The organism is Streptomyces sp. NPDC045695 (genome assembly GCF_056432025.1).
Map to the genome: position 1 here is coordinate 1 of NZ_JBWKJU010000031.1, position 56,038 is coordinate 56,038.

Sequence of the window (56,038 nt, forward strand, 5' to 3'; positions counted from 1 at the left end):
CCCAACCACACCTGCTGCCGCCTCCGCACCACCACCCCGCACTCCGAGAATCACCCCAAGAAGGGCTAAGTCAGGCTAAAACGACCTCTTAGAGGGCGTTTTGTCCCTTGAGGCCAATCCATTTCAGGGCTTGTTCGGCTCCTGCCAGGGCCCCTCCACCGCGGCCCCGCAGTCGCTCGGGAGGTGCGCGACGACGAGCGCGGCGGCCGCTTGGGGTGTAGCCACCTCGCCGAGGAGTTGGGCGTAGCCGGCGGCATACACCAAGTAAGTCTTCTCCCCGCCAGCTATGAAGGGAAGGTCGTTGCTCCACGGGAAGTCTGTGTTCCGGTGAAAGGTCAGGCAGCCGTGGCTCGGAAAGGGGAACAGCTGGCGCAGACGCGGCTCTGCGAATGCGGCCTCGATCACCTCGGGATCCCCGCGGCGGGCCTCAGGGTGGCGCTCCACCAACATGCGCCAGGTCTTCTCAACCACCGTTTCCGTACTCATGTCCTTGATCATGCGCAGGGGTGCCTGTCAGAGCAACCCGCAGGCCACCCAAGTGCCGTCGTCCGCCGGCGCGTGAGTCACAACGATGCAGGTCCCCTTCGGCGGGATCCGGTGTGTCCGCCCACGGCTCCACGGTCAAGTCCAGCAGCTCCTGCCCATCGTTGCTCACCGCCAGCCGCGCCGTTCGCCCCGCGGACACTCCAGGACCCCACTCGACCTCGTGTCGTACTCGTGCACTGCGCACGATGCAGGCGCACACAGCACGATCCTCACACGGGTGATTGCCCGGTCCAACGTCGTGTCCGAGTTACCGAACAGCCCTGCCGGGGCGACACGCCCCTCTAGGCGCCTTCGCCTAAGACGGTGCGGATGAGCGTGCGCTGGGCGTGGGAGAGGCAGGGGTCCTGGAGGTCGAGCACCTCGTCGTCGACGGTGATCCGGTAGTGGTACCCGTCGGCCACGGGGGCGACGGCCCGTTGGGCGAGTTCCTCCAGCTCCGTCGCGTCCGCGCGGCCTGAGGTGTCGAGCGTGCGGAGCTTCTCGAAGCCCGCGAAGCCTCCGGAGCGGGTGACCGTGATCAGCATGACTGTTCCTCCCTGTTCCTGGTTCGTGTCACGCGGTCTGCGTGGTGCAGTCACTACCGCGTGTGCCCCGAACACCGGCCCGCTGTCAGGGGGTGGGGCCCGGCACTTCGAACGGCCGGAAAGGGCCGTTGGGTGGGCTGGAGGCGAGCAGGGGGCGTGCGGGGCGCGCGCAACACGGCGCCCAATGGCGGGCGTTGAGTCGCCTGAACCTTAGGCTGCGGCGATGGACCGAGTAACCGACATACCCGCGGTATGCGCCAATGACTACGACAGCTTCGCCGAGGCGTACTCGGCGGAAAACGAGAACAACCTCCTGAACGCGTACTACGAGCGGCCCGCGATGATCGCCCTCGCCGGTGACGTGGCCGGCCGCCGGGTGCTGGACGCCGGCTGCGGCTCGGGCCCCCTGTCCGCCGCGCTGCGCGACCGCGGCGCCGACGTCACCGGCATCGACGCCAGCGCCGGGATGCTGGCGTTGGCCCGGCGCCGGCTCGGTGCCGACGCGGCCCTGCACGTGGTCGATCTGCGCGACCGCCTGCCGTTCGACGACGGTGCGTTCGACGACGTGGTCGCGTCGCTGGTCCTGCACTACCTGGAGGACTGGGAGCCGACGCTGACCGAGATGCGGCGCGTGCTCCGGCCTGGTGGCCGGCTGATCGCGTCGGTGGACCACCCCTTCGTGGCCTACGCCATCCAGAACCCCCGGCCCGATTACTTCGCGATCACCCGCCACACCTTCGATTGGACGTTCGGCGGACAGTCCGTCCCGATGAGCTTCTGGCGCAGACCGCTGCATGCGATGACCGACGCCTTCACCGCCGCCGGCTTCCGCATTGCCGCCATCAGCGAGCCGCAGCCGGACCCGGCCGCCCGTGAGCTGTTCCCCGAAGACTTCCATGGCCTGTCGACCTCAATGTGCTTCCTCTTCTTCGTCCTTGAAGTGCCCGCCAAGGACACTGGAGTTGGGGTAGACGCCTGACAGTCCGCCCCTCAGCCGCGAGCATGCCCCCATGACAGACGCAGCGGCTCTCTACGGGCCGACGGGGCAGTCGGCGGGGCCGTGCCGGGGGCGGGGGCCCGCCGTCACGTCCACGGTTCTCCAGACCCAAACCGCCGAGCGCGTTCGTCGACGTGCGCGGGCGGAGAGCGAGAAGGCCGTCTACCCACCGATGAGGAGTTCCGTTCGGCTTGGCGGGTGGTCTTCGACCCGCTGAGGGACGCTGCGGAGAACACGGCGGTCGACGGCTTGCCCTTCGCTCTCTCCCGTATCTCGACCGACGAGATGGGGCGGCGGCCGCCCGGCGGCGACCAGGCGGCTCCGAACGGTCTGCAGCTGGCCCTGCTGCCGTGCATACAGAGCGTGGCCGCCGGCATCACCGGGGCGCTTCGTGATAACCGGGCCGGGATGCCCGTGGAGCGCGCGGGAAACGGAGTCCCTCTCCCAGCGCGACGACTGACCGCCCGCCCGGCCACCGTTCGTAACGTAGCGTTCGGGCATGAGCATGCCGCCACCCCCGCACTCCCCCGGCCCGTACGGGTCTCCGCGGCCCCCGCAGCCCCCGAATCCGTACGGTGGACCCCAGTACGCCCCGCAGTCCTCGCCCCACCCACACCAGCAGCCGTACCCGGGGCAGCCCTACCCGCCGCAGCCGTACCCCGGTCAAGGCGCCTGGGGGCAGCCCCCGGCGGGTCCGCCGCGCAAGAACCGGGCCGGCCTGGTGATCGGTATCGTGGCGGGTTCACTCGTGGCGCTCGGGGCCCTCGGATTCGGGGTGCGCCTGCTGACGGAGGCCGGATCCGTGGCGAGCGCAGCGGGCTTCCCCGAGGCCACCCACCGGCTCACCGTGCCCAAGACCCTGCTGGACGGCACGTACGAGCTGGTCGAGGACTTGTCGGACACCCAGGGCAAGGAAGCCCTGGAGGGGAGTTACGACGCGAAGGTCCGCAATCCGAAGCCGGTCGTCGGTCAGTACGCCTCCAGGTCTCCCAAGGGGGAGGGCGCCCTCGTCATCTCCGGGATGTACGGGCAGTTCAAGGACCCCGACGGCGCCCGCAGGAAGATGCTGAGCGGCGCGGCGGACGCCGAAGGGGCCACTCTGGCGGTCCCCGCCAGGGACATCCGGCCCGCCGGTTCCGACATCACGCTGTCCTGCCAGGTGCTGACCATGAGGCAGGAGGGCGTCGAGAGCAGCCTGCCCCTGTGCGCCTGGGCGGACGGGAACACCGGCGCCTCGGTCGGCGTCTTCACCCCGGAGATCGCTCAGCAGAAGCCCGGCTCCGTCGATCTGGCCAAGGTCGCCGAGACCACCCTCAAGGTGCGCACCGAGTCCAGACGACCGCTGGGCTGACCTCCGGACCTGCGGACCCCGGACCTACGGACCTACGGACCCCGCGGGTCCGGGCCGGGCTTGGTGCGCCGCGCGGGTCCGTCTTCCAGTCTGCGGGTGCTCCCGCTGGCGTGCGACTCGGTGTCGCTCGCCCGCCCTTCGGTCGCGCATCGCGCGCTCGTTTGTCAGCATGGAGAGCTGTACGCACGATGCACGCCGGCTGCACCACGCTCCCAGAGCCCAGAGCCCAGAGCCCCGAGCACCCCGTGCACCCCCTGCACGCCCGTGCACCCGTACAGCCCGGTAGCGCCGCATCGCGGGAGATCGAGCCATGGCCGTCAGTTCCGCTTCCCCGTCCGCCGGACCCCCGGAGAACGACCCCCACGCCCCCGGCTTCACCGTCGCCGCGCTTTCGGGGCAGGACACCCGGATCGTGCGGGCCGCCATCCACCCCGCGATCGGCGTCGCCCGGGTCGGCGACAGCGCCGACGAGTTCTTCCTCGGCCCCGAGACCGAGGACGAGCCGCCGCTGCCCACCGGCTCGTACAAGGACGCGACCGGTGCCCTGAAGCGGCAGGCGGCGCGCTTCCGGGTCTACGGCTACAACGCGGCCGGACAGCCGGTGGCCGAACTCACCGCGGCCAACGCCGACGTCAGCTGGACCGTGCACGTCGCAAACAAGAAGGGCGCCTGGTACCAGTTCCAGCTGGCCCTTGACATCGACGAGGCCGCCCAGGCGCACGAGAGCCAACTCCGCAATCCCCTGGTCGGCGGTGCGGACCGCGCCCAGCTGATCATCGACCCCGGCCCCCGCTCCGTACACGGCCCCGACCGGGCCGGTGGTCCCGAACTGCGCTTCGACACCGGGACGTTCCTGCGCATCCCGGTCTACCTCGGTGAGCTGCGCACCGACGGGGCGGGGCGGCTCGTCTTCCTCGGCGGCCGCGGCGTCGCCGAATCCGTCGACCACAAGGCGGCCGAGACCTTTGCCAACAACGACGGCTGGTACGACGACATCTCGGACGGTCCCGTCACCGCCGAGGTCCGCGTCGACGGCCGCGCGCTGCCGGTCGAACCGGCCTGGGTGGTGGTCGGCCCGCCCAACTACGCCCCCGAGCTGAAGTCGGTCCGTACGCTGTACGACCTCGTCCGTGACGCGTTCACGGCGACCGGAGCGCTGCCCGAGCCGGCGCAGGTCTCCTTCACCCGCGACATCCTGCCCATCCTGCGCCGCCTGTGCGATCTGCAATGGGTCAACCAGGGCCTGGCCACCCTCTTCGGACACGGCGGACGCGAACACTTCCTCGATCCCGGCCTACTGTCCGCCCTCGCCGACCCCGGCCCGCGTCACGAGGAGCTGCGCCGGCAGATTTCGAAGACCATGCGCGATCACGACCGGGACGGCACGTCCCCGGTTCCCTGGCCGCCCGTCTACGGCGACGCGATGAGCCTGCCCCCCAACTCCGCTCGCCAGCACCTGGCCATCTCCCCGCTCCAGGCGCGGCTGTTGGCGCGCTGGACCCGCGGCGAATTCATCCCCGACCTCGTCCTCGGCGCGGACACCGCACCCCTGGAACTCGACCGGCTGCCGCTCGCCGACCGGCCCGACGCCCTGGACCGCGCGGCGCTGTCCTTCTGCCTCGCCGACGCCTTCCACCCGGGCTGCGAGATCACCTGGCCGATGCGCCGCACCACGCTGTACAGCTCGCCGTTCCGCATCCGCCACCGCACGAAGAGCGAACCGGAGCACTCCTACGGCAAGGTCCTCACGCCGCAGCGCGCCCTGGAGTACGACGGGCCGCTGTACGCCCAGGGGCCCGGCGACCTGACCCGCTGGATGGCCGTGCCCTGGCAGACGGACACAGCGAGCTGCCGCTCCGGGTACGAGCGCCGGTACGACCCGTACCTGCCGACGTTCTGGCCCGCGCGGGTGCCCAACCACGTCCTCATCGAAGAGGACTACCTGATCGCCGTCGACAGCACGCGCCCGCGCGAGGAGCGGCTCGCGGCGTTCGCACGGCGCTCCCCCTGGAACCGCTGGCTGCCCGCGCCCTACAAGGCCAACATCAACGCCATGGTGAAGGACTTCGGCCGGCTGGGCCTGGTCGAACGCCGTCGGGGCGTCGCCGATGACCCCTTGCTGCCTGCCGAGATGCTCGTCGAGTCCGAGGTCTCCTTCCCCGCCGAGCCGGCCCCGCCGCGCGGCCGCAACCTGCTGAGCCTGCACGTGCCGCTCGCCGCCGAAGAACGGCTGCGGGACGCCGTCCTCGCGACTGCCGTCGCGCTCGCAGAGGAACCCGACGAGGAACTGTCGGCGGGTTACATCGAGAAGGTCGCCCGCTTCCCGGGCAAGCGATGACCCGGCACGTGTTGAGCCGGCGTGCGTCGAGCCGGTGTGAGTTGGGCCGGTGTGCGTGGGGCCAGCATGCGTGGGGCCGGTGTGCGTGGGGCCAGCGGGCGTTGAGCCGGTGTGCGCCGGCCGGCCCCGGGGGCCAGCGGTGACGCGTCACGAGGCGTACGACGCGATCGTGGCCGGCGCGGGGCCGGCCGGGGCGGTGGCCGCCCTCGTGCTCGCGCGGGCCGGCCGGCGCGTGGCGATCGTGGACGAGCCGCCCGCGCCCGCGGCGGGCGCCCACAAGGTCGGCGAAAGCCTGCCGTCGGCCGCCACGCCGCTCCTGCGCGACCTGGGCCTGTGGCCCGAGGCCATCGCCGCGCCCCACCTGCGCTCCACCGGGATGTACCTCTCCTGGAATTCGCCCGCGCTGCACGACCGCGGCCCGGTGCAGGACCCGTACGGCGCAGGGTGGCAGCTGGACCGTCTGCGCTTCGACGCGTTCCTGCGGGAGGCCGCCCGCGCGGCGGGCGCCGAGCCGCTCCGCGGGCGGGTCCTGGACGCCGTGGACGAGGGCCCGGGCCTGCGGCTCCTCGTACGCCGCGAGCGCGGCACACGGGAGCTGCACTGCGCGTGCGCGGTCGACGCGACGGGACGGCGTGCGGCCGTCGCCCGGCGTCGGGCGGTCCGCAGGCGCCAGGACCGGCTCGTGGCCGCCCATGTCCTGATGCCACGTCACGGTCTCTCCCCGGGCGGGCAGCCGGACCGGGAGGCCAGGACCGTCGTCGAAGCGGTGCCGGGTGGATGGTGGTACACGACGCTGACCCCCGCGGGGCGGATCGTCGCCCACCTCACGGACCCCGACCTCGCCGACCCCTGCCTGCGCACCCCGGAAGGGTTCCTGGACGCGGCCCTGCGCACCCGGTACATCGGCGCCCGCCTCACGGCCGCCGACCTCACCGGCGCACCGGCTCCGTGCTGGAGCGCCGCCCACGGCATGCGCCTCGCGCCGTACGGCGGCCCGGGCTGGTTCGCCGCAGGCGACGCGGCGCTGGCCTTCGACCCGCTCTCCTCGCAGGGCATCCTCACCGCCCTGCACAGCGGAGCCCGCGCCGGCCTCGCCGCGGCCCTGTGCCTGGCGGGCGCGCCGCCGCGCCCGGTCCTGGCCGCGTACACGGACTTCCTCGACGGCGTCGCCGCCGCGTACGCCCGCCATCACGCGCAGGCGTACGCGGCGGAGACCCGCTGGCCGGACCTGCCGTTCTGGCAGCGGCGGCGGGCCGGCCAGCCCCACCCGGCCGGGCATCCGCTCACGTCTGAAGGCCGGCTCGCCGGTCTTCGCTGACGGACCGGCGGGCGGTGAGGCGGTCCCGCTGCAAGGCCTGCGTCTACAGGCCGAGGGCCAGCAGGATCGTCATGGTGGGTGGGACCGGGGCGACCCAGCCCGCCCAGCGGCCCGCCGCGGCCAGGGCGGGGTATCGCAGGGACAGCCAGAAGGCCGTGACGAGCAGCGGGGTGGCGGTCCAGGACGCCCACCAGCAGGCCGTGACGACCGCCACGGTCTGAGGGTGGACCTCCGCGGCTATCGGGGCCAGCCCCCCGAAGAGGAAGGCCACCGGGATCAGGGCCACCGCCACGGTCGTGGTCCACATCAGCGCCCCACTGGTGACAGGGGTCTCGGCGGCGCTGTCGGCCGTCAGGTCGGGGAAGGTCTCGGGCATGGGCACAGTCCATCGCCTCCGGCCCCGGGGCGCCTGCGCGGGCGTACTCAGGCCGGGCAGGTCCTCGTACTCATCCTGCCCGGGCACGGCCCCGCCTCCCTCATAGCCCGTCTCTTCCGGATCTTGTCGGCCTAGCCCGTGGCAGCCGCCAGCAGGAGGCCTTCGTAGATCTTCGGGTCGTCGGACTCGATCACCGGGAAGCCGACCCCGTAGGCGCCTTCCCAGCGCACGTCGATCCCGGGGTTGGCCCAGTCGCTGCCGTCGGGCAGGAACAGGTGCGGGCTGCACCTGATCGCGTCGGTACGGGCGAGCGCGGCCTGGCCGGAGAGGGTGCTGCGGGCACGGCCGTCGTCCAGGGACTGTGCGAGCGCCGTCACGTCGACGACGCCGGTCTCCGCGGCCACGTCCAGGATGACCTTCCGGTGGCTGATGGACCGGGACTCGGCCCAGAAGGCCTTCCGCAGGCCGAGGTCGAGCTGTTCGGACGCTGCCAGGGACTGCTCTTTTGTGGCCTGGACCGCCTCCAGTGCGGGCAGCACGGTGGAGGGGTAGAGCCAGTCCTTGGCCTGCCAGAGCTGCCAGCCGGCCGCCGGTTCCAGGCTGGCCATCCGGCCCACTTCGCTGTCGGTTCCGGGGCGGGGGCTGGGGGCGTCGTTGAGGAGCTCCAGGGGGAAGGCCCGCAGGTCGAAGCTGACCTGGTTCTCAAGACCGAGCCTCCTGCGGGTGGTGTGCAGACGGTGGACGGCGATGTGCGCGAAGGAACACCAGATGTCCGAGAAGACGGTGATGATGCCCGGCGGCGGTGTCAGGGATGCGGCGACGGTGCTCAAGGTGACTCCTGGGGTTGGTCGTAGGCCAAGGAAATGGCGAAAGGGGTGGATCTTCAGGGCATCAACGGGGGCTCGGGCCCGGGCCCGGGGGCTCGGACCGTAAGGGGGCGGACCGTAAGGCGGCGGACCGGGCGCCGTGCGCGTCGAGGGCGGCTTCGAGGTCGGTGTCCGCGCCCGGAAGCCACGTCGGCAGGAACGGGATGCGGGCCATGGCCTCCATCAGGGAGGTGACCGTGCGGCCCTCCACCGTCGGCCCGTGGGCGGACAGCAGCCGCGCCGGGGAGAGGGAGGACATCGTCCGGACGGTGCGCTGGAACTTCTGCGCGTCGACGAGGGCCGTCCACGGGGCGATCGCCCGGTTCAGGACGTCGAAGCCTTCGAAGAACTCCTTTTCGTCGGCGTCTCCGAAGTGCCGCACGACGTCGGGCAGGACGGTGCCGAAACTGTCCGAACTGAACAGCGTGCCGGCCTCGTGGTCGAAGAGCGCGAGGGTGCCCGGCGAGTCGTACGTGGGCGGCCGGTGGAAGCTGATGGTCCGGTCACCGATCGACATCCGGCTCCCCGGGTTGACCGTCACCGCCCGCTCACGCGGGATGTCGAATTCCTCGGACAACCGGGTCAGCGATATCCCGTTCGTGACGACCTTGGCGCCGGGAGCGCGGGCGAGGACGCGCGCCAGGCTTCCGGTGTGGTCGCGGTCGTCGTGGGTGAGGGCGATCCACCGCAGGTCCGCGGGATCGACCAGTGACCACAGCGCCTCTTCGAAGGCGTCGCGGTCCACGGGCATTCCGGTGTCCACCAGCATCGGCTGCTCACCGCGCAGCAGGTAGGCGTTGACCGGCTGCAGACCGAGGTCGGGTAGGGGCAGTTGCGAGGGCAGGGCGTGCAGTGCGGGCCCTACGGCGTAGGTCTCCATGAGGAACGGCCTTCTCTTGGCAGGGCATTTCAGGGGCATGGCCGGGGGCATGTGGGCGGGCGTTCATACGAGTTGGATGGCGAGTGATCCGGCGAGCAGCAGCCCCAGTCCCGTCAGGCGCGGCAGGCTCAGCACCCGGGTCGGCAGCCGGAACATGCCCCGGTGGTCGATCAGGGCGGAGGTCAGCTGCTGACCGGTCACCGTCAGCCCGACGGTCACCGCGGCGCCGATCTCGGGGATCAGCAGGAACGTTCCGGTGACATAGCCCGCGGCGCACGCTCCGCCGAGCCAGCCCCACCAGGGCATCGCCTTCAGCGGGGTCACCCGCGGCGCGGGGGTCCTGCCCGTCAGGCGCAGCACCAGCAGGACGACGGCGATGGTGAGCGTCGCGACGGTGAAGCTGAAGGCCGCCACCGCGATCGGGGCGCCGAGACCGTGCCGGAGCTCGGCGTTGACCGCGCCCTGCACCGGGAGTACACCGCCGGCGACGATGCCGAGGGCGATCCATCCGATCCCGCCCGGTCGTGACATCGCCGGGGCTCCGGGAGGGGCGGTCGCCCGCTGCCCCCGGATGATCACGATGATGCCGGCGAGGACCGCGAGTGCGCCGAGGGCGATGCCGGGGCTCGGGTCCTTCTCCTCCAGCCCGAAGAGGCCGCCCAGGTCGAGGAGCAGCGAGGAGAACATCTGCCCCGAGACGAACAGGCCGACCGAGGCCAGGGCTCCCAGTCGGGGGAAGAGGAGGATGCCACTGGTGATGTAGAGGGGGCTGGCCAGGCCGCCCAACAGGTGCCACCACTCGACGTCGGGGATCTTCCCGAGCGCGCCGAGCGAGCCGGTCACGGCCGCCAGGACGGCCAGGAGGCCGGTGGCCACGCCCAGTTGGATGGTGGAAGCGCCGTACGGGGTCCCCACGGCCTTGTTCAGTTGCAGGTTGACCGAAGCCTGGACTGCCAGAAGGCATCCGACCAGCAGGGCTGCCGCGAGCAGCGCAGCGTTCACCTTGTTCCCCTTGCTCTAAATGGACGGTCGTCTCATTTAACATAGCCTGCAGCACGCCAAACGGACAAGCCGTCCACTTAGTGGAGTGCAAGTAAGGTGATCCGCATGAGTAACGGCGACGAGCGTCCCGCCCCGCCCGCAGTCCTTCGCGGTGATCTCCAAGCAGTGCCCCGAGGCACCACCGCACCGCGCCAGCGCGCCGACGCGGTGCGCAATCGCGCGCAGATCCTCTCCGCCGCCGAGCTGCTGTTCACCACGCACGAGCCGAGCACCGTGACGATGGACCAGATCGCCAAGGCCGCGGGTGTCGGCCGCGCGACCCTCTACCGCTCGTTCCCCGACCCGGCCGCCGTCGCCACCGCGCTCCTGGACGAGCACGAACGCCGGCTACAGGGGCAGATGATCTACGGTCCGCCCCCGCTGGGGCCGCAGGCTCCTCCCGCCGAACGCCTGGCCGCGTTCTACATCGCGTACCTGGACCTGCTCCAGCGGCATCTGCCCCTCGCGCTGGGCGCGGAGACCGGGCCCGCCCGCTTCGCCACCGGCGCGTACGGCTTCTGGCGCCTGCACGTGCGCACCTTGCTCGTCGCCGGCGGCGCCCCGGACCCCGACGCACTCGCCGACCTCGCCCTCGGCCCCCTGGCCCCGCAGCTCTACCACCATCAGCGCAACACCCTGGGGATCCCCCACGAGCGCATCGCCCAGGCCCTCTGCGTGTTCGCCCGCGGCCTCCTGGGTCCGGCCGGCCCCTGAATCGGGACCGGCCGGGCGCCGTGGCGGATCGGGCTCCGTGGTGGGGTTCCGTGCCGGGCGCGCTTCGCCGGAACCCGCCCAGGGGCGGCGTGGTGGGGACGGTGGGACGGTGGGGGACGGTGGGGTCAGCGGAACAGCATGGACGCGTCCCCGGCCGGGGTGGCGACCGAGCCCGGGCACAGGAAGCTGCCCGAGGTCTTGGTGGCGCTGAAGGCCCGGTTGATGTACTTGCGGGTCACCCCGTCGCGGTCCCACACGATGTTGGTCGCCTTGTAGCGGCAGGAGATGAAGCTCTGCTTGCCGGTGATGTCGATCAGGTCGGTCCGCGCCGTGGCGGCGGCATCGTCGAAGGTGAAGGCGGGGTCGTTGTTGAGGGTGGCGACGATGCCGCCACTACAGGCCAGATTGCCTCCCGGCGCGTTGATCGTGGTGCGGTTGACGGTGAGGGCGTTCGGGGGTGCCGAGCTGGTGCTCGCGTTGGTCCAGCTGCAGCTGTTGCCGGCGACCACGATCACCCCGTCGACCTTCAGGTCGGCGGCCTGGACGCCGGCGCCGGCGTCGTGCGCGAGGGCGTTGCCGGTACCGGCGAACGCCGCCGCGACGACCAGCATCGCGACGGGGGCGATGCGGGAGATACGGATCCTGCGCGTGGGGTGAGTGCCGTGCGCGGTGTGCGAGGTGTGAGTGCTGTGCGCGATGGGCGTGCTCTGCCTCATGGTTCGCTCCTCCATGCCACGTACTGGTGGGGGTAGACGAGGCGCTGGGCCTCTCAGGGGGTGCGGAGTGCGTGCCGGGAGAGTCCCACAGCCATCCTGAACTGTCAGGGGTCATGTCAGGGACATGGCAATAATGGCTGGAATTACCGGTCCTGGAGGCGGGGTCGTAGGGCGAAGCCGCAGGTACGGGCGTATCCCCCGCGGCTCAGGCGTCGCTCTTCGGCCCGATGCCGTTGGTCCTGGTCGCGGTTCCCTCTGGGGCGAACGAGTGGTGAAAGGTGAAGGCGTCCGGCGCGGAGCCGTGGTCACGGAGGTGTTCCAGCCTGGAAACCCCCTCCTGCCAGGTGGGTATCACGTCGTCACCGACCCACCAGAGCACGTAGTTCGGGTGTCCTGTCCTCTCGAACCAGTCGTAGCGCCTGTTCAGCGCCTCGCGGTGCAGGCCGCTGTAGATGGCGTCGAAGGCGGGGTGCAGGTCGGTCCACAGGGAGAGGGTCGCGGCCAGGGCAGTGGTTTCCACCGTACGGCCCTTGCCGTACCAGGTCGGTACGGCGAACTCTCCCCATGCACCCCAGTCCGCGTCGAAGAGCGCGCCCCGGTCACCGTCTGCCGCCTCGGCATGGGCGAGGTACCCGGGGTGCTGACTGATCTTGCGGTAGACCGCCTCGCCCCTTTCGTAGAACTCGCGCGTGAGAGGTCCGGGATCGGTGAGGGGTGACTTCAGGACGCCGAATGTGTACAGCGCGAGATGGGGCACGTGTCTCTCCCTGGTGGTGGGTGCCTGGCCTGGTGTGGACCCGGTTCGGTGGCTTACGCACGGGGCGAGGGATGGGTGGGCGTGACCCACTCATCCCTCGCGGGCGGCTCAGCCGGAAGGAACTCCCCTGCGACCGTGGGCGATCGCCGAAGACCAGGTGAAGGTAGCTGCCTCTGCGAGCCATGTCGAAGTTGCGTTTTCCCCGTCCAAGTGGCCTCTTGGACGGAGCGTCGTGGGGGCGAGGACGGGAGCGGTCGGGGGGCCGCTCACCCCGTCGGTCAGGCCTCGGCCAAGACCTCCACCGTCCCATGCCCGCCGTCGACGCGGATGCGTTGGCCCGTCCGGATCCGTGTCGTGGCGTTGCCGCATCCGACGACGGCGGGAATGCCCAGTTCGCGGGCGACGATGGAGGCGTGCGAGAGATTCGCGCCCGCGTCGGTGACGATCGCCGAGATCCGGGTGAACAGGGGGGTCCAGCCGATGTTCGTCACGGTCGTCACCAGGATTTCGCCTGGGCGCAGGGTCTCGCCCTCCTCGACCGTGGCGACGACTCGGGCGATGCCCTCCACCACGCCGCCCGAGGCCGGCGAACCGCTGACCGTGGCTGAGGGGGGCACGGTGGTGTGCGCGTCGTGCAGGTCGGCCCGCCGGTTCGGATCCGCCGCCCAGGTCTGCGGGTCGAACTCCCCCCGGATCAGCGTGGGATACGTCGGCAGGGAGCGGTACAGCTCGTAGGCGGCGCGCCGCGCCGGCACCGCGGCGAGCGGCCGCTCGTCCCCGCTCAGCACGGTCAGGATTTCCTCCGCGTCGAGGAAGAAGAGGTCCTCACCGTGGCCGGTCAGTTCACCGGCGCGTACGACGACATCGCGCAGCAGCCAGAAGACGCGGGCCACTTCGGTACGAGCCGCCTCGCGCAGGCGCGCCGAGGCTGCCCACCGGTCCACCGTGCGGCGCATCGCGTCGACCCGGTTCGGGTGGCGCGCGGCGAACCGTTCCCATGCCGCGGCGCGCGCCTCGGACTGCCGCCGCAGGCGGGCGTCAGCGTCCTGCTGGACGCTGCTCAGCGCGGCGAGTTGTCGGTCGATCCACTGGGGGTCCTCGGCGGGCCGGGCCAGGGAGATCTCGAACTCGTGCGGGCCGCGATGGCCGTACGTCCGCGTGTACGTGTCCCGGTCGATCTCCCCGCGCGCCAGCTGCTCCAGGCCCAACAGCGGTCCCATACTGGCGAGCCGGGCTCCGTCGCCCAGACCCGTCGTCATCAGGTCGGCGTCCTCCTCACCGACCAGGTCTCGGAGCGTGCCGCGCACTTTGACGAGGGTGTCGCCGTCCTTGCGGGTGGCCGCCTGGAGCATGTGGCAGCAGAGCCGGAAGTACTCTCCCACCTCGGTGTCCCACAGCTCGCGCAGCGCGTCGGCGGACGGGGCGCCGCTCACCCGGGCCCGCAGGTCCTCGCAGCGCGCCGGTGCCTCTTCCAGGAACTTCGGCAGGTGCTTGCCGTTGGTACGGATGCGGCTCACCACACGGGCGGCCTCCCCCAACGTGTCCAGCGGCGACGGACGTTCCGTCGGTTCTTTGGCCAGACACGGTTCGATGAACGGGCGCAGCCCGTGCGGCACTCCGTCAAGGTCAGGTGCGCCGTGCGCGACGTTGTAGAGCACGCCCGGCACCGAGGTACCCGCGAACGGCGGTCTGCCGGTGCGTGCCATGACGAGGGTCGAGCCGAGCGAGAACACGTCGGCTGCGCCGGTCAGCGGGAGGCCCTGTACCTGTTCCGGCGCCATGAAGGGCGGCGAGCCCACCATGGCGCCGGTGTGGGTGAGCTTCGTGTGCCCCTCGGCGGCGCGCGCGATGCCGAAGTCGATGACGCGTACCCCGTCCTCGGCGAGCAGCACGTTGGAGGGCTTCAGGTCGCGGTGGACCAGGCCCGCCCGGTGCACGTCGATCAGCGCCTGCGCGAGGCTCGCCGCGAGGAGCCTTCCCGCTTCCTCGAGTAAGGGGCCCGCGGCGTCGAGGGCCTGACACTCTCTAGGGGCGGAAGGCCTCCCGCAGAAGAGCGCCGAACGCGGCGGGATGCGTGGTCAGGCCGGTGTGTCCGCCGGGGAAGTGCAGGAGTTCCGTGCCGAGGTGCTCGGCGAGGAAGGCGGCCGGCCGGTAGGGCAGCTCGCCGCGCGAGTCCTGGCCGCAGGCGAGGACCAGCCGGTCCGACAGCGCCTCCAGCCGGTGGACGTCCGGAGCGTAGGACATGAAGCCGGGCACGATGCGCCCGACGAAGTACGGCAGGTTGGCCATCGTCCGCTCGGCTCGCGCCGCTGCCTGCGGCGGAAGCTGGATCTCGGCCTCGGCCTCGGTGGTTTCGCCGTTCGCGCCGTCCTTCTTCAGGCCCGCGGCGAACACGGCCATCGCCGGCATGAGCCCCTCGGTGTGGAGCGTTTCCTGTACGCGCGCGATGAGGGCCCGGTGCTCACGGGCGTCCGGCAGCACCTCCACCACCGGCGGCTCGTGCGCCACGAGGCGCTCGACGCGCTCGGGATGGGCGGTGAGCAGGTGCAGGGCGGCGATCGCGCCCGAGCTGGAGCCGAACACCCGGGCGGGCTCGCCCGGTGAGAGCAGGTCGAGGATCCGCAGCGCGTCGTCGGCGTGTTCGGCCACCTGCTGCGCGGCCCCCGGGTCGTCCAGTGTGCTGCGGGACATGCCGCGCGGGTCGTACGTGGCGACCGTGTACGCGGCGGCCAGGCCGTCGGCCATGCCGTCGAAGGAGGCCGCGCCCCCCGCCCCTCCGGGGATCAGGAGCAGGAGCGGTCCCCGTCCCCGCACTTCGTAGTGCAGCGTCGCGCCGTTCACGCGCAGGCTGCCGGTGGTCGGTTCGGTCATGAGGGGTCTCCTTCTCGGGGCGCGGGCCAGTGCTCCAGGAGGGTGTGGAGGGCGTCGAGGGCGCGGAGCCACGAGTGCTGCGGCGAGCGCGCGTGTGCGAACCCTCCCGCGGCTTCCAAGGCGACGAATCCGTGGAACGTGCTGCGCAGCAACCGCACCGCGTCGGTCAGGTCGGGCTCGGTCAGTCCGTAGCCGCGCAGCATGCCGTAGGTGAGCTCCACCGCGCGCCGCGGTCCGCTCGCTCGTGCGGCCAGCTCGGGGTCGATCGGGATCGGGGTCTGCGTCGCCGTGTAGCGGCCGGGGTGCTGGTGGGCGTACTCCCGCCAGGCATGGGCGAAGGCGACGAGCGCGTCCCGGCCCGCCAGCCCGGCGGTGGCCTCCGCGATGCGGATGGTCTTCTCGTCCGCCGCCAGGAGCGCGATCCGGCCACGCAGGTCTTCCAGGCTGCGGACGTGCGTGTAGAGACTCGCGTCCTTCACCCCGAGTCGCCGCGCGACCTGCGACATCGTGACCTGGTCGAAGCCGGCCTCGTCCGCCAGCTCGGCGCCTGCGACCGTCACCCGCTCCGCCGTCAGCCCGGCCCGCGCCATAGGTCCTCCTCGCGATTCATCCTAGGGCCCTTAGGTATAACCTAGGGGCCCTAGGATGGCAAGCGAGCTCCGTCCGCGCACGTGCGGGGCGATGCGGAACCGCCGCGTCACTTCCGCCAGAACAGGTGGTGCGTCACTCCGCTCGGGCTCGGCACGACCTCCAGGTGGAACCGGTCGAGCAGTTCGTCCGGGGACTCCCACAGCCGCAGTCCCGACCCGAGCTTCACCGGGGAGACCGCCACGTGGAGGGTGTCGACGAGGTCGGCGTCGAGGAACTGCCGGATGGTGGTGACCCCGCCGCCCAGGCGGACGTCCTTGCCCTGCGCCGCCTCCCGCGCCTGTTCGAGGACGGCGGCCGGGTCGCCGCCGACGAAGTGGAACGTGGTGTCGGCAAGCCGGAACGAGGGACGCTGGTGGTGGGTCATGACGAACACCGGGGTGCGGAACGGGGGCTCGTCGCCCCACCAGCCCTGCCAGTCGTGATCGAGCCAGGGGCCGCGCTGGGGGCCGAACTTGTTGCGGCCCATGATCTCGGCCCCGATGTTGCGTGCGTAGTCGCGCGTGAAGTAGTCGTCGAGGCCGCGGCTCCCGCCGGGTTCGGTGCGCATGGGCCAGCTCGCCGTGGCGCCGGCCCACGCGAACAGCCTCCCGGGATCGACGTGCCCGAACGGCCTTTCGAGGCTCTGGTCCTCGCCGGCCCCGATCCCGTCGCTTGAGATGTTGAAGTTCTGGACTCTCAGAAGCTGGGTCATGCGTTCCTCCTGTGGTGTCGATGGCCGGGTGGAGACTGCGCGGGCCGGCGAAACTCATCGGTGCGCGCGTGGCCGGACGAGCCGATGGGGCCGGGTCCACCCCGGCTTCATCACAACGACCGCGCCCCAACTTGGTTGCCCGCAGCGGCTGCAGGAGGTGACTGCTCGTGCTAGTTTGTGAGCGATCGTTCAACTACAGGCGTTCGACTAGGGGCGTTCAACGACAGGGGGCGCGGATGGGCCGGAAACAGGTCTGGGACCAGGACGAGGTGCTGACCTCCGCCATGCGCCTTTTCCGTCGGCGCGGCTACCTCGGCGCCTCGCTGCGCGACCTCGAAGAGGCCACCGGAATGCATCCGGGCAGCCTGTACCGGGCTTTCCACAGCAAGGAAGGCCTGTTCAATGCCGCGCTGGACGCCTACAACGAGCGTGTGGTGGAAGGCAGGGTCCGCGTCCACCTGCGCGACGCCGAGGACCCCGTGGCCGGCATCCGCTCGTTCTTCACCTCGGCGTTCGACGCCGGTACCGGCCCCGGACCCGATCCGGGGTGCCTGCTCACCAACACCGCGGTGGAGTCCTTCACGGTCTCGCAGGCGACGCCCGGCGTGCGCCGGGGGCTGGAAACGATCGAGTCCGGCTTCGCCGACGCCCTGACTCGTGCCCGCGCCCAGCGGCTCGTGTCCGCGGAACTCGACGTCAAGGCGGCGGCCACCCAGCTCCTGGCGCTCTACCAGGGCCTGCTGGTGCTCGTCCGATCCGGTGCGGACACCGCCACGCTGCACACCGTCACCGACGGGGCCATGGTCATCATCGGTGCACGGACAACGAAGACCACGACAGCCGAACAACCCAACGAAGAGGAACAGCTATGAATGACCCACAGCAACTCTGGGACGACTACGCCGCGTGCTGGTCGGCCGACCCGTCGATACGGCTCACCGCGCTCGGCGCGGTCGCGGTCGACGACGTCGCCTACCGGGACCCGGGGACCGAGGTCGGCGGTCTGGCCGAACTGGACGCGTACATGGGCGGCTTCGCCGGGGCCTTCCCCGGACACCGCTTCCGCATCGACGAGGTCCTCGACCACCACGACCGGTCGCTGGCCCGCTGGACCCAGCTCGGCCCGGACGGCGAGGCCTTCATGACCGGCGTGAGCAGCGCGGTGCACCGGGACGGTCTCCTCGCCGACGTGACCGGCTTCTTCCTCCCCGCCTGACGGCTCATGGCCCGACCGCCCGCCACCCGGTGCGTACCGGCGGCGGCGGGTCGGTCATCGGCGCTCACGCGACCGGTGCGGGGGTGTGGGATCCGGTAGCGCCCCGGCGGAACGCCAGGTGGGCCCGGGCGAGTCTGCGGATCGCCTCGGCGAGCCGATCCGACGGGAGCGTGTACGGCAGCCGGACGTGGCGTTCGAATGCGCCGCCGACGCCGAACCGCGGTCCGGCCGCGATCGTCACTCCGTAGTCGGGGGCGATCGCTGCCAGCCGGGAGCTGATGGGATCGGGGAACCGCGCCCAGAGCGTCACTCCACCCGCCGGCAGCGGTGCGTGGACGTCGGGCAGGTCCTCCGTGAGTGCGTGCATCAACCCCTCACGCTGTGAGCGCAGTTGCCGGAGCATGTCGGGCCGCCGTGTCCGATGCTCGTTCAGAAGGACTGCGGTGGCGAGCTGTTCGACCACAGGGGTGCCGAGGTCCGTGGCGGGGCGGGTTTGTCCGATGCGTTCCAGCACCGAGGGCACGGCGCGGATCCAGCCGATGCGCAGGCCGCCCCAGATGCTCTTCGACACCGAGCCGACGCTGACGGCAGTCGGTACGTGCAGGGCGAAGGGTTCCGGATCCGCGCCGTCCAGCGCCAGGTCACACATGGTCTCGTCGATGACCGTGGGACACGCCAGCCGGAGTCTGCGGCGCACCCCCGCGGGCATGCACATCCCGGTCGGATTGTGGAAGTCCGGAATGAGATAGGCCAGTTGAGCGGTCCGCCCTGCCGCAAGGAGGTGTACGGGGTCCCACCCGGACGGCCCCACGGCGACGGGCAGCAGTCGGGCGCCCACGTCGGTGAAGGCCCTGATCGCGTGCGGATAGGTGGGATGGTCGATCAGGACCTTGTCGCGTGGCGACAGGAGCGTACGCGCCAGCAGACCGAGCGCGTGCTGCGCACCGTTGGTGATCATGATGTGGTCGGGTGCGGTGGGCAGTCCCCTGCGCTCGTACCAGCCGGCCACCGCTTCGCGCAGCTCTGCGGTGCCGTACCGGTCGTATCCGTGCCGCCCGAAGTGCCGCGGCAGCTGTTCGAGGGCGGTCGCGAAGGCGGCGTGGAGGATCTCGGACGGTGCGGGCGGCGCGGCGAACGACAGGTCGATGGTCGACGGGTCCCCGCCGGAGCGGCGCTCGGACGGCGTGTCGTGCGGGAGCCGCACCGTCGCCCTGGCGCGCTCCCTCGTGGCGAGGTACCCGTGTTCGACCAGAGTGCGGTACGCGGCGCCGACCGTGGTCCTGCTGGTGCCGAGCACGGAGGCCAGGTCGCGTTCGCTCGGCAGCGCGGCCCCGAGGCACAGACGCCCGTCCAGGACCAGCAGCCGCAGTCGGTCGGAGAGGCGTTGGTGCGCCGGTCCGGGGCCCTCCTGCCAGGACCCGAGCATGCTCCCCACGGCGTGCGCGCTGATCTTCATCAGACCAGCTTAGTCAATCTGGCTATGGAATCAGGGTCCAGATAGCGCCGAGTCTTGGACCATGGCTCCTTCCGCTCGCTCCGCACCCCCGTCCGTCCCCTCTCCCCGCGACCGCCCTGAGCTCCTGCGCATGAACGCCTTCGCCCACCTGCGGGCGGGCCGGAGGACGCGTCGTCTCTCCCAGCTCGTGGTCGGGCTGGTGGGCTACGGCGCCGCCGTCATGGTGCTCGTCCAGTGCGGGCTCGGTACCGCCAGCTGGAGCGTCCTCACGGACGGCACGGCCAAGAGCCTCGGCATCTCCTTCGGGTGGGCCACCAACCTGATCTCGCTCCTGGTGCTCCTCGCCTGGATACCTCTGCGCGAGCTGCCCGGACTCGGCACCCTCCTCAACGTGGCGATCGTGGGCTTCGCGGCGGACGCCACCGCCGCGGTGCTCCCCGACCCGCAGGGGACGCTCGCCGAGGTCGGATACCTCGTCGTCGGCCTCGTCGCCCTGGCCTTCTTCGACGCGCTCTACCTCGGTGCGCAGTTCGGCTCGGGCCCGCGCGACGGCATCATGACCGGGCTGGTCCGCCTCACCCGCCTGCCCGTCGCGGCGGTGCGGACCGGCATCGAGGTCACCGTCGCCGGGGTCGGCTGGCTTCTCGGCGGCGGTCTCGGCGCGGGGACCGTACTCGTCGCGCTCTGCGTGGGGCCTCTCGTGGGCTGGTTCCTGCCGCTCCTGACCGTTCGCCTCCCCGCCGCCGTGACCGGTGGACGGGGAGGCCGGTGACCGGTGGCGCCTGGGCGTCACAGTGAGCCCAACTGCTCTCACCAGGAGGGCTGTTCCAGTACCTCGACGACCGCGCAGGCCAGGGAGATGCTGCCGCCGTTGCCCATCATCAGGATGTGGTCGCCCGGCGACACGGCGCCGGTTTCCATGAGGTGGGTGAGGCCGAGGACCTGGTCGGTGGAGGCGAGGTGCCCGTGGGCGCGGCCGAGTTCCAGCAGGCCGCGCTCGGGCGCGATGCCCAGCGGCCTCAGGAGGTTCGCCAGGTAGCGGGGGTGGCCGGTGAAGACGTGGGTGACGCGCGTGATGTCGTCCGGGCCGACGCCGGCTTCCTCCATGACCTGGCGGGCGAGGGTGGTGCGGGCCCGGACCAGGTCGCGGGTGACGGCCTGGAGGAGGTATCCCTCGGGGTCGTGGCGCTCGACGTAGGAGGCCATGCGGCGGCCCAGGGTGGCCGGGACGCCGCGGGTGACCGGGGGCGGGTACATCGCCTCGTCGCCGCGGTAGAGGTGCTCCCAGCCGGAGAGGGAGGACATGGCCAGGGAGCGGATCCGCAGCGGGCCGCCTTCGGTGGACACGACGACCGCGCCGCCCGCGTCGCCGAGTATGGAGCCGCGTCCGGAACCCCATCCGTCCGCGTAGTTCCACCGGTCGACGAGGGGGGTGCCGAAGTTGTCCGCCGCGGTGACCAGGGCCGCGTTCGCGTGGGGATCCACGCTCAGGTAGCCGTATGCGAGGCGGATCGCGTCGAGCACCGCCGTGCAGCCCTGGTTCATGCCGACGGCGGGGGCGGTGGTGCCGACGACCTGGTCCTGGACGTAGTTCGCGGCGTACCAGCCTTCCGGGCCCTGGTGCCAGACGCCCGAGTGCAGGACCAGGTCGATCTGGTCGCCGACCAGGCCCGAGCGTTTGAGGGCCTCGATGCCGGCCTCGGCGGCGAGTTCGGGCGCCGAGAGGTCGTCGGCGATGGCCACGCTGGTCCAGCCCTCGGCCTCGGCGCGCCCGGCGTCGTACCAGCCGCGCCGGACCGCCTCGGCGACCGGGAACAGGTCCGGGACGCGGGCGGCGGCGCCGGCGATGTACAGGTTGTCCGTCCTCATGAGGTGACTCCCAGGCCGATGAGCAGGTAGCAGGTGAATGCGGTCGGCAGGTAGCCGATCGTGGCCCGCAGCGGCCAGCGCGGGGCCGCGTCGCGGGTGAAGCTCCACGCCGCGCGGGCGACGAGGGCGGCCGGCAGCAGGACCAGCCAGCCCCAGGCGCCGGGACCGGTCGTGGTCCAGGGGCGCAGCGCGGCCAGGGCGACCGCGGTGGAGGCGATGGCGAAGCCCACGGCCAGGGCGGTGGTGGTGCGCAGGCCGAAGACGTGTACGTAGGTCCGCTCGCTTTCGCGGGGCACACGAACGATCTTGCGGGCCAGCTCGTGGTGCGTGGCGGCCAGCATGACGACGGCCAGGACGGGCCAGGCGTGCCGGCCCGCGCTCAGGCCGGTGTCGTGGAGGAAGACCGCGTAGAGGTAGAGGTTCAGCAGGATCTGGACCGGGGAGCTGAGGAGGACGCCGAGGACCACCTTGTCGCTGGGTGGCCAGCCGAAGCGCATCTCGGCCCCCACCAGGACGGCGGTGTACGTGAACTGGGCGGCGAGGAGGAGCTGGGCGGGGCGGTTGCCGGCGTTGAGGAGGAGCAGGCCGCTCACTCCTACGGCGGCCAGTACGAGGAGGTCCCGGGGGCGGACGGCGCCGCGCGCCAGCGGGCGGCCGGGGTTGTGGAGCCGGTCGTAGGGAAGGTCGCGCAGGTCGTCGGCGGCCCGCAGCAGGAGCAGGTCGACGATGACGGTGAGTGCGGCGATCGCGGTGCCCCAGCCGGGCCGCCAGTCGTGGGCGCGCGGGTCGACCGCCGCGTACAGTCCGGTCACCCCCACGGCCCAGGCCGCGGCGATCACGGGGGCCAGGGGAAGCGGGTAGCTGCCCTGTACGAAGAGGGCGAGGCGGCGGATCATGCGGGCTGCTCCGTCCGTATCGCCCAGCGGACCGGAAGCTGCCAGAGGCCGTTGATGAACATCGTCTGGCGCCACGCCAACTCGTCTTCGGCCACAGCCAGTTCCAGTACGGGGAAGCGCCGGAGCAGGGCGGCGATGCCGATCTGGAGCTCCGCGCGGGCGAGTTCGGCGCCCAGGCACATGTGGCGGCCGTGGCCGAAGGCCAGATGGCCGCCGCGGTCGGGGCGGGCGGGGTCGAAGGTGTCGGGGTCCTTGAAGACGGCCGGGTCGCGGTTGGCCGCGTCGGTGAGCGCCACGACGACCTGGCCGGCGCGGACGGGGCAGCCGCCCAGAACGGTGTCCTCGGTGACCAGGTGGGGGTAGCCGCCCGTGTTGTTGAGCGAGGTGAAGCGGAGCATCTCCTCCACGGCGCCCGGGATCCGGTCGGGGCGCGCGCGCAGCTGGTCGGCCAGGTGGGGGTGCTGGAGGAGCAGCAGGACGCACATGGCGAAGGAGTTGCCGGTGGTCTCGTAGCCGGCCATCAGCATCCCCGAGGCCAGCGCCAGCACCTCCTTGTGGGAGAGGTGCTGGTCGGGGTCGTCCGCGGGACGGGTGATCAGTTTGGTGAGGACGTCGTCGGCCGGCTCGCCGCCGTCCACGGCGCGCTGCTTGTCGGCGATGAGGGAGTCGAAGTAGCCGTCCATGCGGGCCTGCGCGCCCGCGACCTCCTGCGGGGTGTGGCCGGAGGTGGACATCAGGACGTCGACTTCGCGGCGCAGCAGAGCGCTGTCGGTGAAGGGGATGCCGAGCAGCTCGCAGATCACCTGCATCGCGAAGGGCACGGTGTAGGTGTTGACCAGCTCGGCTGTCCCCGTCTCGGCGCCGGCGGTCACCTCGTCCAAGAGCTGGTCGGCCAACTGCTCGAGGTGAGGCCGTAGTTGCCGGACCCGGCGTGCGGTGAAGGCGGGCATGACCGCGCGGCGCCGGCGGGTGTGGTGGGGCGCGTCGGCGGTCACCAGCGGGAGCGAGTCGGTCTCCCGGGCCAGCAGCGGCCGGGCGCGGGCCGCGTAGCCGGCCCGGCTGAAGCGGTCGTCGCCCAGTACGGCGGTCACGTCCTCGTGCCGGGTGATCAGCAGCGCGGGCTGTCCGCTGGAGAGCTGGACGGGGTGCGGTGCGCCGGTGGCGAGGAGACGGTCGTACGCGGCGGGTGGGCGGACGCCGGGGTCGACGGGAAACGGGAAGCGTGCCGGGTCGTCAGTCATCCTTCTGAGCCTTGTCGATCGGGTCGGCCGGGTCGGTCGGGTCGGCTTGGTCCGCCTGGGTCTGGGCGGCCTGGGCCTGGGCGGCCGGTGGGGCCGAGGCGGCGGCGTCGGCTGGTGGGGTCGGGTCGGGGAGGAGGCGGACCGTGCCGGCGCTGCCGTCGATCTCGAGCCAGGCTCCGTCGGGGATCGCCTTGGTGGCGTCCGCGACGGCCACCACCGTCGGAACGCCCAGGAGGCGGCCGGTGATCGCGGTGTGGGACAGCAGGGTGCCGCGCTCGACGACCATCCCCTTGGCGGACATCATCAGGAACAGCCAGCCGGGGTCGGTCTCCCGGGCGATGAGGATGCGGCCTCCGGCCAGGTCCGGGTCGGTGCCCGGGTCCAGGACCACCTTGGCGCGGCCGCGGACCACGCCGCCGCTGGAACCGATGCCCCGCAGCACCTGGGCGTCCGAGTCGTTGCCGACCCGGACCGGTACGGCGTACGGCAGGGCGCGGGCGAGCGGGAGGTTGCCCGGCACACCCAGCAGGGGTGGGCGCTGCTCGGTTTGCGTCCAGCGCAGGCGCTCGGCCCGGCGCAGCGCTGCCAGGGCCCGCAGGTCGCCGGCCGTACCGGTGCCGTCGAAGGCGCCGATGACCTCCTCCACGGTCAGGTCGGCCACCTCCAGCTGGTCGTCGAGCACACCGGCGCGGGCGAGGTGGGCGCCCAGGCGCCACATCACGTCGCGTGACATCCCGAAGAGCTGGGTGCGGCAGAAACGCGTGTCCTCGCGCACCCGTGCCAGGTCCCGGGCCAGCGCCGCGTGGGCCAGCAGCACACCCCGGCGCACCGGGCTGGGGCACGCCTGGCGCAGCTGCTCGCGGGCCCGGGCGGCGGCCGCCTGCTCCTCGGCCCGGTTGGCGGCGACGGTGGTGCCCTGGCGGACCAGGGGGCGGATGAGGGGGACGACGGTCCAGGGGCGCTGGCGGGGGGTGGGCTCCTCCAGCTTCAGGTCGTGCAGCGCGCGGTCCCCGTAGCGGGCGACGTACGCCTGGGCGGCGTCGGCGACCTGTGTGCCGTAGCGGCCGGCGGTCAGGTCGGCCCACACCTGGCGCGGGTCCTGGTGGTCGAGGACGGCGCTGCGCAGCTCGGGGATCGATCCCACGAGTTCGCCCAGGGCCATGGCGGCGCGGACGGCCTGGAGGGAGCGGTTCTCCTTGCCTCCGGCCATCAGCCCCATCAGGAGCTGCGGGCCCAGGCCGGTCCAGCGGCGCAGCAGTGCGGTGCCGGAGCGGAGCACGACCAGGGCGATCAGCCCGTTGACGAGGGTGATGCCCCACTGCCGCTCGGCGCGTTCCCACACGCGCCGATAGAGCGCGATCAGTTCCTCGGGGGTGTCCCCGACGGTGTTGATCTCCGTCATCTGCCGGTCCCACCAGCTGAGGAACCGTTTTACCTGCCACGGGTGCAGGGCGGTGCGCCAGGCCAGGTGCGGCACCGAGCGGGCCACCCGCAGCGGGGACCAGCGGCGGACGCCGGCGGCCGGGCCGGTGATGCCCATCGAGGCTTCCCACTGGCGTCGTACCAGCTCGAACATCGGCATCTGGCCGTGGAGATGGTGCCAGTCCTCCAGCCGGTAGTAGACCTGGCCCTCCAGGTAGCCGACCATCCGGGTGAGGCGGTGCGCGTTCTCCCGCATGCGGCGGGCGGGCACTCCCATCCGCCGGTAGAGGTCCGAGAAGGAACGGCGGTAGAACTCGCGGGACTGGGAGTAGGTCAGCGCTCCCGAAGTCCCGGGGAAGCTCTCGGTGATGTTGTGGTTGCCCCAGTACACGGTGGACCGCGTCCCGTCCGGACCGGTGGGCGCGTCCGTGTGGGGGGCGCTCACCAGGGGCCGGGCCTGCACCAGGTGGACGGTGCCGTCGGGGGTGATGGTGCCTTCGATGTCCTGCGGGACGCCGAACAGTTCCTCCACCTGGGCGGCCAGTTCGGCCACCGTACGGGCCTCCTTGTCGTCCAGGACCGGCGCGTCGGCCAGTTCCGCGGGGACCGGCAGCAGTACGGGCGCACCCGAGGCGGCGCCTTCGGGCAGTCCCATCGACCACCGCTTGTGCACGGTCTGCGCGCTCACCCTGCCGGTCGCGGGGTCGTGGAAGAAGTGGTCGACGTCGGCCTTCTCCTGGACGACGCCCTCGCCGATCCCGTGGGCGGCGGCGATCAGGTGACGCTGCGAGCCGTCGCGCGGGTCGCGGGTGAACGCGACGAAGGAGCGGGTGCCGAGCACCATCCGCTGGATGCCGACGGCGACGCGTGCCTGCGTCGGGTCCAGTCCGCGGAAGATCCGGTAGTGCACGGCCTGCGGGTTGAAGGCCGAAGCCCAGCACCCCGACACGGCGTCGGCGAGGCCCGCCTCGTCCACGTAGAGGAAGCTGTCGCTCATCCCGGCGAAGGGGTCGACGGCGCTGTCCTCCCCGATGGCCTCGTCCGGGGCGGGTGCGGTGTCCGGGGTGGTGGCGGCGGTGGTGCGCGCTGCCGGGACGACGCAGGCCCGCACGGCGACCAGGCCGTCCGCGCCGACCAGGGCCGTGAACTCCTCCCGGATCCGCCGGGCGAGGGCCGGCGGCAGGCTCGACCGGGTCAGTGCCTCGTGGGCGGACGCGCACCAGTCCTCGATCGCCGCCTTGTCATCGGCGTCCCGGGGCAGCGGCGGCAGGAGCGGCCGTACGGCGTCGAGCGCCTCGTCGAAGGCGGCGGCGGGCAGACAGAAGAACTCCGGGACCCGGAAGCCCGCGCGCCGCAGCACCTCCTGGCGGGCGAATTTGTTGCCCACCTGGGCGGCGTCGGCCAGAGCGTCGGCTCCGGCGGCCGTGGTGGTCAGGAGGTCAGTCATCCAGGTCACCGTTCTTCACGCGTGAGGTCCAGCCGTTCATGTGCAGCACGCTGTCCACGGGCTTGCGCGGGGCCGGCCTGAAGCCCTCCCCCAGCACGTGTGCGGTCGGGATCAGCGCTCCCTGGCGCACACCGGGCGGCAGGCCGAGGAGGGCGGCGACCTCCTGCTCGGCGTCCAGGTGCACGGTGGTCCAGGCGGTGCCGAGCCCGCGGGCGCGGGCGGCGAGCATGTAGCTCCAGGCCGCCGGGAGCAGCGAGCCCCACAGGCCGGCCTGGCTGCCCTCGGGGAACTGCCCCTCGCGCAGCTGGAGACACGGGATCACCAGCACCGGCACCTCGTGCAGGTGCGCGGCCAGGTGACGGCCGCTCGCCATCATCCGGGCCGTGGCGCCCTGTTCGGGAGTGGCGCCGGGGGTGGCATCGGCGGGCGGATAGCGGTTCTCGAAGGCGCGTCGGTAGACGGATCCGATCTCGGCCCGCAGCGCGGCGTCGGTGACGACCAGCCAGTGCCAGCGCTGGGTGTTGCCGCCGTTGGGCGCCTGCAGGGCGATCTCCACGCACTCCTTGACGACCGCGAGATCGAGCGGGCGCGTCAGATCCAGACGCCGGCGCACCGACCGGGTGGTGGTGAGCAACTCGTCGGCGGACAGCACGTGCGGTGACTCCCTCGGATCAGTGTGCACGGTCACCAGACCCCCGGGACGAGCCGGGCATGGCCGGCCGCGTAGGCGCTGTAACCGGGGATGTTCATCAGCATCCGCTCCTCGGTGCGGATCCGGAACGTGATCGCGGCCGCGAGGAGCACGAGCAGCACCACGCTCACCGGGTTGAGGAAGAAGGCGACGAACCCGGCGTGCGCCAGCAGCATGCCCGCGTACGCGGGGTGGCGGATGAAGCGGTAGAGGCCGTAGGTGACGATCTGGTGGTCCTGCTGGCGCATGACGTGGTGCGAGTAGAACCGGCCGAGCGTGTGGATCGCCACCTGCCGCAGGACCACTCCGCCGACGAAGAGCAGGGCGGGCGCGAGCAGCGCCCACGACCAGCCGTCCCACGGCAGCGGACCCAGCACGGCGGCGGCGGCGGTCGCGATCCGCGCCGTCGCGTAGAGCAGCAGCGTCGCCGACTCGCTCGGCGGCGCGGTCGACTTGCGGAAGGTCACGGGGATCTCGACCGCGAGCCACGCCAGATAGCAGGCGGCAAGGAGCCCGGCCACCAGGTCGACGGTGTTTCCGGCGTCGCGCAGGTGGACCACCATGCCGGTGGTCACCGCGGCCACCGCGCACAGGAACAGCAGACGCGGGGCCTGAACGGTCCAGGACGGTCCGCGCCCTGTCGCCGGCTTCACGGTGGTCACTTCGCGGCCCTCCGTTCCTGGTAGCGGGCACGGCTCATGGAGTGGTGGGTGATCGCGATGCCGCCCAGCCGCTCACCGCTGACGGCGTCCAGCAACGCCATGGGGTAAGGGGCGCGCGCACCGCGGGCCGGGGTGAACTCCCAGCGCAGCGACAGCGGGACCGACACCGGCAGATCGGTGGGCACGTCCGCTTCGAGGCTCAGCCACAGCAGCTGGATGTCCGGTTCACGGCCGTGCGCCGTGTGCGCCAGCAAGGTGGACATCTGCCGGGCCGACTCGATCAGCGCGTCCGGTGTGTGCAGACCGTCCGGGCCCCCGTGCAGCCGGTGCCCGGCGGGCGGCACCAGGACGGCGGCCTCCTCGGTACGCAGCGGGGCGCCCAGCAGAATGTTCTCGGGAAGACGCCGGTGCACCAGAGCGGCATCGGCGGGGCGGGTGCGGTCCTGGTCCTGCGACTGGCCCTGCGCCTGGCCGGTGGGCTGTGCGGCGGGGGTGCGGGCCAGGCCGACGACGGCCTGGCACACGGTGCCGCCCTCCTGCTCGGCCCGCAGCTGCCAGGCCGGCCCCTCCTCGGCGGGGGCCGGCTCGCAGTGCAGCGTCACCGGCTCGCCGGGCTCACAGATCCGGTCGAAACTCAGCGATATCCGCAGCCGGTTGAGACCCGCGTCGGCCTGGTCCCGCACCTGCGCACGGACCAGATCGAGCAGCGCCGTCACCAGCAGCATGCCGGGTATGTGATCGAGCGGATGGTCGTAGAAACAGCGATCGGTCTCGTCCACGTCCAGCCGGACCGTCGTCCTGCCGGTCCCGGGCACCGACCCCGCCACATCATCCAACGTGGGGTCAGCTGCCCCGAACGCGGTCTGTACTAAAGATGTCATGGAGGTCGACGCTAATCATCGATCAGCGCTTCAGGTCGAAAACCAGTCGAACTTCTGTTATCTCCCGTCCCACCGCCCCCGCGTGCCCCGCGCGTCCCGCGTGCCCCGGTGGCCTCATCCGCCTCAGCACTTATACACGGTCCTCGCTCGGCCCGTAGGCGACGAAGCGGGCGACCGTCGAACGTTCACCGGCCGTTCTCTCCGTCTGACACCACATGAGCCTGCGCCAGCAGGGCGAGCAGCTCGCCGAGTTGCTCGCGCACCGACGGATCCGTGATGAGTCCGTCCGCACCCCTCATCTGAGGAGACACCGGGATCCGCGCGCAGGCCGACTCCACGATCGCGGCGCCGGTGTAGCCCAGAACCAGGCGCAGCGTGGCCTCCGCGCCCCCGCCGCGCCCCGGGGCGGCGGCGTTCACCCACGCGACGGGCTTGTCGCAGATCTCCGTACCGCCGACCGTCCAGTCCAGCAGGTTCTTGAACGAGCCGGGCAGGGTACCGGCGTACTCCGGCGTGCAGATCAACACCGCAGCCGCCTCGCGGATCGCCGTCCGCAGCTCCGCCACGGCTTGCGGCAGCGGGTCCTTGTCATCGTCGGGGTTGAAGTGGGGCAGCGCCGCCAGCCCTTCGTAGAGGACCGTGCGCACCCGGGAGGAGGCCGCGACCGCGTGCGCGGTGCTCAGCACCGACTCGTTGGAGGAACCGGCCCGCAGGCTTCCGGACAGCAAGAGAATCACAGGCAGCGTAGACATCTCGCCACCCTAACGCTCCGCCATCTCCACGGCGACCAGCATCCAGTGACCGTCCGTGCCCCTTGTTCATCGCGTACTGATGGTTTTGAGCCAGAGACAGGAAAAAGAAAGGAACTTGATATTCAATCGGGCGTATGTAGTGTTTATTCGTCTGTTCCGAACGCCTTTGGTCACGTGTCAGAGGGGTGCGCGAGAATATGGGGGAGCCAATCCGTGAGTACGTCCACATGGGTCGGCCAGCGGCCGTCGGCGGCTCATTCCTCGCTCCCGCGATGTCAGGCACGGCAAGGGCCGTCGAGGTTCCGGCCGAGGTGAGCACGGTCGCGGACGGCGCCTGGAACGGTTATACGAGATGCGAGTTGCATCTCGCCTGACGAGATACGCCGCGCATTCCCCTGCGCGACGGACATGAAGCGCAGCGCCCGGGGGCAGCCGGGAACCGTTTATGTCGCCTGGGGCACCTATCGACGCCACCAGGATTCCCGCCGAGTGGAATTCCGCCCTGTTTTCACGATCCGACGCGAAGAATTAATGGTTCCACTTCCGGCGGTCCCGATGTCATCGCGGTTCCGATCTCATCGCAGTCCCGATGTCATCGCAGAGCCGAACGCCCCAGCGGCGGCAAGATCACAAACGTACTGAAGAATAGGGAGTTCCGAGATGGATGGACGCGTTGTCCTGCTGATACCGGGGACCGTTCCCCGGCCGAGCAGCGGTGTCTTGGGCGAGCTGGCACGGGAGTTCGCCTCTGTCGGCGAGGTGCTGGCGCGCATCGACGAAGTCGCGGTGGAGCTGGGCATGGAGAAGGTGTCTCCCCGCCTGGTCGGCCCGAGCGCCCCGCCGCCCGGTACGGCCGATCCGGACGCGCAGTACCTGGAGATCTTCGCGGTCTCCGCGGCGGTGTGCGCGGCTGCCGCCGAGTGCGGCCTGGAGCCCTTCGCCGTGGCGGGGCAGAGCATCGGCGAGTTGTGGGCGCTGGCCGCGGGCGGGCATCTGACGGTCGAGGACGCGGCCCGCATCGCGGTGGCCCGTTCCCGGGCCCTGTCCGAGCAGGACTGGCCGGGGGCGATGCTGGCGGTGGGGACCCGGGAGGCCGACGCGCGCAGCCTCGCGGCGCTGGTCGGGGACCCCGACCTGGTGGTGGCCTGCGTGAACGCGCCGCGCCAGTCCGTCTTGAGCGGACCGGCCGCCGCGATCGCGCGTGCCGGCGAGATCGCCGAGTTCATGGGGTGGCCGACCGCCGAACTGGACGTCCCGCACGCCTCGCACTCCCCGGCCCTCGGCCCGGCGGCCCGCCTGCTGAGGGCCCAGCAGCCCCCGGTGGCGTACGGGGGCAGGAACTGGCGGATCTGGTCCACGAACCTGGCCCGCGAGGTGGGGGACGAGGACCCGCTGGAGATGACCATCGACGCGTTGACCAGCCCCGTCCGGCTCCTGGACACCCTCAGGGAGCTCCACGGGCAGGGCGTGAACGTCTTCGTGGACTGCGGAGCACGACCGGTCGCCGGCCCCCTCGCGGAGGCTTCGTTGCCGGGCATCCGGGTGCACGTCCCGCTGGCCGATCCGGCCGGTCCGGCCGCCGTGCTGCGCGCCCTCGCGTCGGGCGCCGCGACCTCGGCCCCGCTCGGCCCCGTCGGGTCCGGGAAAAGCGGCGGAAAGAAGTCCAAGGGCAAGGAGAAGGACAAGAGCAAGGACAAGGACAGGGGCAGGACCAAGGGCAAGGTGAAGGACTCCCGGTCCGCCCACCCCTCCCCCACGGGCGTTCCCGTCTGGGCGACGGCCGCCGCACCGGTCCATGAAGCCGTGCACCCCGCCACCGAGACCGTGCGGGAGGCCCCCGCCGCGTCCGAGCCCGCAGTGTCCAAGCCCGCCGAGTCCGCGCCCGCCGTAACGGCCGTACCGGGGGCGGCACTCGACCGGCAGGAGATCGTGGCCCGCCTGCGCACCCTGTACGCGGAGGCCCTGGAGTACCCCGAAGAGGTACTGGAGGAGGACGCGGACCTGGAGGCGTCCCTCGGCATCGAGTCCCTCCAGCAACTGGCCCTCCTGCGACGCACCGAGGAGCTCTACGGCGTCGAGGGTCTGCGGCACCACCCGCAGCTCCTCCAACTGGCCACCTTGGGCAGGATCGCCGACGCCGTCATCGAGGCCCGAGCGGCGGTGTAGCGCGGTTTCGTCCCCGAGAGGGGAGCACCGGGAACTCGCCGGCGGGACCGAACCGGTCACGGAGCCGGGCCCAGAGCCCGTCTTTCGGATCAGGCCGGATCAGCCCGCGGGCGTGGGTCCCCGGCACCGCAGCACACCACACCGGCTGGACGGACACCTGTGCCGGCCCTGCCCGATCAGAGGAATCCGGAGAGAACACCATGAGCAACCCACCCATCGCGGTCGTGGGGTACGGCGCGGTCCTGGCCGGCGCCGACAGCCCACACAAGGTATGGGAAGTCCTGGAAGCCGGCCGCAACCAGTTCAAGCCGCCCCTGCTGTGGAGCGCCGAGCACATCATGCCGCCCGAGCTGCAGAGCGCGGCCCAGGGCGGCTTCATCGACCGGCTCACGCCGCACCCCCGCCTGGCCGCCGAGATCGACGCCGGGGACTGGCCCGCCGACGCCCCGCCCGTCATGACGTTCCTGCGGCACTCCGCCCTCCAGGCCCTCGACGGACTGCGTTCCCGCGACAACGACCGCTGGCTGTGCGCGGCGGCCACCATGGGCGAGCACGAGTACCCCCACCTCTACAACGACGTGCTCGCCCGCACCTACGCGCGTCATTTCGAGCGGGCCACCGAGACCAGGCCCGGTGCGGGCTGGCTCAACGAGCACACCGGTGACCTCCTGGCGGCCCACTACCAGCGCGACTCCTTCCCCCCTGAGCTGTCCACGGCCCCCTTCTACCTCCACCGTGCCCTGGAGGGCCTCCTGCCGGCCGGCGCGGAGAGCGTCGTCGCCGAGGCGGCCTGCGCGAGCAGCCTCTACGCCCTGGACGCGGCCGTCCGCTCCCTGCAGCAGGACACCTCCGACATCGCCCTGTGCACCTCCAGCGTCATGATCAGTCCGTCCCTGTGCCGGCTGTTCGGGACCACCGGCACCCTGGCGACCGGGGACGAGATCCGTCCCTTCGACGAGAATTCCTCCGGAACGCGGACCGGCGAGGGAAGCATCACCCTGGTCCTCAAGCGCCTGGACCGGGCCCGGTCCGACGGGGACACCGTGCACGCGGTGATCCGCGGCATCGGGCTGTCCGCCGACGGCCGGGCCGCGTCGATTCACGCTCCCGCCGCCCGTGGCCAGTTGCTCGCGCTGCGCCGCGCCTGGCGGGAGGCCGGCATCGCGGCCGACGACCTCGACTGGATCGTCGCCCACGGCACCGGTACCACCAAGGGCGACCCGATCGAGCTCGACATGCTCCGCGACGCCCTGGCCGACCGGACCAGCCCCTGCCCGATCACCTCCGCGAAAGCGATCTTCGGGCACACCATCGCCAACGCCGGTCTGGTCTCCGTCCTGCACGCCGTCCTCGGCCTGCGCCACGAACGGATCCTGCGCCAGCCCTACTTCGACCGCTTTCCCGCGCCCGCCCCCGAGGCCGGGGCGACCGCGGCCGCGGCCGGACCCGCCGTCGATCCCGTCGCCGTCCCGCTGCGGCACATCGACTGGCCGCCCGGCGACCGCCCCCGTACCGTCGCCGTCTCCTCCGCCGGCCTGGGAGGGGTCAACGGTCACGTCGTCCTCACCGACGACCACCCGAGCCTGCGCTGCCCCGATTCCACCGGGGCGGACTCCCCCCAGGACGACATCGTCATCGTCGCCCGCACCGCGCTGTTCCCCGGGGCCGCCACCGACACGGTCGCCGCCTGGCTACGCGGTGAAGGACCGGCCCCCGAGCCCGGGTTCGGCGACCGTTACCCCCATCCGACCGATCCTCCCCTGCGCATCCCGCCGCCCACGCTCCGCCAGATCGACCGCACCCAGATCATGTCCGTCGAGGCCGTCCGCGATCTGGCGCCCGCCCTCGGGGCGGCCTGGGACGAACTGCGCCCGACCACGGCCGTCATCGCCGCCGCGGGAACGATGACGCGGCGCTCGGTCGAAGCCATGGCCCACATCCACCTCACCGACGCCACGGCGCCGGTCGCCGCGCTCCACGGCTCCGAGGCCGCCGAGGAACTGCGCGCGGTGCTGGCCGCCGCCGTGACCGAGGGGTCCGCCAGTCCGCACGCCCACACCTTCACCGGAGCGCCGACGGGCCTGGTGGCCGGCCGTGTGGCCAACTACCACGACCTGCAAGGCCCCATCACGACCTGTCACGCCGACACCGACAGCGCCCTCGCCGCACTGCGCCATGCCGAGCGGTGGCTGCACAACGGCTCCTGCGATCTCGTCCTCGTCTGCGCCGCGGACGGCAACTCACTGCCGCAGAGCGACACACCGGCCGGCACCCTCGATGTGCCCAGCGACCGCGCGCCCGGCGAGGGCGTGGTCGTCCTCGCCCTCACCCGGGCGCGGACCGCGGCCCGTCACGGCCTGCCCGCACTGGCGACCGTACGGACCCGCATGCCCCACCCGGACGATCCGCCGGCCCCCAAGGACGGGCAGCACCTCGCCGACGGCCCCCGCTACCGTGCCGCGGCCGGGGCCCTCGCGGTGCTGGGCGCCCTGACGACCGGATCGGACACCGTCATCACGCCCCGCACGCCGGGTGCTCCCGCGGTCCACATCACCCCGGCCGGGACGGCCGGCGCCGCATCCGACCGGGCGTGGCGCACCCTCCAGGAGGCGCCGGACGTACCGCAGGCCCACCCGATGCAGTACGGCCTGCACGAGCTTCCCGCGCCGGAGCCCCTCGCCGGTACGCGGCCCGACCCGTTCGCCCCCGGGACGCTGGTGCTGTGCGACGAGCCGTTCCTGGCCGGTCTCGTGCCCGACGCCCCGGACGTCCACCTGTGGAGCCCCGCCGCCACCCCGACGCCCCATGCCACGCCCGTGCGCGCCGAGGACGTCACCGCAGCCCTGGCCGGGCTGGAGGCGCCGCCGCGGCACGTGCGGATCCTGACCCGGCTGCCCGCCATCACCTCGCCGACCGCCACCGCGCGCGTCCTGGCCCTGCACGACCTCACCTTCGCCACCGTCAGCGCCCTGGCCGGGCCGCTCGCGACCGGCAGCATCACGGTGTTGCTCACCCACGCCCTGCCTGCCGGTGTCCCGCACCCCTTCAGCGGCCTGTTCACGGGGTCGCTGCGTTCCTTCGCGACGGAGCTGCCCGACTGCGTCGCCTTGACGGTGCTCGCCGAGGACGTGCAGCCGCGCAAGGCCCTCGGCCTGCTCGCCGCCGAGTCGTCACGGCGCGTGCCCGGCTGCGCCGTCGCCCACCTGAACGGCAAACGCCTCGGCTACCGGATGGCTCCGGCCCCCGGTTCGGAACCGGCGACCGCCGCGAACCCCGCGACCACGGCGCCCGCGTTCGCACTGGACGGGGATTCGGTGATCCTCGCGGCCGGCGGAGCCCGTGGCATCACCCCCTCGCTCCTCCTCGCCCTCACCGCCGACAAGGCCCCCCACCTCTACATCATGGGCCGCACCCCCCTGCCCGATCCGGACGAGGGACCCGTGCCCTCCCTGGCCGACCACATCCGCCGGGCCCGCGCCGAGGACCCCTCCCTCTCCGTCAAGGACATCAAGGCCTCACACGCGCGACGTGTCCGCGCCCAGGAGACCGCCCGGACCCTCGCCCGGCTCCGAGAACAGTGCAGCGCCGACCGCGTCCACTACCTTCCCTGCGACCTCACCGACGCCGAGCTGGTGACGCGGACGGTCCGGCACGTCCTGGACCGGCACGGCCGCATCGACCTGCTGCTCAACACCGCCACCGAGATCAGGTCCCGTGCCCTCGGAGTGAAGACCCTCGGGGACTTCCGCACCGTCCGGGACATCAAGGTCCTCGGCTACCTCCATCTGAAGGACGCCCTGCGCGACGCCCCGCCGCGCCTGTGGTGCAACTTCAGCTCGATGTCCGTGCTCTACGGCAACCCCGGGGACGCCGACTACGTCGCCGGCAACGACTTCCTGACCTGCGCCGCCCGCCACCACTCCACGCCCGACGCCGAGGAGTTCAGCCTGATGTGGGCCGTGTGGTCCGATCAGGGGGTGGGCTCCGATCCCCTCCTGGCCGAGCAGATCGCCAGCACCGGCCAGTACGAAGCCGTCAGCGCCCGCGAGGGCGCCGGCCAGCTCATCCGGGCACTGACCCACCACGCCCGCGTACCGGCCCTGGCCTTCCTGGGCGCCCAGGGCCCCGAGGCCGCGAACCATCCCCCGGAGACCACCTCCGCCCCCCACCCCACCTCCGCCCCGCCGCAGCCCGCGGCGCACGCGCCGCTCCTGGGACGGCGCGTGACGGACGAGGGTGGTGACAGCGTCTTCGAACACCACCTGCCCCACCCCCGGGACGCCGACGGCCCGGACGCCTGGGTCACCCACCACACGGTCAAGGGCGTCCCCGTCGTCCCCGGCACCTTCGGCCTGGAAATCGCCGCCGAAGCCGCCCTGGCCCTCGCACCGGACCTGCACGTCGTCGGCTTCCGGGACCTGCGCTGCCACAGCGCCCTGACCGTCCTGCCCCACCATCCCCCGCTGCTCATACGGACCCGGGCGCACCTGCTGCCCGCGGCCGACGACGGCAGCCGGCGGGTCCGCGTCCGCATCCTGACCGACCGTACGAGTCCGAACGGCACGGTCCTGGTCCGGGACCGCCTCTGCCACAGCGTCGACGTCCTCCTCTCCCCCGAGCCGCGCCCGATCCCCGCGCAGGACCATCCCCGGCCCAGCCGGCCGTCACCCGGCATCCCCCTGCACGAGCCCAACCCGCTCGTCCACCTCACCGGCCCCTTCGCCTCCACCAGCGGTCACCGCGCGGACCACCACGGTGCCAGCGCCCGGTTCGCGCTCGCCCCGCTCTGGCACCCCGCCTTCGCGGCGTTCCGCATCCCGGTACTCACCCTCGACGCCATGATCCAGACCGCGGGCCTCGCCACGGCTCCCGACGACACCCCCGTCCCCCTGTCGGCGCTCACCGGCATCGACGTCATCGACTTCGCCACCTCCCACAACGACACCGCCCTCACCCACGCCCATCCCGCCCCGGGGATCCTCATCCACGCCCCGGCTTCCACCGCCGCCGGCAGCGTCCACGCCCTCGCCGGCACCACCACCCTCGTGCGCATGCACGGCATCCACGGCGCGGTGCTGGGCACCCTGGACCGCGCCACCGGCCGCGTCGACCGCGCCGCCGGCCCCGCACAACCCCACACACTCGGCATCCCCGGCACGGCGACGCCCGCCATGCCGGACCCCACCGAAACGGCGGCCCGGTCATGAAATGGGACGACATCCTCATCCGCGCCACGGGCCGGTGGCTGCCGACAGCCACCGCGACCTCCGACGCCCTCGCCCTCGGCCTGATCCCACAGCGCCGCGCCGACCAGCTCGGCTCCTCTTTCACCACCACGACCACCGAGCAACTCGCCGTCCGCATGGCGACCCGGGCCGCCTTCGACGCACTGGCCAACGCCGCGGTCAGCCCGCAGGACCTCTCCCTGCTCGTCTACACCACCGTCGGCAGCCAAGCCCACAGCACTCCCGCCCAGTACCTCCAACGGGCCCTCGCCGCCCCCAACGCCGAGTGCTACGAACTGCGTGCCGCCAGCAACGGCGGCATGACCGGCCTCCTCGCCGCCGCCGGCCACCTCGCCGCCCGCCCCGACGGCGAAGCACTGGTCACCGCCGCCGCGATCTTCCCGCCCGAGCACTTGGACCGCTGGCAGGGCAGTCCGGGAATGATCATGGCGGACGGAGGCAGCGCGCTCCTGATGTCCCGCCGCTCCGGCTTCGCCCGGCTCTGCGCCACCGCCCACACCTCGATCCCCGAACTCGAGGAGTTCAGCAGGGAACAGGCGCAGATGGACGACGAGCAGTGGAACGCCAAGCGGCGGAAGTTCCTCGCGGACACCGGCCTGCCACCGCACGAACACCTCATCTGGAAGGCCTTGGACCGTACCCTCAAAGCGGTCCTGGCCGAGGAGGACATCGACTCCAAGGCCTTGGCGCACACCATCGTCCCGTCGTCCGCCTGGCAGATGGCCGACTTCTACTTCGCCGAACCCCTCGGTCTCACCCGCGAACGCACCACCTGGTACTACGCCCGTCAGACCGGCCACATCGGCCCCGCCGACCAGTTCCTCGGCCTCGACCACCTGATCCGCGAACGCCGCCTGTACCCGGGCGACTACGTCCTCATGGTCGGCCTCGGCGGCGGCTACTGCATGGCGCACACCCTGATCCAGATCATCGAACCACCGGTGCCCCGCAACCGCGTCCACGTGGACCGCTGATCCCGTGGTCCCCGGGGGGCGGAGCCGTCCGGCTCCGCCCCCCCCCTTCCCCCCAGTCGGGTCCCGGTGCCGCGTGGTGCGTCCCGTCATGGAGGCTCATGGGGCACGTTGGTACGCGGCGCCCGCCGGTGCGCGCGCCACCCCACAGCACGGACGCGGAGGTACACGGTGGGCGATGACCAAGAGGATCGCTACGAGCTGGTGTTCGACAGGAGGGAGCCCGGGGCGGAAGGCACGGACATCGTCGTCGTCAGACGCACCGATCAGACGGGTCCGGGCGGTCATCCCGTCTACGCCGACGACACGGGCATCATCCGTGCCGAGATCAGCGACCAGGGCGAGCTCCGGATACTGCCTTCAGGGGGCCAGCAGGCCCTGACCCAGCCCGTTCGCGCGCAGCGTCCCGCGTCGTGACCCGGGGCCGGTGAGGACGGTTGGTCCGGCCGCTCCCCTCAGGGCCCGGTCAGCGCTCGTACGTGCCGACCAGGGTGCCCGCGGCCAGTTCCTTGCCCTCGACCGCGCGGTGCACGGTGTCGACGGCCGGTCGGCCGTGCAGGCTGATCGGCTCGGACAGCGCGTACAGGCGGAAGAAGTACCGGTGCGGTCCGTGACCCGGCGGAGGCATCGGTCCGCCCCAGCCCACGTGCCCGAAGTCATTGGGCCACGGCAGCCCGCCCCGGGGTTTTTGCCCCTCCTCGGCCCCTGTGGCCGCCGGGTCGATTCCGGTGACCAGCCAGTGCAGGAAGGTGCCTCCGGGGGCATCGGGGTCCTCGCAGAGCAGCACCAGCTCGGCGGTCCCCTCGGGCGCCGCCGACCAGGTCAGCGGCGGCGAGAGGTTCTCCCCCTCGCCGCTGTAGCGGCGGGGGATCTCGGTGTGGTCGTCGAACGCGGTGCTGCGCAGTTCCATTGCGGTCATGAGCGGCGCCCTACCCGCGGGCGGCGGCGCGGACACCGGCCCGCAGGGCAGAACACCCGATCAGCGGCGCCCAGCCCCGCCCGTACCCGGAACCGGTGACGGAGCCGGAAGCACGCCGGGATGCGCGTCCCGGCCCCGCCGAGGATGGTGGATCCAGGCTCTTCTTTCCGTGCTCCGCCCGAGCGCGGCGGCCTCCGGGAGGTCCCATGCGCCGTGTACTCGCTTCTGTGCTCTGCGGACTGGTCGCGGCCACGACGGGCTGTGCCGGACAGGCCACGGTCACCACCACGCCGGCCGGCAGCACGTCGGCCCGGGAAGCGGCGATCGCCGTGGAGCGTTCGACGCCCACGCCCACACCGTCCCGGCCCGCTTCCGCCGCAGTGGGGACCACCATCGATCTCACCGGTCTGAAGGACGGCGAGAAGCTCGCGGTCACCCTCGTGAAGCTCGTCGATCCGGCCCAGCCCAAGAACCCGTACCTCACGCCGGAGGCGGGAGCACGGTTCGTGGCGGTCCAGTTCCGGCTGAAGAACACGGGCACCGACGTCTACCAGGACTCCCCCGGCAACGGCGCGAAGCTCGTGGACACCCAGGGCCAGCAGTTCGACGCGACGTACGGGGGGACCACCGCCGGCCCCGAATTCCCGGGCAGCATCACCGTCGCGCCCGGAGACACGGCGCTGGGGTTCATCACCTTCGACGTTCCCAGCGCATCCGAGATCGTCAAGGTGCAGTTCACGATGAACAGCGGGTTCTCCCGCAATACGGGCCAGTGGAACGTGCCCTGACGCGCTCACCGGCCCGCGCACGCAGCAGGAATGCGATCCAGCTGCGGTACGGCCTCCACCTCTCGGCCAGGCGGACCAGCTCCGCGACGTCGGCCGTCGGCCCCGGCAGGGCGTACGCGTCGGCCATGGCGGCGTGGAGCCGGGGTTCGTGGCGGGGGAACAGGTCGGGGTGTCCCGCGCCGCGTATGAGGATGAGTTCGGCGGAGAACGGGCCGATGCCCGGCAGTTCCCGTAGCGCGGCGAGGGCGTCCTCGGCGGGCAGGGCGCGCAGGCGGGCGGCGTCCAGTTCGCCGGCGGCTGCGGCTTCGGCCACGCCGTGCAGCCGCCGCACCTTGACCTCGGTCAGGCCGGGAAAGCTCGTGAGCGTGCGCAGGACCTGGGGGGCGGGGAAGGCGAACCGCTCGTGGCCCGCGACCTCGACACGGTGTCCGTACCGCTGGGCGAGCAGGGTCTTCACGGCGGCGGCGTGGCTCATACGGACCCGCTGGCCGATGACCGCCCATGCCGCGGCCTCGTAGGGGGAAGGGAAGCAGACCGGTCGCAGGCCGGGGAACTCGTCCATCAGCTCCGCGACCAGCGGTTCGGCGGACCCCAGCGCGGGCAGGCCGGAGCCGTCCACGTCGAGGGAGAGGATGCGGGCCACGTCGGCGGCGGCCGGGTGGCGGGGGGCGCCGGGCCCCACGGGCGACGCTCCACCGGCGCCGGTGGAGCGGGCGCCCGCGGAGGGTGCGCCGGTCGGGTGGAGCGCGATCTCGGCCCGTACGATCCCGGCCCGTACCGCGCCGGCCGACGACGTCGCCGACGTCTCGTCCTGTCGCACCGCGGCCGTCACGGTGAAGCGCCCGTCGTCCGAGGGGAAGGCCAGCCGGAGGGTCCCGTCCCGCCCGCCCGAGTCGGGGGCCGGGGCGAAGCCTTCGAGGAACCGCAGCCCGGCCGCGAGCGAGAACGGGCCCCGGGGTGTGAGGACGACGGCGGTCACGGTCAGCCTCCGTGCACGGTGAGGCGGTAGCCCTCGGGCCCGGTGAAGGTGAACGCGGGACCGAACGGGCTGTCGTGGAGCGCGGTGACGGCGACCCCGGCGGTCGCGAGCCGCTCGTGCACCTCTGCGGCGTCCGTGGTCCTCAGCCACAGCGCCACCCCGAGTCCGGGGCGGGCGTCGCCGTCCAGGTCGACGCCCGGGAGCGGCTCACGGACGGCGAACGGGATGGGACTGCTGGCGAAGACCACCGCGCCGGGCGGTGAGGCGGGCGCGCGGCGCATACCGAGGTGCGCTTCGAAGAAGGTCGCCGCAGCCTGCACGTCCCTTACCTGCAAGGCGACGAAGTCGGGGCCTTCGATGGTGGCGGGCATGGTTCCTCCGGGAGTTGGATGTCAACACTTTGACATCTGGACTGTAGGCACCACCCCGTCGGTATGTCAAAATGCTGACATGGAAGACCGTGCGCCGCTCCCCGTGCCCCACCCGGCCCAAGACGTCACCGAGCACGTCGGATACCGCCTCAAACGCGCCTCGGCCGCCCTGCGCGGCGCCATGGACAAGGCCCTGCGCGAGCACGGCCTCACCGTGCCGCAGTACTCCTGCCTCGAACTGCTCGACCAGAAGCCGGGCCTGTCCAATGCCGACCTGGCCCGCGGCACCTTCGTCAGCCGGCAGTCCGCGAACGTCGTGCTGCGCGGCCTGAAGGAGGCCGGACTCATCTCCCGGCCCGCCACCACCGACCACGGCCGGGCCCTGCCCGTCCACCTCACGCCCGCCGGACAGGAGCGCCTGCACGCGGCCCGAGCCGCCGTCTACGCCGTCGAAGTGCGCATGGTCGACGCCCTCTCCGGCAAGCGCCTGGCAGCGCTCCTGGCGGACCTCGACACCATGACCGAGGCACTCGGCGGGTGAGCGAACGCCGTTGCGGGGGGAGCGGGCGGGCGGACAGAACCGCCAGGTCGTCGCCCCCGCATGGCCGCCCACGCCCTACCCGGATCCCGCCTCGGCCTGCTCCGCCCGGTTCGGCGCGGCGGGCAGGTCCTGCACGTCCCCTTCCGGATGCGCCGTACACGCGCCGCTCGCCCGGAACGGCTCGGCGAGCTGGGCGAGATAGCCGACCGGATAGTCGGGCTTGGCCGCCATTCCGAGGTCCGCGCTGGTGAACCGCCGGGCCGGGTCGAAGGAGTAGGTGCCCAACATGCGGTCCCAGATGAGCGTGAAGAGACCGAAGTTGACGTCGCCCACCCCCGCCCACTTCAGGTGGTGGAAGCGGTGCCCTTCGTTCAGCGCCAGCACCCCGCGCAGCGGTCCCACGCGGTAGTCGGCGTTGGAGTGCTGCAAGAGCAGCTGGACGGCCGCCGCGAGGGAGAGCCCGGCGGCGACGTCGACCGGCAGCCCGATGACCAGGAGGGGAGCGACGCCGGCGGTCAGCTCCACGCTCTGGTGCAGGGGATGCTTCATCAGCCCGTTGAAACCGTAGAACCGGTTCACCGAGTGGTGGACCGCGTGGAACCGCCACAGGACCCCCACCTTGTGACTGGCGAAGTGCACCAGCGTGATGCCCGCGTCCGCCGCCAGGATCGCGAAGAGCACCTGGAGGGCGAAGGGCCAGCCGTGCGGCCACACGTCGGCGACGGTGACGACGGCGGCCAGCAGCGGGATGGCGGTCACGCTCGCGAGGACCAGGGTCTCGTTGACCACGGCGTGCGCGGTGTCACGGCCGCCGTCCCCGGCGGCCTCGTTCCACTCCGGGAGGTACGGCACGAGGCGCTCGGCGGTGAAGGACGCGGCGACCGCGACCGCGAGGAGAGCGAGCAGCCACAGCCTTGAGGCGCCCGCAGCCAGTAGAGCGATGCCCGCCCCGTTGATTCCCAGCAGCAGGAAGGGGGCGTAGAAGAAGCGTACGAAGTCGTTGCCCATGCCCCTCAGCGTGCGCCGCACCTGCTCGACCGGCTTGGACGGATCCGCCGCGCTCTCCGACGGCGTGTCGCACCCTCCTCGTCCTCCCCCGGTCCCCACACCTATCCATGACCTGTCACATGTGAAATATTACCTGCGCTGCGGCACCCTGCCGGGCTCAACTCACGGAAAGGCACGCCACGTTGCGCAGACTCGCTGCGGTGGGTGCGGCGATATCCCTCGCCGCCCTCACCCTCCTCGCCGCCCCGGCCGTCGCCGCCACACCACCCCCCGCACCGCCCCTCGGCGGGCCGCAGGCCGAACACGCCGCCGCCCCGCCGCCCGCTCCGCTGGAACTCCAGAGGCAGTCCCTGCGCCGCCAGGCCCTCGAAAGCGTCGCGGCGGGCGGCGCCGAGGGTCTTCGCGCGGAGGCGGACGGCACCCTCCCGCGGACCGCGAAGATCGGCAAGCGGTACGTCGAACTCGCCCAGGAACGCAAGGACAAGGTCTTCGTCATCCTGGCCGAGTTCGGCGACCAGACCGACCCCCGCTTCGGCGGCACCCCCGGCCCCCTGCACAACACCATCGGCAAGCCGGCCAAGGACGACAACCACACCCTGTGGCGCAAGGACTTCGGACGGGACTTCTACCAGCGGCAGTTCTTCTCCACCGACCCCGGATCGGCGTCGATGCGCGCCTACTACCGGCTCCAGTCCTCCGGCCGCTACGACATGGACGGCACGGTCTCCGACTGGGTCAAGCTCCCCTTCAACGAAGCCCGTTACGGCACCGACAACTGCACCGAGCCGGGCCAGTGCCGCACCAACTGGGACATGATCCGCGACGCCACCGCCGCCTGGTACGACGCCGAGCGCGCGAAGGGCCGTAGCCCCGGGCAGATCAAGGAGCAGCTCGCCGAGTACGACGTGTGGGACCGCTACGACGCCGACCACGACGGAAACTTCGACGAGCCGGACGGCTACCTCGACCACCTGGTCGTCGTGCACGCGGGCAAGGACCAGACCTGGGGCGGCGGCGCCCAGGGCAAGGACGCCGTCTGGGCGCACCGCTGGTTCGCGTACTGGAACCAGGCCGGCAGCGCGGGTCCGGAGGGCAACAAGGCCGGCGGCACCCCGGTGGGTGAGACCGGCATATGGGCCGGTGACTACCTCACGGGCGGCGAGAACAGCGGAGCCGGGCTGTTCTCCCACGAGTTCGGCCACGATCTGGGCCTGCCCGACCTGTACAGCTCGGACGGGGACAACAGCGTCAACTTCTGGTCCCTGATGTCTTCGGCGTCCTACCTCGGCAAGGGCCCCAACACGACGGGCGAGTTCCCCGGCGACCTCGACCCGTGGAGCAAGCTGCAACTCGGCTGGCTGGAGTACACGGAAGCCGACGCGGGCCGCAAGACCCGTGCGGTGCTGGGTGTTTCCGGCTACAACACCGAGGATCCGCAGGCGCTGCTGGTGCACCTGCCGCCCTCGGTGACGCGTACCGAGCTGACGGACCCGTACGAGGGCGCCAGCCAGTGGTGGAGCGGCACCGGGGACTTCATGGACAACACCCTGGGCCGTACGGTCGACCTCACGGGAGCCGGCTCCGCCCGGTTCGACGCCCGGGTCTGGCACGACACCGAGCAGGACTTCGACTTCCTGACGGTGGAGGCCTCCACGGACGGCGGTACGAACTGGGCACCGTTGGCGGGCACCGTCGACGGGGCGGCCATCCCCGCGAACGGCGTCTCCGGCACCTCGTCCGGCTGGCGGGAACTGAGCGTGCCCCTGGACCGGTTCGCCGGACGGAGCGTCCAGCTGCGCCTGCGCGTGACCTCGGACGGCAACACCCATGGCAAGGGCGTCACCTTCGACGACCTGCGGATCACGGCGGACGGCCGGGAGCTGCTGCGCGACGGCGCGGAGCAAGGTGCGAACGGGTGGACGGCACACAAGTGGTCGCGCACCGAGGGCCGTACGGGCACCGCGGAGCACCCGCGCGCGTACTTCGCGGAGAACCGCCGCTACACGGGTTACGGCAGCCTGCTGAAGACCGGCCCGTACAATTTCGGTTTCAGCGGCGACAAGGTGGAGTTCTACCCGTACCAGCAGGGCGTGCTGATCTGGCTCTGGAACACCGAGTACAGCGACAACACCACCAAGGCCCACCCGGGCGCCGGTCTACTGCTGCCGGTCGACGCCCGTCCCGAGCCGCTGCGGTTCGCGGACGGCAGCCTGCTGAACGCGCGCGCCCAGACGTTCGACGCGCCGTTCTCGCGCCGGGCGAGTGAGCGGATCGTGCTGCACAAGGCCGGTTCCCCGCTCGTGGTCCCGTCGCGGCCCGGGGTGGCGGTGTTCGACGACCGGCACGGCTCGTACTGGAACGCCGAGCTGCCTCAGCTCGGGGTCCGGGTCCCGGACACGGGAACGCGGATCACGGTGGAGAAGGAGGCCGCGGGCGGCGCCCTCACCACCCTCCAGGTCAGCCCCTCGCCCTGAGGTCCGAGACCGTTGCGGACGGCTCCGGCCGTCCGCAACGGCTGCCATGCCCTGGCCGGAGCCCTGGCCCGGGGCTTGTGACTCCGCCCACCCCCTCTTGACCCGGGAAGGAAGGGCTACCTAATTTCGACAGCATGGCCCCCGACTCCCCCGTCCCGTCCCCCGACCCCTCCGGCGCCCCCGCGCTGGTCGACTTCGCGGTCGACCTCACCTCGCAGGAGGTGCTCCGGCGCGCCCAGGTGATGGCGGCCCTCGGCCCGGACTGGAATCCGGTCGAGGTGCTGCTCGGCGAGGAGGAGGCGTACGAACTGCTGTACTCCGGACTCGACGCGGGGCAGCAGCGCCTCTACGACGACCTGGTCGCGGCCGGGGTGCTGCCCGCGCGAGGAGACGGCCGTGCTGCCGATTGACCCGCAGGCCGACCCCGGGCGCCGCGCCTGGGTGGCCTGCCCGAAGTGCGAGGACGCGCGCGACTGCGAGCCCTGCGGGCAACGGCGTACCTGCTCCACCCACTGGCGCTACCTGCTCGCCAACACCGGCAGCCTGCTCCACCTGCAGTGCCCCGCGTGCACGCACGTCTGGGTGCACGAGACCGGCTTCGGCGCCACCCGCTCGCTGTGGAACCGCGTCGTCGGCATGCTCCCCGGCTTCTGAAGCGCACCGGACCGCCCGGCCGACCGGGGCTCCGCCCCGCCCCGGCGACCTCACGGCCCGGGACGGGCCAGCCTGCCGAGCAGTTCCACCGCCTCGTGGACGGCGACCGGCTGGAAGAAGCGCGCGTCGGCCTCTTCGACGGCGGCGATCGCGCGCGGCGCCAGCTCGGCGCCGGCGTCGGTGGCGCGCAGCCGCTTGGCGCGGGTGTCGGCGGGATCGGTCTCGCGCTCGATCAGCCCCTTGGCCTCCAGGGCGCGCAGGACCTGCGAGGTCATCTTGACGTCGGTGCCGGCCTGGCGGGCCAGCGCCAGCTGGTTGGGCTGTTCGCCCTGCGTGTTGAACCACCAGGTGCAGGCCAGCAGCACGAATTGGACGTGGGTCAGGCCGAGGGGGGCGAGGGCCGCGGCGATGCCGCGCTGCCAGCGCAGCGTGGCGTGCCAGAGCAGGAATCCGGGACTCTCGCCCGGCGCGAGGGCCATCAGCCGCTCGCCAGCTCGACGAGGGCGTCCATGGTCGAGGGCCAGTCGGCGGTGATGGCCGGGCCGATCTGGGGGCCGACCTCGTCGGCCGCCGCCCCGGTGATCTCCATCCGGTACGTCACCCGCGTACGCAGCCGCTCGCCCCGGTCGAGCCGGTGGACGGTGCGCAGTACCAGGCCGTCGAACCGGGCCTCGTCCACGAACCGTTCGCCGACGACTGCTTCGGCGATCCGCAGGTGCACGGGGTCCGGGCCGGCCGGGTTCATCACGATGTCGGTGCCCGCCGCGAACGGGCCGCTGATCTCGATGCTCTCGATGTCAGCGTTCCACTTCCCCCAGGTCTCCACGTCGGCCCACAGGCGCCAGATCGCCTCGGGCGCGACAGTGGTCTCGGTGCTGTGCTCGTACGTCCACATCAAGGGGCTCCTCGGCTCGAACTGGAAAGGCTTCGCATAGATTATCTGCGCACAGACTATCTGTCCAGACGGGTCCCCCGCGGCTCCGAGGCGTCCTCGGAGCCGATCGCCCTCAGGCGCGCAGCGCGGCGTCCAGCTCGCGGACCAGCTCCCCCACGCGTCCGCCTCCGGGCGGTGCGGCCGGGAGCCGGCCGAGCACTGCGGGGACCGCTGCGGGTGCGTGATGGAGGGCCCAGTGCAGGGTCCCCGCCGCCACACTCACACTCCGGTCTTCCGCGGCTGCACACTCTTCTGCCCGCACCGCATGCGCTGCCGCACCGAGAATGTGTTTCACCTGGTGAGCGCTGGCCTTGGGGTGGAGGTACGCGGCGGCCGCCGCATGGCTCGCCGCCCGTGCCGCGTCGACCGCGGCGGGTGAAACGGCGTCCCGTGCGGCGCGGTAGGCCGCCCACGCGCTCTGGCGCAGGGCGGCCGTGCGCCGGCCGCCCCCGGCGAAGGCGTCCGCCGCGTCGATGGCATCACGGGGGCGCGTGTCGGCGGGCAGGCTCTGTTCGAAGACCGACAGGACCCTGCGCGCGCAACCGGCCGCGTAGCCCGCGATCTCGCGCAGCTCGTGTTCGCTCAGTTCGATTTCGTCCGACTCCGTGGGCACCGGTCCATGGTGCCGCATCCCCCGTCGGCCGGGGTGACATGTCAGGCCGGAGGAAGCCGCGAGGGTTCGGTACGGAGCACGGGCCGGACCACGGGCCGGGAGCGCCGCTCGCGGACACTCCCGGCCCTCGGCCCGCGGGCCGTCAGACGGCCGGGCCTCCGACGTACCGGCCGACGGGCACGCGCCTCACTCGACCGACTCCGGCATGGCGAACCGTGCGGCGATCAACGAGGCCAGGACGTCCGGTTGTTCGGTGAGGAAGTAGTGACCGCCGCCGGGGACCTCCTCCAGCTCGATCTGCGTCGCGTAGCGCTCCCACCTGAGGTACTCGCGCTCGTATCCCTCGGTCACGCTGTCCGCGTCACCCATGACGACCACGGTCGGAACGGTCAGCCGCTTCTCCTGGCCCTTCTCCGCCTCGACCTGGAAGAGCAGCCCCTGGACCATGTCGTGCCTGATCACGTTCAGGACGGTCTGCAAGTCGGAGTCGTCGAGTGCCCCGTTGAACCCTCCGATCGACGCCATGTAGGCGTGGAGGGACTCCGCCGGCAGGTTCGCGGCGACGTCCAGCTGAGCTCCCGGATCGGCTTCGGGCAGGGCGGCGCCGATGTACAGGGCGGCAGGTGGCCGGCCCGTCTGCTCCAGCCGTCGCGCCACCGCCACCGCGAGCGAGGAACCGGCGCAGTGGCCGTACAGGGCGAAGGGGCCGCTGAGGGAACTGCTGATCTCCGCGGCGATCAGCTCGACGCTGTCGGCCATGGACAGCAAGGGCTCCTGAGGCTGCGTCGGGTCGTGACCGGGCAGCGCGGCCGCCCACAGTGCCATGCCGGGCGGCAGCTCGGCGGCGAGGCCCTGGAAGGCCGCGGCGGTGCCGCCTCCGTACGGGATGCACACGAGCGTGAAGTCCGCGTCGGGCCCAGCTTCGTGGCCGGTCATCGGACGCAGGATCGGCTGCTTGCCGTCCGACTCCGCCAGTTCCAGGATGCGGCGGGCGAGCCGTACCGGGGTGGGGTTCTGGAACACGTCCAGTACCGAAAGCCCCCGGCCCACCCGGCGGGCCAGACGCACCGCCTTGAAGGAGTCACCGCCGAGGTCGAAGAAGTCGTCCTCGGCGCCGACGTCCGCGATCCCGAGGGCGTGGGCGAAGGCGTCGACGGCCTCCCGCTCCAGGGGAGTCCGCCCGGCCGCACCGCGCGCGGCGCGAGGGTGCGCGTACGCCGGCTCGGGCAGGGCCCGGCGGTCGAGTTTGCCGTTGGCCGTCAGAGGGATCTCGTCGATCGCCATGACGGCGGCGGGCACCATGTGCGGAGGCAGGCGGAGCGCGAGCAGGCGGCGCAGGTCGGCCGGATCCGCGGCACCGGCGGCGTCCTCCAGCACCGCGTACCCGATCAGCGCGTCGTCCCCCACCGCGTCCTTCCGCGCCACCACGCAGGCGGTCGTGACGCCCGGGCACGCGCGCAGGGCGGCCTCGATCTCCCCCAGCTCGATCCGGTAACCCCGGATCTTCACCTGGTCGTCCGCGCGGCCCCAGTACTGGAGGAGCCCGTCGCGCTGCCGACGGGCCAGGTCCCCGGACCGGTACATCCTGGATCCGGGAGCCCCGAACGGATCGGCGACGAACCGGCCGGCAGTGAGCCCCGGCCGGTCCCGGTACCCACGGGCCACCTGCTCCCCGGCGACGTAGAGCTCGCCCGTGACACCGGGAGGAACGGGCTGCAGGTTCGCGTCGAGCAGATAGAGGGCCAGCCCCGGCAGGCTGTGGCCGATCAGGCTGCCGGGCTGGGCCGCGCGGGGCGCGCTGTCGAGCGCGACGTGACTGGCATGGACGGTGGTCTCCGTGATCCCGTACATGTTGACCAGGACCGGAGCGTCGTCGGCATGCAGCCCGTACCAGTCCTCCAGCCGGGCCAGGTCGAGCGCCTCGCCGCCGAACACCACGTAGCGCAGGGCCAGCCGTTGGCCGGTCACCGGATCGTCCTTGTCGGCCTGGAGCAGCTGGTAGAACGCCGAGGGGGTCTGACTGAGGATGCTCACCTTCTCCTGGGCGAGCAACCGCAGGAGCTCGTCCGGCGACCGCCTGGTCGTGGTGGGGACGACGACGAGGCACCCGCCGTGCAGGAGCGGTCCCCACAGTTCCCAGACGGAGAAGTCGAACGAGTACGAATGGGCCATCGTCCACACGTCGGACGCCCGGAAGTCGAAGAGCTGGCGGGTGGCGGCGAACAGGGCCAGGACGTTGCGGTGGGGCACCACGACGCCCTTCGGGCGTCCCGTGGAACCCGAGGTGTAGATGACGTAGGCCGTGTTGTCCGGCGAGGTGGGCCAGCGCAGTTCGCCGGGCTCCAGGTCGTGGCGCGCCAGACCGGCCAGGTGGGCGAGGGTGGCCGCGGCATCGGTCTCCACGGCGGGTACCTCCGGCCGGCAGGCCCCGGCGGCCACCGCGCCCGACGTCGTGAGCAGCAGGAGGGGTTGAGCGTCCTGGAGTAGGAATCCGATCCGGTCCTCGGGGTAGTCGGGGTCGACCGGGAGGTACGCGGCCCCCGATTTGAGGACCGCGAGCAGCGCGACGACGAGGTCGGCCGTCTGCGGCATCGCGACCGCCACCAGCCGTTCCGGTCCGGCGCCGTGCTGGACGAGCAGCCGCGCCAGTTGGTTCGCCCGCGCGTTCAGTTCCCCGTAGGAGAGCGAGGACGTCCCGCTCTTCACGGCCGGGGCATCCGGTGTCCGGGCGGCCTGCGCTTCGAAGGCGTGCGCGAGGGTGTGGTGCGCGTCCGCCGTCGGCGCCGTCCGGTGCGGGCGGACCTCCAGGAAGCGGCGTCGTTCGTCGGCGTCGAGCAGGTCGACCTCGCCGATGAGGCGCCCGGAGTCCGTGAGCACCTGCTGCAGGAAGGCCTCGAACCTGACGCGGTGGTCCTTGAGGTCCTCGGCGGTGTAGAGGCCCGCGTTGGCGTCGAATCCGAACTTCAGGCCCTGCGGTGTTTCGTAGGCGCCGAACATGAAGTCCTCGATCGGGCCGGGCGTGATGTTCTGGTGCCGGGCCGGGCACCCTGCGAAGGTCAGCCCGGCGCCGAGCGTCAGGACGTTGGCGAGGGGACCGAAGATGCGCGCGTCCCCGTGCGTGCGCCGGAAGTCGCGGCGCATCTCCTCGAAGCGGTACCGGCGGTGCGCGCGGGACTCCCTGATCTTCCCGCCGACCTGCTCGACGAGCTCCGAGAAGCGCAGCGAGCCGGGGACGCGCAGCCTCAGCGGGATCACGTTGGAGACCATGCCGGGAGTGGTCGCCGAGGGTCCCGGTCGGCGGTTCGCCACCGGCAGTCCGACGACGACTTCGGCCGACCCGGTGAGGCGACCGAGGTAGGCGGCGAACGCCGCGATCACGACGCGCGGCAGGTTCGTCCCGTGAGCGCGGGCGCACGCGTAGACGAGGTCCGTCAGTTCGGCGGTGACGTGCCAGGTCTCCCGGACCGGCACCCCTGCCGGCATCATCGCGTCGTCGCTCAGGGCGGGCACGCGCTCGATGCCCTCGAACTCGTCCGACCAGTAGCGGCGGTCTTCGGAGAACTCGGCGGACGAGCGGTAGCGCTGGTCCTCTTCGACCAGGGCGAGCAGGGTGTCGAACTGCGTGTCCGGAACGGGCCGACCGGCGGCCAGGGCGTCGTAGACCTCGGCCGCGCGCTGCGTCAGGAGGTGGGTGGAGGCGCCGTCGGCGCCCAGGTGGTGGAGTTGGTAGAACCAGATGTGCCGTTCCGGGGATATACGGAGGATCGCGTGCCGCTGCGCCTCGCCCAGGACCGGGCTCAACGGGATGCCGGCCTGCGCGCCCATCCAGTCCTGGGCCGCTGTCCACGGCTCCTCCTCGCCGGTGAAGTCGACGAGGGGAACGTCCACGGACACGTCGGCTTCCACGCGCTGCCACGGGCCTTCGGCGTCCTCACCGCAGGATATGGACAGTGACTGCGCCTCGTGCGAGGTGCGGCGGACCGCTTCCTGGAGTAAGTCAGGGCTCACCGGACCGGTTATGTCCAGGAACTCGTTGATCATGTGGGCGAGCTTGGAGTCGTCCAGCTGGAGTCCGTACCAGATTCCGGCCTGGCCTTCGGTCAGCGGGAGCCTGGGTGCAGACGAGTTCTCCATGGTTCAAGAAACCCCGTTCATGAGGGAATGGCGTGCCCGCTGCCTTCCGGAAGCACGCCGGCGAGCGGATCCATGTGCGAGTCCGCGACCCGATGCTATTCATTGGATTCCCGTCGAACGGCCGAGCCGAAATCCTGTTGAAAGGTTCCGTTTCCGCGCGCAATCGCGCGAAGACTCGGGCTGGCGGGGCGCGCGCGCCGCTCGTCAGCCGCTCGTCAGCCGCTCGTCAGCCGCGTTCGAAGCAGTGCGAGTGGCCGATGACGCGGAAGCCGCGGCGTGCGTACCAGTGCCGTGGCCAGTCCGTCGCGTCAGCCGTGAGGAACCGGGTGCCGCACGCCCCGTCGGCCGCCCAGCGCAAGGCGGTGCTCAGGACGGCATCGGCGTAACCGCGCCCGCGGTGGGCCTGCGAGGTGATCAGGTCCTCGATCTGGGCCACGCCGGTCACCGGGTCCAGATAGAGATCGGCCCACGAGGCGACCTCGCCCGACTCCGTACGGGCACCGATGAAGTGCACGGCGTCGGCCCCTCGGCGGCGGGCCTCGCGCCGGTCGACGAGGTGGCGCAGGACCTCGTCACCGACGTCCGGGAGGAAGCCGCGCCACCGCCGGGTGAGGGGGATGCGCAGCGCGTCGAGGTCCACTTCCTCCGCGGCTCCCCCGGCCGGTACCGGGCCCTCGTGCAGCATGACCAGATACGTGGAGTGGGTGTATCCGGCCCGGAGCATCGGTTCCGCGCACGCCCGCGCGACCTCGTCGTCGAGGACCGAGACGAGCCGGTGCGGGAGATGCCCGAGCGCCTCCTCGGTGACGGCGGGCAGCGCCCCTGGGTCCACGGCCGTGTCGATGACGACCTGGTTGTTCGCGCGGGAGTGCGCGAAGGCGTCGTCGTAGACGGCGAAACCCCCGGGCAGGTCCACGGTACGAGCGGCCTGGCGGCGGGCGAAGGCGGACAGGAAGGCGTTGATCGGTTGCAGCGCTGGGTCAGGTCGCAGCGCTGGGTCAGGGTCCGGCATGAGGCGAGCGTAGGCAGCCGCGGCCGTTCCGTCTCCGCATTTTCCACCGCAGGGCCGAGCGCCGGGTGTGGGCGGCGCGGGCGGCGCGGGCGGTGCGGGCGGTGCGGGCGGTGCGGGCGGTGCGGGCGGTGCGGCTCAGCCGCTCGTGCCCAGCTGCCAGAACAGCCGGTTCTCCAGGCATCGCGTCAGGTACGGAACGCCATCGGTGTGACCCGAACCGCGCTCGTCACCGAGCATGCGCACGGCGAGGCTGCGATGCGCCGACTTCCACCGCTGGTGCCGGCTCTCCAGCCGGCTGAGCGCCGCGTCCAGGCGGTCCCGTTCCGCCGGGCCGAGGCCGCCCTCTCCCCGGAGGTCCCGATAGGCCCGGGCCAGTGAGTCATGGCCGGCGTCCGCCGCCTCGGCCCGAACGGCCGGTACGCTCGTGAAGGCCGCCGATTGCAAGCGCGACGTGGGCGGGACACCGCAGAGAATCTCGAACCGTTTGTACTGTTCCGACTGAATGGCACTGGCACCCTGCGTGTACTGCCGGAAAGCGGAGAATTGATCCGCCCGCATCGTTGCGGCTATCCGGAACAATGCGGCGGCGCGCTCGAACAGGGCCACCCCGTGGTCTATGCGCTCCGCAGCTCCTCCCGGGCGCCCTGCACGCAATGCACTGGTGGCCGCCCGCACATCTGCCGCCATCGCGGTGAAGAGCATTTCATGCGCTTGCAGGACGCGGATGAAGAAATACTCGTCATGCAGGACGGAGACGGGCTGCGCGGTGACGTCGAACCACCTCCAGGTCTCCGTTGCGGGTGGCCGGGGCAGCTGATCGGCGAGATCTTCCAGGCGGGACCGGGGCACGTCACCCAGCCGCGACGGCAGGCTGCCGGCTTCCGGCCGTCCGTGGCTCTGCGTCGCCAGCCGCAGGGCGTGCCGCAACCGTGTGGCCAGTGTCGCCTCGTCCGGGCGGCCTGCGCCGGGCCCCTCACCCGACCCGCACGCCGCCTCGATCTCGAAGCGGACGATGTCGGATATGAGCAGCGTGGACATGCGTTCCGCGCTCGACGCGGACTTCTGTTCGCCGCCCATGAGCAGCTCAAGGACCGGCAGCGACAGGTAGGTGAGATTCCAGAAACGCCCCTCGTGTTTGTCGAGCGCACAGTCGAGAAAGGCATCGAGAAAGGGGCGGCCCTCGGAATGTCGGCGCCGGATCTCACTGAGCTGGATCAGGAGATGATCCGGTAGGAAATGCTTTCCCGTCCGCCGCACGTGTTCCGTGACGGACCGGGCGAGGGAAATGCCGTCGGATGCGGCCGGAACCTGCTCGGCGGCCGCCCACCGCCTAACCTCCCGCAGCTTTGACGTACGGGATCCGCACCTGTGACGAGGTGGGCGGGTACAGCCCTTGGTCATCACCCGCATGCATCGGATCGCGCAGTTCTCGGAATTCATCGCCACGTTCCTCTCCCGTGTCGTCGCCGGCGTCTGGAGACCACTAGGCATGATCGGAACGCCGCACGTCACGTCTCGGAAATTCGTGTCTTGACAGGGCGGAGGACGGCCACCTCTGGCACCGTCCGCCGTCGCCACGGCCTGGTCCGGGCGGGCTGCGACATAGGCGCCGTGACATCGTGGTGCCATGACCATCGAAGTGCGCCCGGCTTCGGTCTTCGAGGACGTCCGTACCCTGCTCGGCCCGAAGTCCCCCGGATCCAACGTCTGCTGGTGCCTGAGCTACCGCATCCCGTCGAAGCTCAACAACGAGCTGCGCGGCCCGGCCCGCGGTGCCTACGTCGCCGAGCTGTGCCGTGACCAACCCCCGCCGGGGGTGATCGCCTACGACAACGGCGAGCCGGTCGGCTGGGCCGCCGTCGCGCCGCGCTCGGACACCTCCTTCGCCCGCAGCCGGAAGATCCCGCACGTCGACGACCTGCCCGTCTGGTGCGTGTGGTGCATCCGCGTACGCCCCGGTCACCGGCGCAAAGGGATCTCCCACGCCCTCATCGCGGGCGCCGTCGACTTCGCCCGCGCCCACGGCGCGCCCGCGATCGAGGCCTACCCCCTGGACAACGGCGACGCCAGGGTCGACCTGACGATGGCGTACGCCGGAATCCGGAAGAACTTCGAACGCGCCGGCTTCACCCACGCCTCCGACACCACGTCGGTCCTGGCCGGCCACCCCCGCGTCCTGATGCGGCTCGACTTGCGCTGACACCACGCCAACTCCCCCTCGCCCAAGCGGAGATCACGCCGAACCGCCCTCCCCAATGGTGCAGAGAACTCTATGCAGAGAGTCCTCTGCAACTTAGGCTACGGGCATGAGCGACGAAGAGAAGCGTGTGCCGACGGGCCCTCAGAAGCCCGTACGGCGACTCGATGCGCGCAGCCTCCGCGGCCTGGCGCACCCCCTGAGGATGACCATCCTCGAGATGCTGTCCCTCGACGGCGCTGCCACCGCCACCGGGCTGTCCGCACGTCTCGGCGAGAGCACCGGCACGGTCAGCTGGCACCTGCGGCACCTCGCCGACCACGGGTTCATCGAGGAGGAGACGGGCCGGGGCACCAAGCGTGAACGCTGGTGGCGAGTCGTGGAGGACACCAAGGTCCTCGAGACCTCCGACTTCAGCGACGACCCCGATACCCGAGGTCCGCTCTCCGTGTACATGCACGAGTTGGTGCAGCAGTACTTCAGCCGGGTCACGCACTACCTGAGCGAGAGCTGGGACCGTGACTGGCGGCGCGCCGGGACCATCTCCGACTGGCGTGACCTACGCCTGACGCCGACGCAGCTCGCCGCCATGAACGACGAGTTGATGGCCGTCGTCGCCCGTCACACCCTTCCGGCGGGCGCACAGCCGCAGCCCGGGGCGCTGCCGGTCATCGTGCAGATCCAGTCGTTCCCCCGCAGGGCCGCGGAACGGAGCGACGGAGCATGAACGCGAAACGGAGCCTGAACCCGAAAACGAACGTCGGTCTCCTGCGCCGGCATCGGGACTTCCGTCTGCTGTGGTGTGGTGAGACCGCGGGGAAGTTCGGTGCTTCCGTCACCGCGGTGGCGATGCCCTTGATCGCTGTGTCGACCCTGCACGCCGGCCCGTTGCAGGTCGGCTTACTGAGCGCTTCGGCCTGGCTGCCGTGGCTCCTCATCGGACTCCCCGTCGGCGTCTGGGTCGACCGCATGCGCCGCCGGCCCATCATGGTGGCCGCTGCCGCGGTGTCCTTCGTGCTGTTCGCCCTGGTCCCCCTCGCCCAGCGGACCGGCCACCTGAGCATCGGCCTGCTGATGGCCATCGCCCTGCTGACGGGCACGGCCGCGGTCTTCTTCCAGACCGCCTACAGCGCCTACCTCCCCAGCCTCCTCGACCCCGCGGACCAGCCCGAGGGCAATGCCAAACTCCACGGCAGCGCGTCCGCCGCACAGATCGGCGGTCTCGGATCCGCCGGTGTGATCGGGCAGGGCGTCGGGGTGGTGAACGCCATGTTCGCCAACGCGGCGACGTTCCTCCTCTCCCTCCTGTGCCTGGTGAGCATCCGCCATCGCGAGCCCCGCCCACCGCGGCCGGCCGACCGCAGAGCACTGCTCAGCGAAGTCGGTGACGGCCTACGGCTGGTCGCGGGCGATCCCTGGCTCCGTACGCTGACCCTCTTCGGGGCCGCCTCGAACCTGGCTCTCATGGGGTACCAGTCCATCCAGGTCGTCTTTCTCGTCCATACCGTCGGCTTGGCCCCCGGCGCGGTCGGTGGACTCATCGCGGCCACCAGCGCGGGCGGTATCGCCGGGGCGCTCCTCGCACGCCGTACCTCCAGCCGTATCGGGACGGCCCGTGCCACCTTGCTGTTCGAACTCGGTTTCGCGATGTTCGCCCTGCTCATACCGGCCGCCTTCGCGGGAGCCGGGCTGCTCCTCTTCGTCGTGGGCGGGTGGTGCGTATCGGCGGGCGTGGTCGCCGGCAACGTCATCAAGGCGAGCTTCCAGCAGCGCTACTGCCCACCGGAGCTCCTCGGGCGCCTGACCGCGAGCACGGCCTTCCTCAACTTCGGCACGATCCCGCTGGGAGCCCTGCTCGGCG

General features: G+C 71.9%; 51 protein-coding genes (1 of these 51 cut by a window edge). 20 read left to right on the forward strand and 31 right to left on the reverse strand.

Translation table 11 applies throughout. The features are described from left to right. Positions 1 to 123 precede the first annotated feature (123 nt). Positions 124 to 486 carry a DUF6193 family natural product biosynthesis protein gene (locus tag AC07DU_RS31910; protein WP_479115279.1) on the reverse strand — a complete coding sequence of 121 codons (363 nt, stop codon included), beginning with the start codon at positions 484 to 486 and terminating at the stop codon, positions 124 to 126. 341 nt (positions 487 to 827) lie between these two features. Next, a complete protein-coding gene (locus AC07DU_RS31915; RefSeq protein WP_453372721.1) occupies positions 828 to 1,070 on the reverse strand; it encodes a protealysin inhibitor emfourin in 243 nt (80 codons plus the stop codon). Positions 1,071 to 1,293: 223 nt separating this feature from the next. Here AC07DU_RS31915 and AC07DU_RS31920 point away from each other — a divergent pair, with 223 nt between their 5' ends. The 4 genes from AC07DU_RS31920 to AC07DU_RS31935 all read left to right on the forward strand — a co-directional run bounded on the left by AC07DU_RS31920 (position 1,294) and on the right by AC07DU_RS31935 (position 7,074). Continuing rightward, on the forward strand, positions 1,294 to 2,049 hold the full coding sequence (locus tag AC07DU_RS31920; protein WP_479115281.1) for a class I SAM-dependent methyltransferase: 756 nt from the start codon (positions 1,294 to 1,296) through the stop codon (positions 2,047 to 2,049). A 517-nt stretch (positions 2,050 to 2,566) separates the two neighbouring features. Next, positions 2,567 to 3,418: a hypothetical protein gene (locus AC07DU_RS31925; protein ID WP_479115283.1), complete on the forward strand. Its 852-nt coding sequence runs from the start codon at positions 2,567 to 2,569 to the stop codon at positions 3,416 to 3,418. A 310-nt stretch (positions 3,419 to 3,728) separates the two neighbouring features. Further along, a complete protein-coding gene (locus AC07DU_RS31930) occupies positions 3,729 to 5,756 on the forward strand; it encodes a LodA/GoxA family CTQ-dependent oxidase (protein WP_479115285.1) in 2,028 nt (675 codons plus the stop codon). 139 nt (positions 5,757 to 5,895) lie between these two features. Next, positions 5,896 to 7,074, forward strand: a complete 1,179-nt coding sequence (locus tag AC07DU_RS31935) for an FAD-dependent monooxygenase (protein WP_479115287.1) — start codon at positions 5,896 to 5,898, stop codon at positions 7,072 to 7,074. A 43-nt stretch (positions 7,075 to 7,117) separates the two neighbouring features. Here the strand turns inward: AC07DU_RS31935 and AC07DU_RS31940 are convergent, their stop codons facing one another. The 4 genes from AC07DU_RS31940 to AC07DU_RS31955 form a co-directional block, all read right to left on the reverse strand. Then, positions 7,118 to 7,450 (reverse strand): hypothetical protein, encoded by a 333-nt coding sequence (locus AC07DU_RS31940; RefSeq protein ID WP_479115289.1) that lies wholly within the window; start codon positions 7,448 to 7,450, stop codon positions 7,118 to 7,120. A 131-nt stretch (positions 7,451 to 7,581) separates the two neighbouring features. Then, positions 7,582 to 8,280 (reverse strand): DsbA family oxidoreductase, encoded by a 699-nt coding sequence (locus tag AC07DU_RS31945; RefSeq protein WP_479034146.1) that lies wholly within the window; start codon positions 8,278 to 8,280, stop codon positions 7,582 to 7,584. Between the two features lie 61 nt (positions 8,281 to 8,341). Then, positions 8,342 to 9,196: an MBL fold metallo-hydrolase gene (locus AC07DU_RS31950; RefSeq protein ID WP_479115291.1), complete on the reverse strand. Its 855-nt coding sequence runs from the start codon at positions 9,194 to 9,196 to the stop codon at positions 8,342 to 8,344. 63 nt (positions 9,197 to 9,259) lie between these two features. Next, a complete protein-coding gene (locus AC07DU_RS31955; protein WP_479115293.1) occupies positions 9,260 to 10,198 on the reverse strand; it encodes a DMT family transporter in 939 nt (312 codons plus the stop codon). A gap of 105 nt (positions 10,199 to 10,303) precedes the next feature. On the opposite strand from AC07DU_RS31955, the gene AC07DU_RS31960 reads away from it, so the two are divergent. Beyond that, positions 10,304 to 10,951 (forward strand): TetR/AcrR family transcriptional regulator, encoded by a 648-nt coding sequence (locus tag AC07DU_RS31960; protein WP_360905175.1) that lies wholly within the window; start codon positions 10,304 to 10,306, stop codon positions 10,949 to 10,951. 125 nt (positions 10,952 to 11,076) lie between these two features. Here AC07DU_RS31960 and AC07DU_RS31965 read toward each other — a convergent pair whose 3' ends face one another. The 6 genes from AC07DU_RS31965 to AC07DU_RS31990 all read right to left on the reverse strand — a co-directional run bounded on the left by AC07DU_RS31965 (position 11,077) and on the right by AC07DU_RS31990 (position 16,637). Further along, on the reverse strand, positions 11,077 to 11,667 hold the full coding sequence (locus tag AC07DU_RS31965; protein ID WP_479034135.1) for a hypothetical protein: 591 nt from the start codon (positions 11,665 to 11,667) through the stop codon (positions 11,077 to 11,079). Between the two features lie 205 nt (positions 11,668 to 11,872). After that, the gene (locus tag AC07DU_RS31970) at positions 11,873 to 12,424 is read right to left on the reverse strand and encodes a DUF3291 domain-containing protein (RefSeq protein WP_479034132.1); all 552 of its coding nucleotides are present in this window, start codon (positions 12,422 to 12,424) and stop codon (positions 11,873 to 11,875) included. Positions 12,425 to 12,702: 278 nt separating this feature from the next. Then, positions 12,703 to 14,496: a serine/threonine-protein kinase gene (locus AC07DU_RS31975; RefSeq protein ID WP_479115356.1), complete on the reverse strand. Its 1,794-nt coding sequence runs from the start codon at positions 14,494 to 14,496 to the stop codon at positions 12,703 to 12,705. Further along, complete coding sequence (locus AC07DU_RS31980; RefSeq protein WP_479115296.1) at positions 14,450 to 15,295, reverse strand: alpha/beta fold hydrolase; 846 nt, start codon at positions 15,293 to 15,295, stop codon at positions 14,450 to 14,452. The genes AC07DU_RS31975 and AC07DU_RS31980 overlap by 47 nt, the downstream gene beginning before the upstream one ends. After that, entirely contained in the window at positions 15,292 to 15,885 is a 594-nt protein-coding gene (locus AC07DU_RS31985; RefSeq protein ID WP_360904386.1) for a TetR/AcrR family transcriptional regulator, read from the reverse strand. The genes AC07DU_RS31980 and AC07DU_RS31985 overlap by 4 nt, the downstream gene beginning before the upstream one ends. A gap of 107 nt (positions 15,886 to 15,992) precedes the next feature. Beyond that, positions 15,993 to 16,637 (reverse strand): dihydrofolate reductase family protein, encoded by a 645-nt coding sequence (locus tag AC07DU_RS31990; protein ID WP_479115298.1) that lies wholly within the window; start codon positions 16,635 to 16,637, stop codon positions 15,993 to 15,995. Positions 16,638 to 16,873: 236 nt separating this feature from the next. Here AC07DU_RS31990 and AC07DU_RS31995 point away from each other — a divergent pair, with 236 nt between their 5' ends. Together AC07DU_RS31995 and AC07DU_RS32000 are read left to right on the forward strand one after the other, a co-directional pair. Then, complete coding sequence (locus tag AC07DU_RS31995) at positions 16,874 to 17,509, forward strand: TetR/AcrR family transcriptional regulator (protein WP_479115300.1); 636 nt, start codon at positions 16,874 to 16,876, stop codon at positions 17,507 to 17,509. After that, positions 17,506 to 17,853 carry a nuclear transport factor 2 family protein gene (locus tag AC07DU_RS32000; protein ID WP_453372704.1) on the forward strand — a complete coding sequence of 116 codons (348 nt, stop codon included), beginning with the start codon at positions 17,506 to 17,508 and terminating at the stop codon, positions 17,851 to 17,853. Before AC07DU_RS31995 ends, AC07DU_RS32000 begins: the two co-directional genes overlap by 4 nt. Before the next feature lie 64 nt (positions 17,854 to 17,917). On the opposite strand, the gene yczR is transcribed toward AC07DU_RS32000, so the two are convergent. Next, a complete protein-coding gene (gene yczR / locus AC07DU_RS32005; protein ID WP_479115303.1) occupies positions 17,918 to 19,309 on the reverse strand; it encodes a MocR-like transcription factor YczR in 1,392 nt (463 codons plus the stop codon). Positions 19,310 to 19,370: 61 nt separating this feature from the next. On the opposite strand from yczR, the gene yczE reads away from it, so the two are divergent. After that, positions 19,371 to 20,081, forward strand: a complete 711-nt coding sequence (gene yczE / locus AC07DU_RS32010; protein ID WP_479115305.1) for a membrane protein YczE — start codon at positions 19,371 to 19,373, stop codon at positions 20,079 to 20,081. 38 nt (positions 20,082 to 20,119) lie between these two features. Here yczE and AC07DU_RS32015 read toward each other — a convergent pair whose 3' ends face one another. The 8 genes from AC07DU_RS32015 to AC07DU_RS32050 form a co-directional block, all read right to left on the reverse strand. Beyond that, positions 20,120 to 21,178 carry a ketoacyl-ACP synthase III family protein gene (locus AC07DU_RS32015; RefSeq protein ID WP_479034108.1) on the reverse strand — a complete coding sequence of 353 codons (1,059 nt, stop codon included), beginning with the start codon at positions 21,176 to 21,178 and terminating at the stop codon, positions 20,120 to 20,122. Next, positions 21,175 to 22,074: a UbiA prenyltransferase family protein gene (locus AC07DU_RS32020; protein ID WP_479115307.1), complete on the reverse strand. Its 900-nt coding sequence runs from the start codon at positions 22,072 to 22,074 to the stop codon at positions 21,175 to 21,177. The genes AC07DU_RS32015 and AC07DU_RS32020 overlap by 4 nt, the downstream gene beginning before the upstream one ends. Further along, positions 22,071 to 23,315 (reverse strand): cytochrome P450, encoded by a 1,245-nt coding sequence (locus AC07DU_RS32025; RefSeq protein ID WP_479115309.1) that lies wholly within the window; start codon positions 23,313 to 23,315, stop codon positions 22,071 to 22,073. The genes AC07DU_RS32020 and AC07DU_RS32025 overlap by 4 nt, the downstream gene beginning before the upstream one ends. Further along, on the reverse strand, positions 23,308 to 26,184 hold the full coding sequence (locus AC07DU_RS32030) for a PEP/pyruvate-binding domain-containing protein (protein WP_479115311.1): 2,877 nt from the start codon (positions 26,182 to 26,184) through the stop codon (positions 23,308 to 23,310). The genes AC07DU_RS32025 and AC07DU_RS32030 overlap by 8 nt, the downstream gene beginning before the upstream one ends. Then, positions 26,177 to 26,836: a nitroreductase family protein gene (locus AC07DU_RS32035; protein WP_453372697.1), complete on the reverse strand. Its 660-nt coding sequence runs from the start codon at positions 26,834 to 26,836 to the stop codon at positions 26,177 to 26,179. Before AC07DU_RS32035 ends, AC07DU_RS32030 begins: the two co-directional genes overlap by 8 nt. A gap of 32 nt (positions 26,837 to 26,868) precedes the next feature. Further along, a complete protein-coding gene (locus tag AC07DU_RS32040; protein WP_479115314.1) occupies positions 26,869 to 27,537 on the reverse strand; it encodes a methyltransferase family protein in 669 nt (222 codons plus the stop codon). Next, entirely contained in the window at positions 27,534 to 28,418 is an 885-nt protein-coding gene (locus tag AC07DU_RS32045) for an AfsA-related hotdog domain-containing protein (RefSeq protein ID WP_479115316.1), read from the reverse strand. Before AC07DU_RS32045 ends, AC07DU_RS32040 begins: the two co-directional genes overlap by 4 nt. Before the next feature lie 185 nt (positions 28,419 to 28,603). Then, on the reverse strand, positions 28,604 to 29,170 hold the full coding sequence (locus tag AC07DU_RS32050; protein ID WP_479115318.1) for an NADPH-dependent FMN reductase: 567 nt from the start codon (positions 29,168 to 29,170) through the stop codon (positions 28,604 to 28,606). 660 nt (positions 29,171 to 29,830) lie between these two features. Between AC07DU_RS32050 and AC07DU_RS32055 the strand changes: the two genes are divergently transcribed. From AC07DU_RS32055 to AC07DU_RS32070, 4 genes are all read left to right on the forward strand, one after another. Then, positions 29,831 to 31,336, forward strand: a complete 1,506-nt coding sequence (locus AC07DU_RS32055; protein WP_479115321.1) for an acyltransferase domain-containing protein — start codon at positions 29,831 to 29,833, stop codon at positions 31,334 to 31,336. A gap of 200 nt (positions 31,337 to 31,536) precedes the next feature. Next, a complete protein-coding gene (locus AC07DU_RS32060; protein WP_479115323.1) occupies positions 31,537 to 36,543 on the forward strand; it encodes an SDR family NAD(P)-dependent oxidoreductase in 5,007 nt (1,668 codons plus the stop codon). After that, positions 36,540 to 37,556 carry a ketoacyl-ACP synthase III family protein gene (locus AC07DU_RS32065; RefSeq protein WP_479115325.1) on the forward strand — a complete coding sequence of 339 codons (1,017 nt, stop codon included), beginning with the start codon at positions 36,540 to 36,542 and terminating at the stop codon, positions 37,554 to 37,556. Before AC07DU_RS32060 ends, AC07DU_RS32065 begins: the two co-directional genes overlap by 4 nt. A gap of 168 nt (positions 37,557 to 37,724) precedes the next feature. Then, a complete protein-coding gene (locus AC07DU_RS32070) occupies positions 37,725 to 37,970 on the forward strand; it encodes a DUF6296 family protein (protein WP_479034083.1) in 246 nt (81 codons plus the stop codon). Between the two features lie 49 nt (positions 37,971 to 38,019). On the opposite strand, the gene AC07DU_RS32075 is transcribed toward AC07DU_RS32070, so the two are convergent. Continuing rightward, positions 38,020 to 38,472: a YbhB/YbcL family Raf kinase inhibitor-like protein gene (locus tag AC07DU_RS32075; RefSeq protein ID WP_479034080.1), complete on the reverse strand. Its 453-nt coding sequence runs from the start codon at positions 38,470 to 38,472 to the stop codon at positions 38,020 to 38,022. 206 nt (positions 38,473 to 38,678) lie between these two features. Between AC07DU_RS32075 and AC07DU_RS32080 the strand changes: the two genes are divergently transcribed. Beyond that, the gene (locus tag AC07DU_RS32080; protein WP_479115327.1) at positions 38,679 to 39,260 is read left to right on the forward strand and encodes a DUF4352 domain-containing protein; all 582 of its coding nucleotides are present in this window, start codon (positions 38,679 to 38,681) and stop codon (positions 39,258 to 39,260) included. Here the strand turns inward: AC07DU_RS32080 and AC07DU_RS32085 are convergent. Together AC07DU_RS32085 and AC07DU_RS32090 are read right to left on the reverse strand one after the other, a co-directional pair. After that, on the reverse strand, positions 39,208 to 40,239 hold the full coding sequence (locus AC07DU_RS32085; protein WP_479115329.1) for a DNA-3-methyladenine glycosylase family protein: 1,032 nt from the start codon (positions 40,237 to 40,239) through the stop codon (positions 39,208 to 39,210). The genes AC07DU_RS32080 and AC07DU_RS32085 overlap by 53 nt on opposite strands. Positions 40,240 to 40,241: 2 nt before the next feature. Then, entirely contained in the window at positions 40,242 to 40,610 is a 369-nt protein-coding gene (locus AC07DU_RS32090) for a VOC family protein (protein ID WP_453372688.1), read from the reverse strand. Between the two features lie 79 nt (positions 40,611 to 40,689). On the opposite strand from AC07DU_RS32090, the gene AC07DU_RS32095 reads away from it, so the two are divergent. Further along, positions 40,690 to 41,151, forward strand: a complete 462-nt coding sequence (locus tag AC07DU_RS32095; RefSeq protein ID WP_479034068.1) for a MarR family winged helix-turn-helix transcriptional regulator — start codon at positions 40,690 to 40,692, stop codon at positions 41,149 to 41,151. A 75-nt stretch (positions 41,152 to 41,226) separates the two neighbouring features. Here the strand turns inward: AC07DU_RS32095 and AC07DU_RS32100 are convergent, their stop codons facing one another. After that, positions 41,227 to 42,159, reverse strand: coding sequence for a sterol desaturase family protein (locus AC07DU_RS32100; RefSeq protein WP_479115332.1), 933 nt, complete (start codon positions 42,157 to 42,159; stop codon positions 41,227 to 41,229). Between the two features lie 200 nt (positions 42,160 to 42,359). Between AC07DU_RS32100 and AC07DU_RS32105 the strand changes: the two genes are divergently transcribed. The 3 genes from AC07DU_RS32105 (at position 42,360) to AC07DU_RS32115 (ending at position 45,287) form a co-directional block, all read left to right on the forward strand. Further along, positions 42,360 to 44,633, forward strand: coding sequence for an immune inhibitor A domain-containing protein (locus AC07DU_RS32105; RefSeq protein WP_479115334.1), 2,274 nt, complete (start codon positions 42,360 to 42,362; stop codon positions 44,631 to 44,633). A 134-nt stretch (positions 44,634 to 44,767) separates the two neighbouring features. Continuing rightward, positions 44,768 to 45,043 carry a DUF6400 family protein gene (locus AC07DU_RS32110; RefSeq protein WP_479115336.1) on the forward strand — a complete coding sequence of 92 codons (276 nt, stop codon included), beginning with the start codon at positions 44,768 to 44,770 and terminating at the stop codon, positions 45,041 to 45,043. Then, entirely contained in the window at positions 45,030 to 45,287 is a 258-nt protein-coding gene (locus AC07DU_RS32115; RefSeq protein WP_453372684.1) for a hypothetical protein, read from the forward strand. Before AC07DU_RS32110 ends, AC07DU_RS32115 begins: the two co-directional genes overlap by 14 nt. Positions 45,288 to 45,337: 50 nt before the next feature. Here AC07DU_RS32115 and AC07DU_RS32120 read toward each other — a convergent pair whose 3' ends face one another. From AC07DU_RS32120 to AC07DU_RS32145, 6 genes are all read right to left on the reverse strand, one after another. Next, positions 45,338 to 45,766 (reverse strand): MarR family winged helix-turn-helix transcriptional regulator, encoded by a 429-nt coding sequence (locus AC07DU_RS32120; protein WP_453372683.1) that lies wholly within the window; start codon positions 45,764 to 45,766, stop codon positions 45,338 to 45,340. Beyond that, complete coding sequence (locus AC07DU_RS32125) at positions 45,766 to 46,182, reverse strand: SRPBCC family protein (protein ID WP_479115338.1); 417 nt, start codon at positions 46,180 to 46,182, stop codon at positions 45,766 to 45,768. Before AC07DU_RS32125 ends, AC07DU_RS32120 begins: the two co-directional genes overlap by 1 nt. Before the next feature lie 112 nt (positions 46,183 to 46,294). Beyond that, positions 46,295 to 46,834 (reverse strand): putative immunity protein, encoded by a 540-nt coding sequence (locus AC07DU_RS32130; RefSeq protein WP_479115340.1) that lies wholly within the window; start codon positions 46,832 to 46,834, stop codon positions 46,295 to 46,297. 186 nt (positions 46,835 to 47,020) lie between these two features. Next, positions 47,021 to 50,968, reverse strand: coding sequence for an amino acid adenylation domain-containing protein (locus AC07DU_RS32135; protein ID WP_479115342.1), 3,948 nt, complete (start codon positions 50,966 to 50,968; stop codon positions 47,021 to 47,023). Positions 50,969 to 51,194: 226 nt separating this feature from the next. Beyond that, positions 51,195 to 51,980 (reverse strand): GNAT family N-acetyltransferase, encoded by a 786-nt coding sequence (locus tag AC07DU_RS32140; RefSeq protein ID WP_479115344.1) that lies wholly within the window; start codon positions 51,978 to 51,980, stop codon positions 51,195 to 51,197. Positions 51,981 to 52,115: 135 nt separating this feature from the next. Continuing rightward, the gene (locus AC07DU_RS32145) at positions 52,116 to 53,420 is read right to left on the reverse strand and encodes a tryptophan 2,3-dioxygenase family protein (protein WP_479115346.1); all 1,305 of its coding nucleotides are present in this window, start codon (positions 53,418 to 53,420) and stop codon (positions 52,116 to 52,118) included. Between the two features lie 187 nt (positions 53,421 to 53,607). Between AC07DU_RS32145 and AC07DU_RS32150 the strand changes: the two genes are divergently transcribed. From AC07DU_RS32150 to AC07DU_RS32160, 3 genes are all read left to right on the forward strand, one after another. Beyond that, positions 53,608 to 54,180, forward strand: coding sequence for a GNAT family N-acetyltransferase (locus AC07DU_RS32150; RefSeq protein ID WP_479115348.1), 573 nt, complete (start codon positions 53,608 to 53,610; stop codon positions 54,178 to 54,180). Positions 54,181 to 54,286: 106 nt separating this feature from the next. Further along, positions 54,287 to 54,904 (forward strand): helix-turn-helix domain-containing protein, encoded by a 618-nt coding sequence (locus AC07DU_RS32155; RefSeq protein ID WP_479115350.1) that lies wholly within the window; start codon positions 54,287 to 54,289, stop codon positions 54,902 to 54,904. Next, positions 54,901 to 56,038: the 5' portion of an MFS transporter gene (locus tag AC07DU_RS32160; RefSeq protein WP_479115352.1), read on the forward strand. 185 nt of this gene lie beyond the right edge of the window; 1,138 of the gene's 1,323 nt are visible here — the first part of the coding sequence; its start codon is at positions 54,901 to 54,903; the stop codon falls past the right edge of the window. The genes AC07DU_RS32155 and AC07DU_RS32160 overlap by 4 nt, the downstream gene beginning before the upstream one ends.

Excerpts from the sequence above, each read along its gene's own strand:
- AC07DU_RS31910 (WP_479115279.1), bottom strand. The coding sequence starts at position 486 with ATGAGTACGGAAACGGTGGTTGAGAAGACCTGGCGCATGTTGGTGGAG.
- AC07DU_RS31915 (WP_453372721.1), bottom strand. The coding sequence starts at position 1,070 with ATGCTGATCACGGTCACCCGCTCCGGAGGCTTCGCGGGCTTCGAGAAG.
- AC07DU_RS31920 (WP_479115281.1), top strand. The coding sequence starts at position 1,294 with ATGGACCGAGTAACCGACATACCCGCGGTATGCGCCAATGACTACGAC.
- AC07DU_RS31925 (WP_479115283.1), top strand. The coding sequence starts at position 2,567 with ATGAGCATGCCGCCACCCCCGCACTCCCCCGGCCCGTACGGGTCTCCG.
- AC07DU_RS31930 (WP_479115285.1), top strand. The coding sequence starts at position 3,729 with ATGGCCGTCAGTTCCGCTTCCCCGTCCGCCGGACCCCCGGAGAACGAC.
- AC07DU_RS31940 (WP_479115289.1), bottom strand. The coding sequence starts at position 7,450 with ATGCCCGAGACCTTCCCCGACCTGACGGCCGACAGCGCCGCCGAGACC.
- AC07DU_RS31950 (WP_479115291.1), bottom strand. The coding sequence starts at position 9,196 with ATGGAGACCTACGCCGTAGGGCCCGCACTGCACGCCCTGCCCTCGCAA.
- AC07DU_RS31960 (WP_360905175.1), top strand. The coding sequence starts at position 10,304 with ATGAGTAACGGCGACGAGCGTCCCGCCCCGCCCGCAGTCCTTCGCGGT.
- AC07DU_RS31965 (WP_479034135.1), bottom strand. The coding sequence starts at position 11,667 with ATGAGGCAGAGCACGCCCATCGCGCACAGCACTCACACCTCGCACACC.
- AC07DU_RS31980 (WP_479115296.1), bottom strand. The coding sequence starts at position 15,295 with ATGACCGAACCGACCACCGGCAGCCTGCGCGTGAACGGCGCGACGCTG.
- AC07DU_RS31985 (WP_360904386.1), bottom strand. The coding sequence starts at position 15,885 with ATGGCGCGGGCCGGGCTGACGGCGGAGCGGGTGACGGTCGCAGGCGCC.
- AC07DU_RS31990 (WP_479115298.1), bottom strand. The coding sequence starts at position 16,637 with ATGACCCAGCTTCTGAGAGTCCAGAACTTCAACATCTCAAGCGACGGG.
- AC07DU_RS31995 (WP_479115300.1), top strand. The coding sequence starts at position 16,874 with ATGGGCCGGAAACAGGTCTGGGACCAGGACGAGGTGCTGACCTCCGCC.
- AC07DU_RS32000 (WP_453372704.1), top strand. The coding sequence starts at position 17,506 with ATGAATGACCCACAGCAACTCTGGGACGACTACGCCGCGTGCTGGTCG.
- yczR (WP_479115303.1), bottom strand. The coding sequence starts at position 19,309 with ATGAAGATCAGCGCGCACGCCGTGGGGAGCATGCTCGGGTCCTGGCAG.
- yczE (WP_479115305.1), top strand. The coding sequence starts at position 19,371 with ATGGCTCCTTCCGCTCGCTCCGCACCCCCGTCCGTCCCCTCTCCCCGC.
- AC07DU_RS32015 (WP_479034108.1), bottom strand. The coding sequence starts at position 21,178 with ATGAGGACGGACAACCTGTACATCGCCGGCGCCGCCGCCCGCGTCCCG.
- AC07DU_RS32020 (WP_479115307.1), bottom strand. The coding sequence starts at position 22,074 with ATGATCCGCCGCCTCGCCCTCTTCGTACAGGGCAGCTACCCGCTTCCC.
- AC07DU_RS32025 (WP_479115309.1), bottom strand. The coding sequence starts at position 23,315 with ATGACTGACGACCCGGCACGCTTCCCGTTTCCCGTCGACCCCGGCGTC.
- AC07DU_RS32030 (WP_479115311.1), bottom strand. The coding sequence starts at position 26,184 with ATGACTGACCTCCTGACCACCACGGCCGCCGGAGCCGACGCTCTGGCC.
- AC07DU_RS32045 (WP_479115316.1), bottom strand. The coding sequence starts at position 28,418 with ATGACATCTTTAGTACAGACCGCGTTCGGGGCAGCTGACCCCACGTTG.
- AC07DU_RS32050 (WP_479115318.1), bottom strand. The coding sequence starts at position 29,170 with ATGTCTACGCTGCCTGTGATTCTCTTGCTGTCCGGAAGCCTGCGGGCC.
- AC07DU_RS32055 (WP_479115321.1), top strand. The coding sequence starts at position 29,831 with ATGGATGGACGCGTTGTCCTGCTGATACCGGGGACCGTTCCCCGGCCG.
- AC07DU_RS32060 (WP_479115323.1), top strand. The coding sequence starts at position 31,537 with ATGAGCAACCCACCCATCGCGGTCGTGGGGTACGGCGCGGTCCTGGCC.
- AC07DU_RS32065 (WP_479115325.1), top strand. The coding sequence starts at position 36,540 with ATGAAATGGGACGACATCCTCATCCGCGCCACGGGCCGGTGGCTGCCG.
- AC07DU_RS32075 (WP_479034080.1), bottom strand. The coding sequence starts at position 38,472 with ATGACCGCAATGGAACTGCGCAGCACCGCGTTCGACGACCACACCGAG.
- AC07DU_RS32080 (WP_479115327.1), top strand. The coding sequence starts at position 38,679 with ATGCGCCGTGTACTCGCTTCTGTGCTCTGCGGACTGGTCGCGGCCACG.
- AC07DU_RS32090 (WP_453372688.1), bottom strand. The coding sequence starts at position 40,610 with ATGCCCGCCACCATCGAAGGCCCCGACTTCGTCGCCTTGCAGGTAAGG.
- AC07DU_RS32095 (WP_479034068.1), top strand. The coding sequence starts at position 40,690 with ATGGAAGACCGTGCGCCGCTCCCCGTGCCCCACCCGGCCCAAGACGTC.
- AC07DU_RS32100 (WP_479115332.1), bottom strand. The coding sequence starts at position 42,159 with ATGGGCAACGACTTCGTACGCTTCTTCTACGCCCCCTTCCTGCTGCTG.
- AC07DU_RS32110 (WP_479115336.1), top strand. The coding sequence starts at position 44,768 with ATGGCCCCCGACTCCCCCGTCCCGTCCCCCGACCCCTCCGGCGCCCCC.
- AC07DU_RS32120 (WP_453372683.1), bottom strand. The coding sequence starts at position 45,766 with ATGGCCCTCGCGCCGGGCGAGAGTCCCGGATTCCTGCTCTGGCACGCC.
- AC07DU_RS32125 (WP_479115338.1), bottom strand. The coding sequence starts at position 46,182 with ATGTGGACGTACGAGCACAGCACCGAGACCACTGTCGCGCCCGAGGCG.
- AC07DU_RS32135 (WP_479115342.1), bottom strand. The coding sequence starts at position 50,968 with ATGGAGAACTCGTCTGCACCCAGGCTCCCGCTGACCGAAGGCCAGGCC.
- AC07DU_RS32140 (WP_479115344.1), bottom strand. The coding sequence starts at position 51,980 with ATGCCGGACCCTGACCCAGCGCTGCGACCTGACCCAGCGCTGCAACCG.
- AC07DU_RS32145 (WP_479115346.1), bottom strand. The coding sequence starts at position 53,420 with ATGAATTCCGAGAACTGCGCGATCCGATGCATGCGGGTGATGACCAAG.
- AC07DU_RS32150 (WP_479115348.1), top strand. The coding sequence starts at position 53,608 with ATGACCATCGAAGTGCGCCCGGCTTCGGTCTTCGAGGACGTCCGTACC.
- AC07DU_RS32155 (WP_479115350.1), top strand. The coding sequence starts at position 54,287 with ATGAGCGACGAAGAGAAGCGTGTGCCGACGGGCCCTCAGAAGCCCGTA.